The 54199-nt window shown below is 39.0% G+C and carries 79 protein-coding genes and 3 tRNA genes (1 of these 82 cut by a window edge); 70 read left to right on the top strand and 12 right to left on the bottom strand.

The window, feature by feature from the left end:
- From ACDX78_RS10595 to ACDX78_RS10580, 4 genes are all read left to right on the top strand, one after another.
- Positions 1-247 carry the 3' portion of a succinate dehydrogenase cytochrome b558 subunit gene (locus ACDX78_RS10595; RefSeq protein ID WP_486027691.1) on the top strand. Its footprint begins 374 nt before the window's first position, so 247 of the gene's 621 nt are visible here — the last part of the coding sequence; the start codon falls outside the window, past its left edge; it ends in the stop codon at positions 245-247.
- Between the two features lie 30 nt (positions 248-277).
- Positions 278-2041 (top strand): succinate dehydrogenase flavoprotein subunit, encoded by a 1764-nt coding sequence (gene sdhA, locus ACDX78_RS10590; RefSeq protein WP_486027689.1) that lies wholly within the window; start codon positions 278-280, stop codon positions 2039-2041.
- 2 nt (positions 2042-2043) lie between these two features.
- Positions 2044-2811, top strand: coding sequence for a succinate dehydrogenase iron-sulfur subunit (gene sdhB, locus ACDX78_RS10585; RefSeq protein WP_486027687.1), 768 nt, complete (start codon positions 2044-2046; stop codon positions 2809-2811).
- Positions 2812-3180: 369 nt separating this feature from the next.
- Positions 3181-3624 (top strand): acyl-CoA thioesterase, encoded by a 444-nt coding sequence (locus ACDX78_RS10580; RefSeq protein WP_486027686.1) that lies wholly within the window; start codon positions 3181-3183, stop codon positions 3622-3624.
- 92 nt (positions 3625-3716) lie between these two features.
- Here the strand turns inward: ACDX78_RS10580 and ACDX78_RS10575 are convergent, their stop codons facing one another.
- A complete protein-coding gene (locus tag ACDX78_RS10575) occupies positions 3717-3965 on the bottom strand; it encodes a helix-turn-helix domain-containing protein (RefSeq protein ID WP_486027685.1) in 249 nt (82 codons plus the stop codon).
- Positions 3966-4242: 277 nt separating this feature from the next.
- On the opposite strand from ACDX78_RS10575, the gene ACDX78_RS10570 reads away from it, so the two are divergent.
- From ACDX78_RS10570 to ACDX78_RS10545, 6 genes are all read left to right on the top strand, one after another.
- The gene (locus tag ACDX78_RS10570) at positions 4243-4692 is read left to right on the top strand and encodes a MarR family winged helix-turn-helix transcriptional regulator (protein WP_486027683.1); all 450 of its coding nucleotides are present in this window, start codon (positions 4243-4245) and stop codon (positions 4690-4692) included.
- 23 nt (positions 4693-4715) lie between these two features.
- Positions 4716-5552, top strand: coding sequence for a glutamate racemase (racE, locus tag ACDX78_RS10565; protein WP_486027681.1), 837 nt, complete (start codon positions 4716-4718; stop codon positions 5550-5552).
- Positions 5553-6077: 525 nt separating this feature from the next.
- Positions 6078-7154: a GerMN domain-containing protein gene (locus tag ACDX78_RS10560; protein ID WP_486027680.1), complete on the top strand. Its 1077-nt coding sequence runs from the start codon at positions 6078-6080 to the stop codon at positions 7152-7154.
- A 185-nt stretch (positions 7155-7339) separates the two neighbouring features.
- A complete protein-coding gene (rph, locus tag ACDX78_RS10555) occupies positions 7340-8089 on the top strand; it encodes a ribonuclease PH (protein WP_486027678.1) in 750 nt (249 codons plus the stop codon).
- Positions 8090-8098: 9 nt separating this feature from the next.
- The gene (locus tag ACDX78_RS10550; protein ID WP_486027676.1) at positions 8099-8698 is read left to right on the top strand and encodes an XTP/dITP diphosphatase; all 600 of its coding nucleotides are present in this window, start codon (positions 8099-8101) and stop codon (positions 8696-8698) included.
- Between the two features lie 18 nt (positions 8699-8716).
- Entirely contained in the window at positions 8717-9223 is a 507-nt protein-coding gene (locus ACDX78_RS10545) for a metallophosphoesterase (protein WP_486027675.1), read from the top strand.
- A 268-nt stretch (positions 9224-9491) separates the two neighbouring features.
- On the opposite strand, the gene ACDX78_RS10540 is transcribed toward ACDX78_RS10545, so the two are convergent.
- The 6 genes from ACDX78_RS10540 to ACDX78_RS10515 all read right to left on the bottom strand — a co-directional run bounded on the left by ACDX78_RS10540 (position 9492) and on the right by ACDX78_RS10515 (position 13155).
- Positions 9492-9610 (bottom strand) — tRNA-Ser (locus ACDX78_RS10540).
- Between the two features lie 64 nt (positions 9611-9674).
- Positions 9675-10856 (bottom strand): tyrosine-type recombinase/integrase, encoded by a 1182-nt coding sequence (locus ACDX78_RS10535; protein WP_486027673.1) that lies wholly within the window; start codon positions 10854-10856, stop codon positions 9675-9677.
- Between the two features lie 145 nt (positions 10857-11001).
- Positions 11002-11436, bottom strand: coding sequence for an ImmA/IrrE family metallo-endopeptidase (locus tag ACDX78_RS10530; protein WP_486027671.1), 435 nt, complete (start codon positions 11434-11436; stop codon positions 11002-11004).
- Positions 11437-11510: 74 nt separating this feature from the next.
- On the bottom strand, positions 11511-12101 hold the full coding sequence (locus ACDX78_RS10525) for a hypothetical protein (protein WP_486027669.1): 591 nt from the start codon (positions 12099-12101) through the stop codon (positions 11511-11513).
- Between the two features lie 15 nt (positions 12102-12116).
- Positions 12117-12794: a hypothetical protein gene (locus tag ACDX78_RS10520; RefSeq protein ID WP_486027667.1), complete on the bottom strand. Its 678-nt coding sequence runs from the start codon at positions 12792-12794 to the stop codon at positions 12117-12119.
- Between the two features lies 1 nt (position 12795).
- Positions 12796-13155: a helix-turn-helix domain-containing protein gene (locus ACDX78_RS10515; RefSeq protein ID WP_486027665.1), complete on the bottom strand. Its 360-nt coding sequence runs from the start codon at positions 13153-13155 to the stop codon at positions 12796-12798.
- A 163-nt stretch (positions 13156-13318) separates the two neighbouring features.
- On the opposite strand from ACDX78_RS10515, the gene ACDX78_RS10510 reads away from it, so the two are divergent.
- From ACDX78_RS10510 to ACDX78_RS10410, 21 genes are all read left to right on the top strand, one after another.
- A complete protein-coding gene (locus ACDX78_RS10510) occupies positions 13319-13558 on the top strand; it encodes a helix-turn-helix transcriptional regulator (RefSeq protein ID WP_486027663.1) in 240 nt (79 codons plus the stop codon).
- Between the two features lie 11 nt (positions 13559-13569).
- Complete coding sequence (locus ACDX78_RS10505; protein ID WP_486027661.1) at positions 13570-14343, top strand: BRO-N domain-containing protein; 774 nt, start codon at positions 13570-13572, stop codon at positions 14341-14343.
- Position 14344: 1 nt separating this feature from the next.
- The gene (locus tag ACDX78_RS10500; protein WP_486027659.1) at positions 14345-14563 is read left to right on the top strand and encodes a helix-turn-helix domain-containing protein; all 219 of its coding nucleotides are present in this window, start codon (positions 14345-14347) and stop codon (positions 14561-14563) included.
- Between the two features lie 56 nt (positions 14564-14619).
- Entirely contained in the window at positions 14620-15135 is a 516-nt protein-coding gene (locus ACDX78_RS10495; RefSeq protein ID WP_486027658.1) for a helix-turn-helix transcriptional regulator, read from the top strand.
- Positions 15132-15419: a hypothetical protein gene (locus ACDX78_RS10490; RefSeq protein ID WP_486027656.1), complete on the top strand. Its 288-nt coding sequence runs from the start codon at positions 15132-15134 to the stop codon at positions 15417-15419. Before ACDX78_RS10495 ends, ACDX78_RS10490 begins: the two co-directional genes overlap by 4 nt.
- 84 nt (positions 15420-15503) lie before the next feature.
- Positions 15504-15713 (top strand): YqaI family protein, encoded by a 210-nt coding sequence (locus ACDX78_RS10485; protein WP_486027655.1) that lies wholly within the window; start codon positions 15504-15506, stop codon positions 15711-15713.
- Between the two features lie 15 nt (positions 15714-15728).
- Positions 15729-15950, top strand: a complete 222-nt coding sequence (locus ACDX78_RS10480) for a hypothetical protein (protein ID WP_486027653.1) — start codon at positions 15729-15731, stop codon at positions 15948-15950.
- A 99-nt stretch (positions 15951-16049) separates the two neighbouring features.
- A complete protein-coding gene (locus tag ACDX78_RS10475; RefSeq protein WP_486027651.1) occupies positions 16050-16274 on the top strand; it encodes a hypothetical protein in 225 nt (74 codons plus the stop codon).
- Positions 16267-17166: a hypothetical protein gene (locus ACDX78_RS10470; RefSeq protein WP_486027650.1), complete on the top strand. Its 900-nt coding sequence runs from the start codon at positions 16267-16269 to the stop codon at positions 17164-17166. Before ACDX78_RS10475 ends, ACDX78_RS10470 begins: the two co-directional genes overlap by 8 nt.
- Positions 17132-18100 (top strand): PD-(D/E)XK nuclease-like domain-containing protein, encoded by a 969-nt coding sequence (locus tag ACDX78_RS10465; protein WP_486027648.1) that lies wholly within the window; start codon positions 17132-17134, stop codon positions 18098-18100. Before ACDX78_RS10470 ends, ACDX78_RS10465 begins: the two co-directional genes overlap by 35 nt.
- A gap of 119 nt (positions 18101-18219) precedes the next feature.
- Complete coding sequence (locus ACDX78_RS10460) at positions 18220-18381, top strand: hypothetical protein (RefSeq protein WP_486027646.1); 162 nt, start codon at positions 18220-18222, stop codon at positions 18379-18381.
- A gap of 4 nt (positions 18382-18385) precedes the next feature.
- A complete protein-coding gene (locus ACDX78_RS10455) occupies positions 18386-18949 on the top strand; it encodes an endonuclease domain-containing protein (RefSeq protein WP_486027644.1) in 564 nt (187 codons plus the stop codon).
- A gap of 17 nt (positions 18950-18966) precedes the next feature.
- Positions 18967-19788, top strand: a complete 822-nt coding sequence (locus ACDX78_RS10450) for a phage replisome organizer N-terminal domain-containing protein (protein WP_486027642.1) — start codon at positions 18967-18969, stop codon at positions 19786-19788.
- Positions 19789-19797: 9 nt separating this feature from the next.
- Positions 19798-20586: an ATP-binding protein gene (locus ACDX78_RS10445; RefSeq protein WP_486027640.1), complete on the top strand. Its 789-nt coding sequence runs from the start codon at positions 19798-19800 to the stop codon at positions 20584-20586.
- The gene (locus ACDX78_RS10440; RefSeq protein WP_486027639.1) at positions 20586-20747 is read left to right on the top strand and encodes a DUF6011 domain-containing protein; all 162 of its coding nucleotides are present in this window, start codon (positions 20586-20588) and stop codon (positions 20745-20747) included. Before ACDX78_RS10445 ends, ACDX78_RS10440 begins: the two co-directional genes overlap by 1 nt.
- On the top strand, positions 20744-21454 hold the full coding sequence (locus ACDX78_RS10435) for a hypothetical protein (RefSeq protein WP_486027637.1): 711 nt from the start codon (positions 20744-20746) through the stop codon (positions 21452-21454). Before ACDX78_RS10440 ends, ACDX78_RS10435 begins: the two co-directional genes overlap by 4 nt.
- Positions 21455-21457: 3 nt before the next feature.
- Positions 21458-21613 (top strand): hypothetical protein, encoded by a 156-nt coding sequence (locus tag ACDX78_RS10430; protein WP_486027636.1) that lies wholly within the window; start codon positions 21458-21460, stop codon positions 21611-21613.
- Positions 21610-21975, top strand: coding sequence for a hypothetical protein (locus tag ACDX78_RS10425; protein WP_486027634.1), 366 nt, complete (start codon positions 21610-21612; stop codon positions 21973-21975). Before ACDX78_RS10430 ends, ACDX78_RS10425 begins: the two co-directional genes overlap by 4 nt.
- Positions 21976-21984: 9 nt before the next feature.
- Positions 21985-22173, top strand: a complete 189-nt coding sequence (locus tag ACDX78_RS10420) for a hypothetical protein (protein WP_486027633.1) — start codon at positions 21985-21987, stop codon at positions 22171-22173.
- Positions 22174-22188: 15 nt separating this feature from the next.
- A complete protein-coding gene (locus tag ACDX78_RS10415; protein ID WP_486027631.1) occupies positions 22189-22374 on the top strand; it encodes a hypothetical protein in 186 nt (61 codons plus the stop codon).
- Positions 22375-22385: 11 nt separating this feature from the next.
- Positions 22386-22802 carry a 3D domain-containing protein gene (locus tag ACDX78_RS10410; protein WP_486027629.1) on the top strand — a complete coding sequence of 139 codons (417 nt, stop codon included), beginning with the start codon at positions 22386-22388 and terminating at the stop codon, positions 22800-22802.
- Between the two features lie 65 nt (positions 22803-22867).
- Here ACDX78_RS10410 and ACDX78_RS10405 read toward each other — a convergent pair whose 3' ends face one another.
- Positions 22868-23419 carry a CBO0543 family protein gene (locus ACDX78_RS10405; RefSeq protein WP_486027627.1) on the bottom strand — a complete coding sequence of 184 codons (552 nt, stop codon included), beginning with the start codon at positions 23417-23419 and terminating at the stop codon, positions 22868-22870.
- A gap of 104 nt (positions 23420-23523) precedes the next feature.
- Here ACDX78_RS10405 and ACDX78_RS10400 point away from each other — a divergent pair, with 104 nt between their 5' ends.
- From ACDX78_RS10400 to ACDX78_RS10235, 34 genes are all read left to right on the top strand, one after another.
- On the top strand, positions 23524-23868 hold the full coding sequence (locus tag ACDX78_RS10400; RefSeq protein WP_486027626.1) for a nucleoside triphosphate pyrophosphohydrolase family protein: 345 nt from the start codon (positions 23524-23526) through the stop codon (positions 23866-23868).
- The gene (locus ACDX78_RS10395) at positions 23869-24078 is read left to right on the top strand and encodes a hypothetical protein (protein ID WP_486027625.1); all 210 of its coding nucleotides are present in this window, start codon (positions 23869-23871) and stop codon (positions 24076-24078) included.
- The gene (locus ACDX78_RS10390; RefSeq protein ID WP_486027623.1) at positions 24075-24602 is read left to right on the top strand and encodes a Holliday junction resolvase RecU; all 528 of its coding nucleotides are present in this window, start codon (positions 24075-24077) and stop codon (positions 24600-24602) included. The genes ACDX78_RS10395 and ACDX78_RS10390 overlap by 4 nt, the downstream gene beginning before the upstream one ends.
- Before the next feature lie 28 nt (positions 24603-24630).
- Positions 24631-25155, top strand: coding sequence for a hypothetical protein (locus ACDX78_RS10385; protein ID WP_486027622.1), 525 nt, complete (start codon positions 24631-24633; stop codon positions 25153-25155).
- 27 nt (positions 25156-25182) lie between these two features.
- Complete coding sequence (locus ACDX78_RS10380; protein WP_486027620.1) at positions 25183-25383, top strand: XtrA/YqaO family protein; 201 nt, start codon at positions 25183-25185, stop codon at positions 25381-25383.
- On the top strand, positions 25380-25931 hold the full coding sequence (locus tag ACDX78_RS10375) for a hypothetical protein (protein ID WP_486027618.1): 552 nt from the start codon (positions 25380-25382) through the stop codon (positions 25929-25931). The genes ACDX78_RS10380 and ACDX78_RS10375 overlap by 4 nt, the downstream gene beginning before the upstream one ends.
- Positions 25932-26018: 87 nt before the next feature.
- Positions 26019-26528 carry a sigma factor-like helix-turn-helix DNA-binding protein gene (locus ACDX78_RS10370; protein WP_486027616.1) on the top strand — a complete coding sequence of 170 codons (510 nt, stop codon included), beginning with the start codon at positions 26019-26021 and terminating at the stop codon, positions 26526-26528.
- A 137-nt stretch (positions 26529-26665) separates the two neighbouring features.
- A complete protein-coding gene (gene terS, locus ACDX78_RS10365; protein ID WP_486027614.1) occupies positions 26666-27415 on the top strand; it encodes a phage terminase small subunit in 750 nt (249 codons plus the stop codon).
- A complete protein-coding gene (locus ACDX78_RS10360) occupies positions 27408-28766 on the top strand; it encodes a PBSX family phage terminase large subunit (protein WP_486027612.1) in 1359 nt (452 codons plus the stop codon). The genes terS and ACDX78_RS10360 overlap by 8 nt, the downstream gene beginning before the upstream one ends.
- Positions 28767-28777: 11 nt before the next feature.
- Positions 28778-30334 (top strand): phage portal protein, encoded by a 1557-nt coding sequence (locus ACDX78_RS10355; protein ID WP_486027610.1) that lies wholly within the window; start codon positions 28778-28780, stop codon positions 30332-30334.
- A 164-nt stretch (positions 30335-30498) separates the two neighbouring features.
- A complete protein-coding gene (locus ACDX78_RS10350; RefSeq protein WP_486027608.1) occupies positions 30499-31656 on the top strand; it encodes a phage minor capsid protein in 1158 nt (385 codons plus the stop codon).
- 11 nt (positions 31657-31667) lie between these two features.
- On the top strand, positions 31668-31850 hold the full coding sequence (locus tag ACDX78_RS10345) for a hypothetical protein (RefSeq protein WP_486027606.1): 183 nt from the start codon (positions 31668-31670) through the stop codon (positions 31848-31850).
- 30 nt (positions 31851-31880) lie between these two features.
- The gene (locus ACDX78_RS10340) at positions 31881-32144 is read left to right on the top strand and encodes a hypothetical protein (protein WP_486027604.1); all 264 of its coding nucleotides are present in this window, start codon (positions 31881-31883) and stop codon (positions 32142-32144) included.
- 4 nt (positions 32145-32148) lie between these two features.
- Entirely contained in the window at positions 32149-32517 is a 369-nt protein-coding gene (locus tag ACDX78_RS10335) for an Acb2/Tad1 domain-containing protein (protein WP_486027602.1), read from the top strand.
- A gap of 125 nt (positions 32518-32642) precedes the next feature.
- Entirely contained in the window at positions 32643-33242 is a 600-nt protein-coding gene (locus ACDX78_RS10330; protein WP_486027600.1) for a phage scaffolding protein, read from the top strand.
- Between the two features lie 17 nt (positions 33243-33259).
- Positions 33260-34207, top strand: coding sequence for a hypothetical protein (locus tag ACDX78_RS10325; RefSeq protein ID WP_486027598.1), 948 nt, complete (start codon positions 33260-33262; stop codon positions 34205-34207).
- 10 nt (positions 34208-34217) lie between these two features.
- Positions 34218-34526 (top strand): hypothetical protein, encoded by a 309-nt coding sequence (locus ACDX78_RS10320; protein WP_486027597.1) that lies wholly within the window; start codon positions 34218-34220, stop codon positions 34524-34526.
- Between the two features lie 25 nt (positions 34527-34551).
- Positions 34552-34941, top strand: a complete 390-nt coding sequence (locus ACDX78_RS10315; RefSeq protein ID WP_486027595.1) for a head-tail connector protein — start codon at positions 34552-34554, stop codon at positions 34939-34941.
- Positions 34941-35276, top strand: a complete 336-nt coding sequence (locus tag ACDX78_RS10310; RefSeq protein ID WP_486027594.1) for a putative minor capsid protein — start codon at positions 34941-34943, stop codon at positions 35274-35276. The genes ACDX78_RS10315 and ACDX78_RS10310 overlap by 1 nt, the downstream gene beginning before the upstream one ends.
- Positions 35276-35602: a minor capsid protein gene (locus tag ACDX78_RS10305; protein WP_486027592.1), complete on the top strand. Its 327-nt coding sequence runs from the start codon at positions 35276-35278 to the stop codon at positions 35600-35602. The genes ACDX78_RS10310 and ACDX78_RS10305 overlap by 1 nt, the downstream gene beginning before the upstream one ends.
- Positions 35603-35998 carry a minor capsid protein gene (locus tag ACDX78_RS10300; RefSeq protein ID WP_486027590.1) on the top strand — a complete coding sequence of 132 codons (396 nt, stop codon included), beginning with the start codon at positions 35603-35605 and terminating at the stop codon, positions 35996-35998.
- Between the two features lie 3 nt (positions 35999-36001).
- The gene (locus tag ACDX78_RS10295) at positions 36002-36481 is read left to right on the top strand and encodes a phage tail tube protein (RefSeq protein WP_486027589.1); all 480 of its coding nucleotides are present in this window, start codon (positions 36002-36004) and stop codon (positions 36479-36481) included.
- Positions 36482-36583: 102 nt separating this feature from the next.
- Complete coding sequence (locus ACDX78_RS10290; protein WP_486027587.1) at positions 36584-37033, top strand: hypothetical protein; 450 nt, start codon at positions 36584-36586, stop codon at positions 37031-37033.
- A gap of 5 nt (positions 37034-37038) precedes the next feature.
- Positions 37039-37596 carry a Gp15 family bacteriophage protein gene (locus tag ACDX78_RS10285; RefSeq protein ID WP_486027585.1) on the top strand — a complete coding sequence of 186 codons (558 nt, stop codon included), beginning with the start codon at positions 37039-37041 and terminating at the stop codon, positions 37594-37596.
- Positions 37593-40769, top strand: coding sequence for a tape measure protein (locus ACDX78_RS10280; RefSeq protein ID WP_486027583.1), 3177 nt, complete (start codon positions 37593-37595; stop codon positions 40767-40769). Before ACDX78_RS10285 ends, ACDX78_RS10280 begins: the two co-directional genes overlap by 4 nt.
- Before the next feature lies 1 nt (position 40770).
- Positions 40771-41628: a phage distal tail protein gene (locus ACDX78_RS10275; RefSeq protein WP_486027581.1), complete on the top strand. Its 858-nt coding sequence runs from the start codon at positions 40771-40773 to the stop codon at positions 41626-41628.
- Positions 41629-41643: 15 nt separating this feature from the next.
- A complete protein-coding gene (locus ACDX78_RS10270; protein ID WP_486027579.1) occupies positions 41644-42819 on the top strand; it encodes a hypothetical protein in 1176 nt (391 codons plus the stop codon).
- Positions 42816-46529, top strand: a complete 3714-nt coding sequence (locus tag ACDX78_RS10265; RefSeq protein WP_486027577.1) for a Gp37-like protein — start codon at positions 42816-42818, stop codon at positions 46527-46529. The genes ACDX78_RS10270 and ACDX78_RS10265 overlap by 4 nt, the downstream gene beginning before the upstream one ends.
- Positions 46529-46888 (top strand): hypothetical protein, encoded by a 360-nt coding sequence (locus ACDX78_RS10260; protein ID WP_486027575.1) that lies wholly within the window; start codon positions 46529-46531, stop codon positions 46886-46888. The genes ACDX78_RS10265 and ACDX78_RS10260 overlap by 1 nt, the downstream gene beginning before the upstream one ends.
- The gene (locus tag ACDX78_RS10255; protein WP_486027573.1) at positions 46889-47098 is read left to right on the top strand and encodes a hypothetical protein; all 210 of its coding nucleotides are present in this window, start codon (positions 46889-46891) and stop codon (positions 47096-47098) included. It begins immediately after the preceding gene.
- A 291-nt stretch (positions 47099-47389) separates the two neighbouring features.
- Entirely contained in the window at positions 47390-47827 is a 438-nt protein-coding gene (locus tag ACDX78_RS10250; RefSeq protein ID WP_486027571.1) for a DUF3908 family protein, read from the top strand.
- A 134-nt stretch (positions 47828-47961) separates the two neighbouring features.
- Positions 47962-48237, top strand: coding sequence for a hypothetical protein (locus tag ACDX78_RS10245; protein ID WP_486027569.1), 276 nt, complete (start codon positions 47962-47964; stop codon positions 48235-48237).
- 58 nt (positions 48238-48295) lie between these two features.
- Positions 48296-48550, top strand: a complete 255-nt coding sequence (locus ACDX78_RS10240; RefSeq protein ID WP_486027568.1) for a phage holin — start codon at positions 48296-48298, stop codon at positions 48548-48550.
- Positions 48550-49485: an N-acetylmuramoyl-L-alanine amidase family protein gene (locus ACDX78_RS10235; RefSeq protein ID WP_486027566.1), complete on the top strand. Its 936-nt coding sequence runs from the start codon at positions 48550-48552 to the stop codon at positions 49483-49485. Before ACDX78_RS10240 ends, ACDX78_RS10235 begins: the two co-directional genes overlap by 1 nt.
- Before the next feature lie 175 nt (positions 49486-49660).
- Here ACDX78_RS10235 and ACDX78_RS10230 read toward each other — a convergent pair whose 3' ends face one another.
- Both ACDX78_RS10230 and ACDX78_RS10225 read right to left on the bottom strand, forming a co-directional pair.
- Positions 49661-50326, bottom strand: a complete 666-nt coding sequence (locus ACDX78_RS10230) for a hypothetical protein (protein WP_486027565.1) — start codon at positions 50324-50326, stop codon at positions 49661-49663.
- Between the two features lie 142 nt (positions 50327-50468).
- A complete protein-coding gene (locus tag ACDX78_RS10225) occupies positions 50469-51239 on the bottom strand; it encodes a DUF6414 family protein (protein ID WP_486027564.1) in 771 nt (256 codons plus the stop codon).
- 279 nt (positions 51240-51518) lie between these two features.
- On the opposite strand from ACDX78_RS10225, the gene ACDX78_RS10220 reads away from it, so the two are divergent.
- The 5 genes from ACDX78_RS10220 to ACDX78_RS10200 all read left to right on the top strand — a co-directional run bounded on the left by ACDX78_RS10220 (position 51519) and on the right by ACDX78_RS10200 (position 53373).
- Positions 51519-51695: a hypothetical protein gene (locus ACDX78_RS10220; protein WP_486027562.1), complete on the top strand. Its 177-nt coding sequence runs from the start codon at positions 51519-51521 to the stop codon at positions 51693-51695.
- A complete protein-coding gene (locus ACDX78_RS10215; RefSeq protein WP_486027560.1) occupies positions 51692-52006 on the top strand; it encodes a YolD-like family protein in 315 nt (104 codons plus the stop codon). The genes ACDX78_RS10220 and ACDX78_RS10215 overlap by 4 nt, the downstream gene beginning before the upstream one ends.
- Positions 52007-52125: 119 nt before the next feature.
- Positions 52126-52482 (top strand): helix-turn-helix domain-containing protein, encoded by a 357-nt coding sequence (locus tag ACDX78_RS10210; RefSeq protein ID WP_486027558.1) that lies wholly within the window; start codon positions 52126-52128, stop codon positions 52480-52482.
- Positions 52483-52496: 14 nt separating this feature from the next.
- Entirely contained in the window at positions 52497-53012 is a 516-nt protein-coding gene (locus tag ACDX78_RS10205; RefSeq protein ID WP_486027557.1) for an ImmA/IrrE family metallo-endopeptidase, read from the top strand.
- Positions 53013-53229: 217 nt separating this feature from the next.
- A complete protein-coding gene (locus ACDX78_RS10200; protein WP_486027555.1) occupies positions 53230-53373 on the top strand; it encodes a hypothetical protein in 144 nt (47 codons plus the stop codon).
- A gap of 290 nt (positions 53374-53663) precedes the next feature.
- Here ACDX78_RS10200 and ACDX78_RS10195 read toward each other — a convergent pair.
- Together ACDX78_RS10195 and ACDX78_RS10190 are read right to left on the bottom strand one after the other, a co-directional pair.
- Positions 53664-53737, bottom strand: a tRNA-Arg gene (locus tag ACDX78_RS10195).
- A 6-nt stretch (positions 53738-53743) separates the two neighbouring features.
- A tRNA-Gly gene (locus tag ACDX78_RS10190) sits at positions 53744-53817 on the bottom strand.
- Between the last annotated feature and the right edge of the window lie 382 nt (positions 53818-54199).

Raw genomic sequence — 54199 nt, 5'->3', positions numbered from 1 at the left:
TGCAGATCTGAATTATAGCTTAATGGAAGGGATTTTAACGAATCCAATCATGTTCTGGTTCTATGTAATTGGTGTGTTGTCAACCGTTTTCCATTTTGCAAACGGTCTATGGAGCTTCTTTGTTACATGGGGTATTACACAAACACCGAAGTCTCAAAGAATCGTTACTTATGCAACAATACTGGTGTTTTTAGGATTAAGTTTTATTGGAATTAGAACTTTAATTACATTTGCTTTTGGAGCTTAACGTAAAGAAAAAAAGGAGTGAGTATTTATCATGAGTAATCGTAAAATTGCTGTGGTAGGCGGTGGACTTGCTGGTTTAATGGCAACCATCAAAGCAGCAGAAGCAGGTGTGAACGTGGATTTATTTTCCGTTGTTCCCGTTAAACGATCTCACTCTGTATGTGCCCAAGGCGGTATTAACGGTGCAGTAAACACAAAAGGAGAAGGGGATTCTCCTGCTATTCACTTTGATGATACAGTTTATGGTGGCGACTTTTTAGCAAACCAGCCGCCGGTTAAAGCGATGTGTGACGCAGCACCTAGTATTATACATATGCTGGACAGAATGGGGGTCATGTTTAACCGTACTCCGGAAGGCTTGCTTGATTTCCGTCGTTTTGGCGGAACACAGCATCACCGTACAGCATATGCAGGGGCAACTACAGGTCAACAGTTATTATATGCACTTGACGAGCAGGTGCGACGTTATGAAGTTCAGGGTTTAGTTACAAAGTATGAAAGCTGGGAATTCCTCGGTGCCACTATTGATGATGAAGGTATCAGCAGAGGGATTGTCGCCCAGAGCATTACAGACCATGAAATAAAAGCATTTCCATCAGATGCTGTTATTATGGCTACCGGCGGGCCGGGAATTATTTTTGGGAAGTCAACAAACTCCATGATTAATACCGGTTCTGCTGCAAGCGCTTTGTATTTGCAGGGTGCAAATTATGCGAACGGGGAATTTATTCAAATTCATCCGACCGCAATACCCGGAGATGATAAACTGCGACTGATGAGTGAATCAGCCCGTGGTGAAGGTGGCCGGGTGTGGACATATAAAGACGGTGAACCATGGTATTTCCTCGAGGAAAAGTACCCGGCATACGGAAACCTTGTCCCGCGTGATATCGCAACAAGGGAAATCTTTGATGTCTGTGTAAACCAGAAACTCGGTATTAACGGGGAAAACATGGTATACCTTGACCTTTCCCATAAAGATCCAAAAGAATTAGATGTAAAATTGGGCGGTATCATAGAAATTTATGAAAAATTCGTTGGAGAAGATCCGCGTAAAGTGCCAATGAAGATTTTCCCTGCAGTTCACTATTCCATGGGAGGGCTTTGGGTTGATTACGATCAAATGACAAACATCCCTGGTATATTCGCAGCTGGTGAAGTTGATTATTCACAGCACGGAGGAAATCGCTTAGGGGCAAATTCCCTGCTCTCAGCTATATATGGGGGCTCAGTGGCAGGACCAAGTGCAATTAAATATACGGACGGTTTGGATAAACATGCTGAAGATATACCGCCTGAGTTTTTCGAGGAGAAAGTGAAAGAAGAACAGGAAGCTTTCGAAAAAATGATGAGCATGGAAGGGTCCGAGAACGCATATGCCATCCATAAAGAACTTGGTGAATGGATGACGGATAATGTGACAGTGGTTCGTGACAACGAAAAATTACTTAAAACAGATGAAAAAATCAAAGAGCTGATCGAACGCTGGGAAAATATTAATATCAATGATACTTCACGCTGGAGTAATCAGGGGGTAATGTTTACACGGCAGTTAAAAAATATGCTACAACTGGCAAGAGTCATTACCATTGGTGCATACAACAGAAATGAAAGCCGCGGTGCTCATTACAAGCCTGAATTTCCGGATCGTAATGATGAGGAATGGCTGAAAACGACCATTGCCAGCTATAATAAAGAAACGAATTCACCAGAGTTTACGTACGAGGATGTTGACACGTCACTAATTAAACCACGTAAACGTGACTATACTAAAAAAAGTGAAGGGAGTAAGTAACAATGGCTGAAGAACAACAAACGGTTACTTTTATTATAACCAGACAGGACAGCCCCGATTCTGCTCCTTATGAGGAAACCTTTAACGTTCCTTACCGTAAGAATATGAATGTTATATCCGGATTGATGGAAATCAGACAAAACCCGGAAAATGCAAATGGGGAAAAAACAACACCTGTTTATTGGGATATGAGTTGTTTAGAAGAAGTTTGCGGCGCATGTTCCATGGTAATTAACGGAACAGCAAGACAATCATGTGCAACACTCGTGGATAAATTGGAACACCCAATCAGGCTGGAGCCTATGTCTACTTTTCCGGTTGTCCGTGACTTAATTGTAGATCGGGAGCGCATGTTTGATGCATTGAAACAAGTAAAAGCATGGATTCCGATTGACGGCACGCATGATTTGGGACCTGGTCCGCGTATGCCTGAAAAAAAACGCCAATGGGCATATGAATTATCAAAATGTATGACTTGCGGTGTTTGTCTGGAAGCTTGTCCAAATGTAAATGATAAATCCAACTTCATAGGACCTGCTGCATTATCCCAGGCTCGCTTGTTTAATGCACATCCAACGGGTGAAATGAATGCAAGCGAAAGACTGAACGGCCTGATGGAAGATGGCGGAATCGATGGCTGCGGAAACTCACAAAACTGTGTACAGGTTTGTCCGAAAGGGATCCCTTTGACCACTTCTATTGCTGCAATGAACCGTGCGACTAATATACAGGCATTTAAAAACTTTTTTGGCGGTGACAATGCACATTAATTATTGAATTCATAAATGTTAACGACCCGAGCCAATTGTGGTTTGGGTCTTTTTCATAGAATGAAAGATGAAGTGAAGTGTTTATAGATGCCTTTTCAAGCGTAAAATTAGTGAAATATGAGTCAAAGCAAGCATCGAGAGAATCTGAAGCGAAGAAGGTATCATCATGTATCATGGCAATCTTTTCTGATATTTTAAGTTAAAAGAAAATGACGTAGCATTGAAAGGGTTCTCAGTTATATAAACGAGTAAAAAAAGCTATTGTTAAGCCCATTGCAGCTTATAAATGCTGCAATCGAACAATAACATAAACACAAATTTAAAAATAAATACCATTTTATTAATCAGGAAATAAAAGGGGAAATAATCATGGCAAAAATTGATTACATAGAAGATCTCGAACAATGGCGGTCAACGTTTCAGTTTTCCATTCCGGTATATATTCGATTTTCAGAAACCGATATGATTGGTCATATGAATAATGTATCTCCATTCATCTATTTTGAAGAAGCAAGGATAAAATTTTTAAAATCACTGGGATTATTTTCCGGGGGTGTATATGAAGAAGGAGTTCCTGTTGTCGCAGATATGCAATGTAATTATTTAAAGCAAATATATTTCAGTGAAAATATTCAGATGTATGTAAAAGCACATCATGTAGGGAATACTTCCATTGATTTTCATTATATGGCGGTTAACGAGAAGGAAGAAATCACGTTGACAGGAAGGGGCAGACTTGTCTTTATCGATCAGGAATCAGGAAAACCTGTCCCATTAAAAGATGAAATTAAACATAAAATGCAGAATGCTTAGCTCAACTGCCCTTTTACTCTCGCTTAAATAAGTCGGTTTTCCCAGTTGAAAAGCCTGTAAACCGACTTTCCTTAATAGAAAGTCGGTTACTTCTAGAGCTTTAGTTCCCCCATGCGAAGGAGCTCTACTACGGCTTGTGATCGCCCCTTAACGCCTAGCTTTTGCATAGCATTAGAAATATGGTTCCGGACAGTTTTTTCTGATATGAATAATTCCTGGGCAATTTCTTTTGTTGTTTTGTCTTGTACTAGTAGTTCGAATACTTCTTTTTCCCGTTTTGTTAGTAATTGCTTCGGTTTATACTCGTTGTCCTTCAAATTCCAACCCCTCCTTGCTGTCATAGAGCTGCAGGCTGAAGGGATATTATTTAGTCAATAATAGCATATGTTTGGTGGAAGAAAAGAGTGCATCCATTATCCTCCATAAAGGAATTGAATAATAACTACGTACAAAATGAGCGAAAATAGTCGAAGTTTGGTATAATTAGCTTAAATTTTATTATGATAGGCTGTTTTGAACGAATTACTCCAATTCACATATATTATGATAAATAACTGATTTAATATCTTAGAATTGATACATCAAAGAAACAACATACATCGAGAGGGGGGACTATCAATGGAAAAGGATACAAAAATGACAATAAATAAAATAGAAAAAAGTATGCGTTACATATCTGGCATTGTGAAACAAAATGGAAGAAAAATATTAACAAACTATCCAATTACATCACCACAATTCGTGGCGCTTCAATGGCTGCTGGAAGAGGGAGATCTGACTATTGGAGAGCTGTCAAATAAGATCAGCCTTGCTTTTAGTACAACAACGGATTTAGTGGACAGGATGGAAAGGAACAATCTGGTAGAAAGGGTACGTGATTCCAAAGACCGGCGAGTGGTACGGATTCATGTTTTGGATAAGGGTAAAAACATTATACATGAGGTAATTGAAAAACGGCAAAAGTATTTAGGTGAAGTATTAGAGAACTTTACAGATAAACAAACAGATAACTTACATGAATTGCTTGCATTATTGCATGAAGAAATGAAGAAATATGACAAGTATTAAAGAAGTTGAATGAGGGGATATCATTGGAAAGAGGAATCGGAGTAATTGACTCAGGTGTTGGGGGATTAACAGTCGTCAATGAATTGATCAGGCAGCTGCCAAATGAGCAATTGATTTATGTTGGTGACACAGCCAGATGCCCATACGGCCCGAGGTCAAAAGAAGAAGTACTGCAGTTTACGAAAGAAATTGTTGGTTTTTTATTGGAAAAGAATATAAAAATGCTAGTAATTGCTTGTAATACGGCTACAGCCTTTACTTTAAATTACCTGCAGGAAAAGCTGCTAATTCCGGTGATAGGGGTAATTCAACCCGGAGCACGGGCAGCCATTAAGTATACGGAAAATAACCATATTGGTGTTATAGCAACGGAAGGTACAGTGAAGAGTGAAGCTTACGTTAAAGCGATAAAAAACATTAATGCTGATACCCGTGTAAATACATTGGCTTGTCCTTTGCTTGTTGAGATGATCGAGCAAGGTGTCCTATCGGGAAGCAAGGCGAAAAAAGTAGTAGAAAATAGCTTAAACCCAATTAATAGTGACATGCAAATGGATACGTTGATTTTGGGCTGTACGCATTATCCTTTAATTAAGGATGTCATACAATTGGCAGTGGGCGAGCATGTGAAAGTCATTTCCTCTAGCGAGGAAACAGCCAGGGAGACAAGTACTGTGCTGGATATCCATCAACTGTTGAATAACCGTGATACATTACCGGTGCATCAATTTTACACAACGGGAGAATTGGGGATTTTCAAAGAGCTGTCCAATCGAATTTTTGGAAAAAATAATTTGAAAACTGTCCGGATGGAAAAAGTCAGTCTTTATGAAACAGTAAATTCGAAATTGGCATTATAATTAATATATACGTCACTAAAGAGGCTGGGACAGAACCATTTTAGCAAACGAAAATCCGAACAACATTAATCTTATGACTCGCTCCGGAAATATACTTCGCTTTCCATGGGCGGCTGGTGAGCCTCCTCGTGCTGTCGCACTGCGGGGTCTCACCGATGCCTTTGCTCCCACAGGAGTCTACGTATATTTCCGGAGCTACTGTGGTGGATGGTTCGTATTTTCAAAACTACTCAGAGTTCTGTCTCAGCCTCTTTTTACTGTTTGAAAAATATTATCCCGGCTACTGCACTTTTGATATTAAATGATACTAATTGCAGCAGCGGGATAAATTTAACCTTTAGGGTTAAAATGATTTTTTCTTTTATACTAATAAACATGAGCAAAAACTACTATTTTTTTCTGCTAATTCCGCATGATGTCTTATGATTTTCCTTCCTAAAGATTATAATTAATTCTTCCTGATTGGTCTATTTTTGTGATGAGCTCGTATATATAATAGTACAAACCATCATAGGAGGGAATCACATGCTAAAGCGCGGAATATGGATAACGGGATTAATGATTTTGACAATTACCTTGGCTGGCTGCTTTCAGGGGGAACAATCATTGGAGGAAATGGACCCGCCACAGGATGCAGAAGCCGTAGATAATTTAGACGGTGTTATTACGGAAGAAGAAAATGATGAAACAGCCGGGAGTGCGGAAGAAAATGAGGTTGAAGGCGAAATGACGCCTAGACAGTTATACTTATTTGATGCAAATGGATTGGTCGCAGCACAAACTCTGGAATTACCAGCGCCGGAATCAAATCAAGTTGCACAGCAAGTGTTAGAGCATCTGGTCAAAGGCGGGCCTGTTACTCCTATGTTGCCAAATGGATTTCAAGCAGTATTGCCGGAAGGGACAGAAGTACTTGGGGTAAATCTTCAGGAAGATGGCACGATGATCGTTGATTTTTCGAATGAATTTGAAGAATATGATGCAGCGGATGAAGTAAAAATTGTAGAATCTGTTACGCATACACTTACACAGTTTGAAAATGTTTACCAAGTTCAATTGCGAATGAACGGTCATCCATTACAGGAAATGCCGGTGAACGGAACCCCGATTGGTGAAGGATATTCCAGGGAAAACGGTATTAATGTAATGGATACGGACCTAAATATAATGAACAGTCAGGCTGTAACCATGTATTATCCTGCAGAACATAATGAAAGCAGGTATTATGTGCCCGTTACACAGTATGTAGAAGATGCAGAAGAAAATAAATATGCTTCCATTGTACAGGGGCTACTCGAAGGACCTGGAATGCAATCAAATATCACGCATGTGTTTAATGCTGAAACAACGTTGGCTGATAACCCAGCATTGGAAGACGGGGTACTTAACTTAACTTTCAGTAAAGAAATCCTACAAGACCGCGAGCAATCCATCATATCGGATGAAGTAATGGAAACCCTCGTTCGAACTTTAACGGAAAATCAGGAAATCGAAGCCATAAACGTAAGTGTGGAAAATGTGGATCAACTGGTAAATGAAAATGGAGAAGCGTATAATGAACCGGTAACAAATCAACATTTCATGCCAGCGCAAGAAGTATAAACTGGAAGAGGCTGAACGAAAAAGCCTCTTTTTCATTTGTGAATTTACATGATTGATTTGAAAATGAAGCAAGTACCTTACTATGTATAAAAAAAGCCGGATGAAAGCATTATAGTTTTTACGTTATTAGTGTTGAAATCAGCAAAATGTGTTAAGCTAATGATGGAAACGAGGAGGAATAGGCCATGAGAAATGATCAGCGAAATGCAGACAGTTTACGACCAATTACCATGACAACAAACTATATTAACCATCCGGAAGGCTCTGTTCTAATCGAGGTTGGAAATACAAAAGTAATTTGTAATGCAAGTATTGAAGATAGAGTCCCTCCATTTTTGCGCGGGCAGGGTAAAGGCTGGATCACAGCGGAATATGCCATGCTACCCCGTGCCACTGAACAAAGAAACATACGTGAATCATCAAAAGGAAAAGTTTCCGGAAGAACGATGGAGATACAGCGTTTGATAGGCAGAGCACTCAGGTCTGTCGTTGATTTAGATAAAATAGGTGAGAGAACCGTTTGGGTAGATTGTGACGTCATTCAGGCAGACGGGGGAACAAGAACAGCTTCGATCACGGGTGCATTTGTTGCTGTAGTATTGGCATTTGGTAAATTACTCGATGATAAAGTGCTTCAAAAAATGCCTGTAACTGACTTTTTAGCTGCCACATCTGTAGGCGTATTGCCGGACGAAATGGAAATGCTGGATTTAAATTACGAAGAAGATGCAAAGGCACTTGTAGATATGAATGTAGTTATGACAGGTTCCGGTGAATTTGTGGAATTGCAGGGCACCGGGGAAGAAGCCACTTTTTCCGTTGACCAGTTGAAAGTAATGCTAAAGCTTGCAAGCGAAGGGCTGGAAGAAATTTTTCGTAAACAAAAAGACACATTAGGAGAATTAACAGCGCGGATCGGAGAAACAAAACAATAGGAGAGAAATATGAAACAAATACTTGTTGCAACAAAAAATAAAGGAAAAGCGAAAGAGTTTAAAGCTTTCTTTTCCGGGTATCGCATTAAAGCATATTCGTTGCTTGATCTTGAGGAAGAAATTCCTGATATAGAGGAAACAGGAATTACGTTTAAAGAAAACGCAGCGTTGAAAGCTGAACAGATTGCAGAGAATTTATCCATCCCTGTGTTAGCCGATGATTCTGGTTTAATGATAGATCATTTGGGTGGAAGTCCTGGTATTTACTCGGCAAGATATGCTGGAGAGATGAAAGATGATAACGCAAATATGGATAAAGTATTGGATGAATTAGAAAATGTACCAGAAAAAAAAAGAAGTGCAAGATTTATATGTGTTTTGGCAGTAGCCATTCCAAGCGAGGAAACCATTTTTAGGACCGGATATTGTGAAGGACACATTGGTTTTTCCAAGAAAGGAAAGAATGGCTTTGGCTATGATCCAATATTTGTACCTGATGGTTATCATGTAACGATGGCCGAGCTGTCGTCTGAAGAAAAGAATCAAATCAGCCACCGCAAACATGCCATTAGTCAATTGGAAGAATGGTTAAAAGAGGAGATTTTGTAACAAAGGACAGGATAGTTTATGCCGAAAGTTTTAATATTAAGCGACAGTCATGGATTAACAGAGGAAATATCTAAAATAAAAGAGCGGCATCAATTAAATCATATGATTCACTGCGGAGACTCGGAATTGGATATGGATGCGGAAGCGCTCACCGGCTTTTATAAAGTAGCCGGGAACTGTGATTTTGACCCTAAATATCCAAATGAAGAGATGATCTTTATTGAAGGGACTCGCTTTCTTATTGTACATGGTCATCTGCATCAGGTTAAATCGGGGTTGCTTCCACTGTCCTATAGGGCAAAAGAAGAAAATGCCGATATCATATGCTTTGGTCATACCCACATAGCAGGTGCGGAAAAGATGGACGATCAGCTCTTTATTAACCCCGGCAGCATCCGCATGCCAAGGGATCGCCGGGAAAAGACATACGTAGTAATGGAATGGGAAGAAAATGAAGCATCGGTTAGGTTTTATACGCCGGAGGGTGAGGAAGTAAAAGAACTTTCCTATCAGACATGGCTATAATTATAAGCCTTCTTACACAGACATGATGTGTGAGAAGGCTTATTTAAATTTGTTTATTCTCGCCTCCGATTTGACTACGTTCATCGACTTGTTTTTAACTCTATATACACGCTTTCCTATTTTTGTTTCATAAACTATTTACGGCTTTTTAGTCACAAAGTCATCGCTTGAAAAAATAAAAAAATCCGCCATACCTACGTAGTATTAATCCCCCCTTTCGGAGTGACTAACATGGGTTTGACGGATTTTCTGGTTGAATGAACCTTAGAGCGTCCCAGGCAGGATTCGAACCTGCGACCCACAGCTTAGAAGGCTGTTGCAGTAATCGAAAAGGAAACGAATGTTCTATAATTGATGTTGATTTACCAAGCTTTAATTACTCGACACTCGGATTAATCAAGATGGTTTCCAACCCCAAATGATGAAATTCAACCCCAAATCAACCCCAATTCTATTTCGCCTCCTGTTTAAACATTTCTCCAATTAAATCAGCTGCAATCTTTTCATCAGAATCAACTTCATGACCATAAAGACCAAACGTCGTCGTTATACGGGCATGTCCAGCACGATTTTGGACTGCCTTCGACCTAAGACCCTTCTCACTCAAATACATCAACGAGGTGTGCCGTAAATCATGAAATCTGATGCGTTTTAATCCCAAGTCTTCAAACTCTTTACTATTTGTAAAACGTCGCCACCACTGACTAATACTATCCGGCCGGATAGGTTTCCCAAATTCACTCGCAAAAAGAAAAAGATGATCTGGCCACTCTCTGTATTGACCGGCTTTAAAGTTTTCCTGCTTACGGATGTGAATCATTTTTTTAAGTAACTCCATCAGTTGATCCGGAAGTGAAACGAATCTTTTCTTTTTGTTTTTCGTATCTTTAAGAATTACCCCGACACCTTTTTCAATTGATAAGGCCTGGTTAATATGAATTCCTTGTCGTTTAAAATCTACATGTTTTTCTTCCAGGGCAGCTATTTCACCCTGGCGAGCCGATGTTGACAAAGCAAGGGTGACGATCAGCTGCCAACGAAAGGGCAGCGTTTTCAAATGCTCGATAAAAATTAATAATTCTTCCATACTGTATATGTCTGTTTCTTCATGCCGAACTACAGGTGTGTCGATATTCTCGGCAGGGTTTTCCGTAATCCATTTCATTTTCACGGCAAATTTTAATATGTGATTGAAAGCTTTATAGCAATTATTAATACTGGAACTGGATAATGGCCCCTTCTTACCATCTAACCTTGCTCCGTCCTTACTCAACCCATTAACAAAGTTTAATACATGAATTGGCTGTATGTCCTTCAATTTCATATGTCCATATTGTGGTTTTATCCGCTCCTTGTATATATTTCCGTATTCCTTTTTGGTTCTTATCTCCAGTTGATCGTTTGTTACTTTTTCCTCCCATTCTCGATAGAGTTTATCTAAGGTTATTTTTTCAGGCTTAATATACTTTCCGGTCAAAATTTCAGCTTCAAAGATAGATAAGTGCTTTTTTGCTTCTGTTGGATTCTTGGCTTTGACAGTTTTTCGCTCTCTGATTGGAGTGCCTCTGTCGTTATAACCAATAGTGACTACTAATCTATAACTATTTTTTCCACGATGTTCAATGTGAGCCAATTTTTTCACCCCTTGTATCAATCGTAAAATGATGACTTGTATAAATGCATAAGGAAATGTATCCAACTTCTATTCATACGGTAATGATAGCCTCATGTTTCTTTATCTGATTTGTAGCCTTTTAACTGACCAGACTACAATTAGTTCACCTTATCATCAACAGTTTATTTTGATGCATTTCTAATCGTCTGCAAGCGAATCCATATTCCACATTAAATAGATCCATAATTTTATAGACTGATAAATCGCTTGTATCGCAAAGCATAAAAGTTGGAACACAGAAATGATAGGCAAAATGGTTTGCCTGGTATTCTTGTAGATCAATAAACAAACGATGCATACGCAGCTGGTTTCCATAATGTCTCAAGTAATGACCAATTTCATGACCGAATGACTGCCATTCCTGTTGTTTTGTTCCTTGATTTAAGATTATTTCATTATAAAACCGGAAATTCTTTTTTCTATATACAACCTTCACCTTTAGTTTTTTGGCCACATTGTTAATTGATAACTGTACCGGCTCATTAATTTTCATAAATTCATAAAGGTCATAAATGTAATCTTCTAGGTGTGTATACAAACTAAAACCCCCATTTATAGAATGTATGTTCGATTTAAGTGTACAAAATAGGGCGTACATTTTTGTGTACACCCTTAATCTTCGTTAGGCATAATTGCCTCAATCCTCTTATATTTACTGGTGATTTCACTCGATAATTGGTTCACTTTTTCATTGAAAGATTGTAATGATCCATCCGGGTTAAACGCTATTTCTACGTATTCATCTGTGTACAGATACATGTCTAAAACTTCGTCATATACGTTTTCATATCCGTCTGGTGGGTCGTTTAACTCGTTGATTTTATTGCTAATTTGTTCGGCCGCCTCTTCAATTTCTCCCAAATCTCCAGAAGCATCATAATATGCGTTTAAGGAGTGAATGTTATTAGAAAAATCATCCGGAATATTATCTATGTTGTTTACCTGAAAATACCCTCTAACAACACTTTCCTCCAACCCTGTTACGTTTGCCATTTCCTCAACTGGAATAGCCCCACCACTTTTTATAGTGTGATTCCAAACAATATCGTATTGACTTAATATATCCTCTGCCGCCGCAGCATTTACTAACATTTCATCTGCAACGTTTTGCAGTTCTTCCTTGTACTCTGCTATTTGCTCCGCTTGACTATTGCATCCTATTAACAAACCTGCTAACAACAGAACAAATAAAATTCTTTTCATTTAATCCCCCTCGCTTTATTCAATCCTCGCTGACTGCATTTGCAATTTACTTATTTTTCCCTCTAATTCATCAATTAATGGCTTTTGGGAGTCGTCTGGTATGTCATCTTTTTTCAAAAAGAACAAAGCATCCTGATATTTATCAATTGCTTTTTTGAAATCGCCTTTAAATTCGTGTTTTTCAGCAGTTTCTATGTAATCATCATATTGTGCCTTGTGAATAAACGCGTGTATTGTATTTTCTAATTCTTTATTCTCGTAATTGTATTGTTGATTAAACTTAAGTAGTTCATCCAATGCTTTGTCTGCGTTAGAGATCTTTGTTTTAACTGTTTTCGCCCTTTTTGCCTTTTCGATGTGTTTTTTGACTAGGTTATGAATCTCATCCGATATAATCTTTTCTTTTTCTTTTAATAATTTCTCTTTCGCTTCGTGCGGATTTGGTTCAAATACAGTTATGCCTTTCGACCAAAATTCATTATACAAATCATCACATTTTTCTATAGCCAAATCAACCCTACCAATTCGCGTATTAAAACTTTTAGAGTTGTTTACCAGTTTGACTGATTCATCTAAAACCTTAAGAACGCTCTCTAATGAAGCGATAACAGGACGATGACAATTGTTGCACAGACCTGCTTTCGAAACCTGTAAAAACCAACCTTTTTTATTACAGTATTTACATTGAGCCACTTTAATCCCCCTTTTTCTTTTGACTCACCTTAAATTTAACATAATCGTATAACTCCTCGAAATCCTCTGTTGTCCAATTTTCTATATCTTTGAACATTAAGTCGATGTCAGGGAATTCAGTTGCAATTTTGTTTATTATAGCATTTCTTCTTTTATCTTCATCTTCAGTATCATGATCTAATAAGTAATCAGTGGTTACATCAAAAAAATCAGCAAGCTTTACAATAGATTTACTATCTGGTTCGCTTTTTCCATCTTCGTATTTCCCGTAACCTTGCCTGGTGATACCTAAAAAATCAGCCATATATTGCTGTGACAGGTTTCTTTTCTTTCTTAAATACTTCAACCTTACAGAAATCATAACATTATCTCCTCTATATCACGTCTATCGTCATTGTATAGCAACAATCAGTTGCTTTAAATAAAAAGAAATAAAAAGTTGCATTAAAGTATTGACAGAAACTAAAAGTTGCGTATAATAGGAATTAATAAGCAACCAAAAGTTGCAAAGCGGAGGTGGAAACATGACAAAGAAAGAGTTAAGGGAAACCTTGATCAACGCTAGAAAAGAAAAACATCTAACTCATGAACAGGTTGCTTCTCTTACAGACAAAGGTATCACTAGACAGTACTACGGAATGATAGAAAATGGCGAAAGAACACCGTCAGTTGATGTAGCCAAATTAATATCCGAAGTCCTAGAAGTTGATTGGACGATTTTTTTTGAACTAAATAGCAACCATAAGTTGCAACACGTTATCTAGGAGGTATGTAAATGAATCAATTAACAAAAATGTTCAACAATCAGCAGTTGACTATTATTGAAATTAACGGCGAACCTGAATTTTTCCTCAAAGACTTATGTAACATTTTAGATCTAGGCCAAGTTGCTGGCGTAAAAAGGAGATTAGAAGATGACGTGATTTCAAATCACCCCATCAAAGATTCTCTTGGGCGTACACAACAGGCTGTTTTTGTTAATGAAGACGGACTTTATGATGTCATCCTGGATAGTCGCAAACCGGAAGCTAAACGGTTCAGAAAATGGATCACATCAGAAGTCATTCCTTCTATAAGAAAAACTGGATCTTATCAAATCGAACAACCAAAAAACCAACTGGAAATATTGCAAGGGACCATCAATCAATTAGTTGAGCAAGATAGGCGCGTGAACCAGTTAGAAGGTCAGGTCAATAACATTTCCAACATTGTCACTCTCACCAGTGACGAATGGCGCGAAAAAGTAAAAGTCATCTTACGAAAGATAGCCAAAAACTGGACCGGTGTTGAACCATATCGCAGCGTTATCAAGCTAAGTTATGAGCGATTTGAAAAACGCGCTGGCTGCAAGCTCGATATCAGATTGAACAATCGAAAAGAAAGAGCACTTGCACAAGGTATGTCTAAATCGTACATCCAAAAAATCAATAAACTAGATGTTATTTCTGAAGAAAAGCGCCTAATTGAAATCTATATCCAAGTTGTAAAAGTAATGGCTATCGAATTCAAGATCGATATAAACGACTTTAAATTCGAAGGAGTGGTATAGAATGCAAAAACGATTCACCACAAAAGATGCTGCTGAATATCTGGGTGTTTGCACTGACACAATTTACACCATGGTCCGGCAGAAAGAAATACCGCATTTTCGCCTGCGCCGCCGGATCATGTTTTCAAAAGAAGCGATTGATAACTGGATCCGTGAACAAGAGCAAAATAACGTCCAGGAAAAAGAGCAAGATCAATCTATGTCTCTATCATACTACTAATTTGAGTAATAAAGGTTACTCAAATATATACAAAAGCTAAGGGAGGAACAAGGAAAATGAAAGCAGGAAAGCATTTGAAAGGATTACGGGATAGAAAAGACTACACCCAAGAGAATGTGGCTTCTGAGCTTCATATCAGCAAGCCACTCGCATCTCATTTAGAAAACGATAGGAGGAACATGACAAAAGAAATGGCCAGACAAAGTGTGGCGGCATTCAACGACGCTCAATATGGCTTCGAGATTGCGAGAGAGACAGCAGGTGACTACATAACACCACTCGCTACTGCAAATAAAGCGATCGAGTGGCACAGGCTGGCCTTAGAAGAAACTTTCAAACGTGAAGCAGCTGAAGCTGTAGAGCATTTTAATAACGTTAGCCTTGCAAAACATCCAGATTTTATAACGGATGATGAAGTGGCAGAAATCAAGGTCGGGATTAAAGAATTGCTCGATGTACAGACAACAATAAATTCATTCTTATCCAGACTTGAACAGGTTTATCCAGTAACAGTTAAAGAGTGCATGCGAAAAAGGGTTCCTGAATGGAAGGCGAAAGGGTGGATTGTATGAACTTTGAAAAGCATTTTCTTCCAAAGGATATCGAAACAGCAAGTCAAGAATATTGGTGCATTTTAGATCTATTAACCAGCACTTTGGAAAAACTTCAAACAGGAGATATCGAAGCAGCAAAACAAGATTCTATCGATCTCCTAAAATCGTTACAGGAAATGTCGAAAATGACCAGCGAAAAGCAACAGATTGATCGGATGCATGAAATGGTTAACCGGCTGAATGCATCTGGTGTTCACATCGAGATTGTAAAGAGGAAATTATATGATCAACAAGGTTATTGAATCTAAGTACACATACATTGTTTTGTTTATCTGCAGCATGGTTTTATTGTTATACGCAATGATCAATAGTTAGGAGGAAGAGGAGTGAATCATCCAATGATAGACCAAATTGAGCGGACAGGATATCCGTATGAAATGTTAGAACAACCGGAACACAGCGGCATTGATGCACTTGGAACAGAAATTTTGGAAGGAGATAAAATTTATATTTTTGGCGATGAAGCAGTTCTTGAAGAAAACTTGGAAGCATTTTTATATGAAAACTTGGGTGTGGAAATTAGAGAAGCGCAATAAAGGGAGTGGTTAAGGGTGGCGAAGATAAAAGCCGTGAAAATCATTAACATGCATGATGTAGATGGGTACGCGATTGGATATGCGGTAGGATATGACGGGGTTAAAAAGATCAGCGACAACACTATTGAGTATCCGGATTCGATCCACTTTGTATATCACGTCTATGGCGAAAACGATCAAGTTATAGCAGAAATTCAAAATGCGCCATTAGTGGTCGAGTATTTTGATGGAAAATAAAAAGACCCTCTGCAAAGGGTCTCAAAAAAGAATTATTTTCAAAAAACAAGTACCCCTATTATAGCACATTTAGATAGGGGTGCAATAGGAGGAAATGTAATGACAGTTAGAGAGTTAATAGAAGAATTATTGGATTGTCCGATGGATGCAAAAATCGAGGTTGAACTTGATTTGGATGATGATACCCAATGGAAGGATTTCGAAATCGAGCAAGCAATCCCAAGCAGAGAATTCAGCATGAGTGTTGAACTTAAGGATAAAGTGCTGATTGATGCAGATGAATATGAAAAATTAAAAGAGTTGGAGGATGAAGTATATGAATAACTTATCAGATCAGTATCAAGGAAACCAAGGTGGGACAGTTGCACAATCACAGTCAAGCCGTGAGATGGAAGAGGTAAAGGGCCAAATATTCATGGCCCGGCAATTCCCCAGGAATGTATTTCAGTCAGAGCAACGTATATTAGATGCTTGTAAAAGACCAACGCTAGCACAAGAAGCAGTATACAGCTACCCAAGAGGCGGCACAAAGGTTGAAGGTCCATCTATCCGATTGGCTGAGGTCGTAGCGCAGAATTGGGGTAACATTTCATTCGGAATTAAAGAGTTAGAACAAAAACCAGGCGAATCAGTAGCGCTAGCATACGCTTGGGATCTAGAGACGAACACAAGAAGCGAAAAAGTGTTTACAGTGCCTCATACAAGAAAGGCGAAAGGGCAACTAAAAAAGTTAGATGATCCGCGTGATATTTATGAGCTGGTAGCAAATAACGGTGCGAGAAGAATGAGAAATTGCATTTTAGCAGTCATCCCTGGAGACATTATCGACAACGCTGTCGCTGAATGTAACCGTACTTTACAAGGGGATAACAAAGAGCCGTTAAAAGACCGTATCGCTAATGCATTGAATGCGTATAAGGAGCAATACAGAGTTACCCAAGAGCAAATAGAGGATCGTTTAGGGTATAACGTTTCTGCTTTCACAGAACGTGATTATGCTGACTTAATTAAAATATTCAAGTCGCTCAAAGACGGAATGTCGAAAGTGGATGATTGGTTCAGTAAAGATGCAAAAACAAAGCAAGAGTCAAAGCTTACAGATGCTTTTAAAGATGACAAGAGCAAAGGCGCCAAGAAAGAAAACAAGCCAAAGGAAGAGCCTAAAAAGGATGTGAAGGCTGATGCAAGCAGTCAAGAAGAAATCACCTTCGAATAAGCGGCAGCAAACAAAAAGAATCATCCATTTGAACAACGAAGAATTTACTGTAAAAGAATTATCCAAAGTGTACAACGTTAATCCAAATACGATATACAGCCGGTTGCGGCGAAATCATCCAGCTATCACTCAAGAAGAAATGAACAATCTGAACCACACTAACTATTATTCATTAGGGATGGACAGGCAGTATATGTCTGTCTCCCTATTTAAAAAATTTGATAAGTGTGAAACTGATGCAATGGCCTACCTTAACGGCGAATATACCAGTTTTCCAAATGCTGCGATGATGGTCGGAAACTATACACATGCTGCATTTGAATCAGAAGAAGCATTTGCAGAATTTCAGGAAAAGCATAACAGCGCAATCTTTAAAAAGCGCGGCGGCAAGTATGCGGACTATGAGCAGGCAGACAGGATGATCGAAGCGCTTAAGAATGACAGTTTTGCAATGTTTGCAATGGAAGGTGAAAAAGAACAAATCTATACGGCAAACATTTTCGGTATCGATTGGAAAATGAAAGTTGATTCTATCAATCACGAAAGAAAGTTATTTACAGATTTAAAGACTACCAGAGACATACATGCAAGGTCCTGGAGTGAGAAGTATGACGGCTGGGTGTCTTTCATCGAGAAATGGGATTACGTGCTGCAGATGGCTATGTATCGCAAAATCATCGAAGAAAATACAGGTGAAGCATATACGCCTTATATTGTGGCAGTCAGCAAGGAATCGATCCCAAATAAGGGAGTCGTTTATTTCGATGAAAGCCGATTCGATTTTGAATTTGAGTATGTAGAAATGAAACTGGAACGGATTAGTGAAGTAAGGTCCGGTGAAGCAGATCCGGTAGCTTGCGGGAAATGCGACTACTGTAAATCTACTAAGAAACTAAATGCACCGGTTGAAGTTGGTGAATTGATTTATGTATAGAGGACATTGCGCACGTTGTGAAGGTCACTTTGAATTCAAGGAGAAAGTCTTTTTAACCATTGAAAACAAAACATTCTGCGAGGTTTGTTACAAAGAACGGTTAAAGGAAATGTATGAAAATGCATAACCAAACAAAAGTATTGCTCCCGGAGTGGATCTGGGAGCAACCAAAAAACAAAGAGGAATTAAAAGGGCGCATCCTACAGTATATGCAGCGTTACAAAGGATATACCGTTTTAAAGGTAAAAGGGCGGTTTGCCATTTGTGAGATAGGAAGGTGATTTAATGAAACGGGATTATACGGACAAATTTGAAATGTATGTAGAAGAAAACTTACAAGCGTTCAAACGGTTCCCGAATTCAGTTAAGGAAGAAATTGAAAAAAGTTTACGGCTTAGGAAATCATCAATAGCATCTTTTGTCGCTAAATGTGAAACGCCAATTGAACAATTACTTGCAGTCCATTTGATTGATGTGGAGGAACACTTATACAAGGAATTAACGGTTCTGGCAGAATTTAAACATTTATTTGTGATACCGCAAAAAGAAGTTTTGGCAAATGGTAGGAAGTACAGAGTTGATTTCCTGATTGAGTGTCAAACGGAAAATAAAAATTATTTATTTGCAATCGAATGTGATGGCCATAATTTTCATGAGAAAACCAAAGAACAGGCCGCGAGAGATAAGGCAAGGGAAAGGAACCTAATGAAAGAAGGATACACCATAATCAGGTTTACTGGGTCGGAAATATGGAAAAGTCCATCAAAATGCGCAGTAGAAGCGGAAAAGATTATTTCTAAAACAGTCGGACTTGTTGATTACTACGAAAAGTTATTGGATGAAGAGTAAGGAGCAGTGATCCAAAAATGAGTGATGTGAAGTGGATAAAACTTAGTACGCAGATGTTTGAGGACGAAAAAATAAGACTAATTGAGCAGATGCCTGAAGCTGATACCATTCTCATTATTTGGGTCAAGCTTCTCGCGCAAGCAGGCAGAACAAACGCCAGTGGATATATCTATTTAAGCGAAAATATTCCATATACGGATGAAATGTTAGCCACTATTTTCAACAGGCCTATAAGTACAGTCAGGCTAGCGTTGGAGACCTTTAGGTCATTCGGGATGATCGAAATAGATGAGGATTTATTTATATCTATATCCAACTGGAGTAAACACCAAAGCATTGACAAACTAGCGGAAATGAGAGAGAAAAATCGCGTTAGACAGGCTAAATATAGAGAAAACAAGAAACTAGAAGAACCAAAACAAGGCAGTAACGTTACCGTAACGTCACGTAACGAAACAGAACTAGAACTAGAACTAGAAGAAGAATTAGATAAGAAAGAGAAAAAGAATAAATACATTCGTGATCTTTTCGATCACTATCTTTCTAAAAATATTATTAGACACCAAAAATTAACTAGCCCAATGAAAACAGCTATAAGTGCCAGGTTAAAAGATTACAGTTTTGAAGAGCTGAAGCAAGCTATTGACAATTATTCTGTTGTTTATAAAAGTGACGTCCATTGGTTTACTCATAAATATCCTTTGGCGGACTTTATGAGGGATAAAGACGTTAGAAAGTTTTTAAATGAAGCCGATCCATTGAATAATTTTCTAATTAGGAGCAAGCAGCCAAAAAAAGCGATGGGGCAAAATTACGACCCAGGCAAAGACAGATTCTAGGAGGTAAACATGCAGCCAATTAAAGATGTAATGAAAATGCCATTTCCGGAAGCTGGGGAAAAGCAATGCGAACAATGCGGAACGGTTTACAAAGTATATGAAACGCCACGCGGTGTAATGGGAGCCTGCAAACCATGTGAAGAGCAGAAATTCAAAGAAAAATTGAATTTACCTACTGTCGAGGAATTCCAAAGGGATAAAGAATTGAATTTCATCGTGAGCTTTGAAAGGGTCTCGAGCGATCTAAAAAAAGCCACTGTCAATTCTTATAAACCCGATCACGATAGACAGCTGAAGGCAAAACAGGCAGCCATTAAGTTCGTTCAAGAGTTTGACGGCACCCAATCATTAGCTTTTTCCGGGGATCCAGGCTTGGGAAAAAGTCATCTTGCTTATTCCATTGCAAAAGCGGTGCGGCAGAACGGATATAAATCTTTATACATCAAAGCTACTGATCTACTGGATCACATCAAGAGTACATACAGCCAGAATTCCAACATTTCAGAAGAGCAGATTTTCAAAATGATAGATTCATTGGATTTGCTTGTATTGGATGATATTGGCTCTGAGTACGTGAAAGCAAATGAATTTGGCCATGAAACCTGGGCTTCTGATGTCCTTTACAAAGTATTTGATATGAGGCTGGATAGATCGACAATCAGTACTACCAACTATTCAGAAAGTGAACTGACAGCCAAATACGGAAATAATGGCCCACGGATAATTGATCGGATGATGGACAAGGCTACCGGAATTAGGTTGGAAGGTGAAAGTTATCGGAGAAAGGAGAGGTTTTGATGAAAACTTGTTCAAGGTGCGGAAGAAAGCTAAAGGACTCAAAAAGTATTGAACGTGAATTTGGTCCTGTTTGCTATAAGAAATATCTGAAAGAGCAGCAGGAAATAGGAATTGCGGATAATCAAATTACAATCGATGAAGTGGAGGGTGAAGCGGTATGAAAATATTAAAACTCATAAAAAATCAAGGTCATTATTTTTCAGCTTTTGACAGATTGCCAGATATAACATTTGAAAGAATCGGAATGAATTACGTTGGCTCTGCTTTAGATAATAACGGAAACATTATTTTCAGCGAACTATTAAAGTATCAACCTTTCAAAGGAGCGTTTGCTGGAAGAGAATTAACATTGAAAATGAAAGATGGTAGTACGGAAAAAATCAAAGACCATTGGTACGCTCACGGTTCATACGAGAAACATGGAAAATTTATAAGCATTGGTGGCGGTACTTTAGAGGAATTACAAAAATGCTATGTGTACGCTGGATTCAATATCAATAAATCAGCATTTGAAGGAATGGTTGAAGAATATCTCTCCCGCGAAAAGATATACGACTACTGGGAAGTGGAAAAATGGTGCAATTTACAACATAGATGGCATGATGTTGTGGTCCACGGAAAGAAAATTCCTTTTATGATGAATAAGTTTGGAAACATGGTAGAAAAAGAATCTAAAAAAAGAGTTTCTGCAAGATATAATGTCGTGCGAAAAATTAACGATAGATTCAAAGAGTATACCTTCTTCAAATTCAAATATAAAGATAACGGAAAACTTATAAAGCTAGAAGCGAATTACCTGGATGTTTTAAAAAACACGCTACCCTATACAGAAAAAGAAATAAAAACAAATTGTGAGTTAGGGGGATAAATCATGTGTAAAACCTGCAACGGCACCGGAGGCCTAGCAATAGACAATGGATATTACCTGCAATTTGAGCCATGCCCGGACAGAGATTGCGATTTTGTCCGGGATGACAGCGATATAGAACGATTAAAAGTAGCAGTGGGAATGGAGGTGAGTGCGTGAACACAGCATCTAGCACAATACCAATTTTACCGGCAACCGGCGATCATGAATATTGTCTTGAGGATTTGGAGCTTGCTTTTCCAAAAAAGCAACTGCAGCAAATTACAAAAGAATGGAACAGTGGATGGAGTATTGAATCAATAGCTGAAAACATTCAAAGGGATCCGGATGAAGTGTTCTTGGCTTTATTTCACCAAGCTAGAAAAAACAAGATAAAACGGAAATATTCACACAAGCCAGCTGCAGCAGGAGATCAATATAAAGCTGTTGTTGAAGTTAAGAAGCTTAAAAAAGGTGAGCCGAGCGTTATAGAGATTGATGGTAAAAGGTTCATTTACGAGCCAGAAACTAAAAGAAAGTGAGGAAGTGGAATGAACCCAGATGCGCACTGGCAAGAAGTTATGAAACTAGCAGAAAAGCACGGTTTCTTATTACAGGCTTATGGAGGGCTGGCGACACTTGCCACCCACGAAGTCCAACAAAAGGAACTTGGAGAAGAAAAATATAGAGAAATACAGAAAATGAACGGAATGGATAATAATCAAATGACTTTATTTTGAAAGGATGTGAAAACCATGAGACCGATTAGAACGCACACAATGCAGGAGGACATCATGATCAATCACATCACAGAGGAACTTCACCAAAGATTTAATTTTTATGAGACTGACGGCATGACACTTAGAGAATTAAAGCACAAACTAGCAGCATTTAGAGCAACTGCGGTTGCTGCAGAAAACCCGGAAAATAAATGGTTTTAAAGGAGAATTAAATGATAGCAATATGCATGTTCTACATGATCACCGTTTCAAGCAGTTTGGATCCGGTAGAATTTGAAAAACCAGAAACAGAAGTAAGTTCTGCGGAAGTAGTGAATGAAAATGATTTAGGAGAATTCACCATTACGGCTTACACGGCGGGGTACGAGTCAACAGGTAAGCATCCGGACGATCCGGCTTACGGAATCACGGCGACCGGAACTACTGTCCAGGAAGGCAGGACTATTGCAGCAGACTGGAACGTCCTTCCTCCTGGTACCCAAGTAGAGATTGAAGGATTTGAAGGAACCTTCACGGTGGAAGATAAAGGCGGTGCCATTAATGGCAAGCACATCGATGTTTATATGCCAGATTTAGATGAGGCGATCAGCTGGGGCAAGCGGAAGAGGAATGTAACTGTTGTTGAATAGATAGAAAATGTGACAAAAGGGAGGGGAACAAAATGATTGAATTAACTTACGCAACACTCTTGGGTTTAAGTCATATTAGCAGATGATTTATTTTTGATGAAGTCTGATGCAATTTTTACCAGACAACCAACTGCAAACAATGTTAAAAATGAGTAAAAAACATTCCAGTTGATTAACGTATACAAATTTAAATACACAGATATAGGAATACCTATAAAGGCAAGTAATGATGAAAGAATCAGGTTGGTTATAAGGTACTTTCTCCAACCGTTAACAAATTGGTACATCAATGAAATTATGACTGGGATAACCAAAAAATCAACTGCATTAAAGCTTTCTAAAAACGGTATGAATTGATATGGATAATCCCAATATCCAAAATAATTACCTATCTCATTCGATATACCAATTAATGTAAAACTAATCAATAGTGTAAGTGTCATTAATAAAATATTCTTTTTGTCCATTAAAACAATAAATAATAACAAAGAAGACAAGTTAATGATTACAATAAGCCACCATATACCACTAAACAAATTGTGATTTAACCAATAGTCCATTTGCATCTGCTGATATTGACTTTGTATATTTACTATTTGCTCAAATAACTCAGTCATTAATATCACACCTTTCAATGTTTAACTTTGACAAAAAAACAGATGTTATACATGAGTCATTTAATGAACATTACGATTATAAACCGACACAGGGAGAGGAAATAATGAAATTAAACGAATATCAAGATATATCACAAAGAACAATGCCGATAATTGGAGATGTTACAGACGAGGGCGAAGTCGGAAGTGTGAGAGCAAATTATGCATTAGGTGCTGCTGGGGAAGCCGGGGAAGTTGCGGAACTGGTGAAAAAAGAAGTGTTCCACGGTCATTATACTACCGTGGACGAAATGAAAAAGGAACTGGGTGACGTTCTGCATTATTTATCGGGGTTGGCTACTCTTTATGGGTTGAGATTGGAAGATGTGGCTAAGAGAAATATCGACAAATTGCAAAAGCGATACCCGGGAGGATTTTCCGAAGAAGCAAGCAGAGAAAGGGTGGAATAAATGCAATCGGTCACAGAAATAGGCAATAAAATGAAGGAATCAGAAACAAGGGCAAGGAAAGGCTTCCTGATCAATCAGTTGAATAAAATGGGAATCTACCAACTGGAGGACGGTAGAAAAGTAGATGACGGCTTGTCACTTTATACATTGGAATGGTCGCACATCCAGGAAAAAAGCAAGGCTGCCAAAGCATACGGTGAAAGCCCTTGACAGTATACACAGGTAAACGCGGACAAGCATTTGAACACACTTTGGATTACACCAATCAAATTTATGAAAATCAAGGAAGGGCGCTTATAAACAAGCGTCCCACTCCCATGAAGATTATAGGGAAAACAAGAGGTAATCAGCATATATGTGTTTTTGACAAGAAATCTACAGTCGATTATGACGGAATTTACAATGGGAAACCTATTGCATTTGAAGCAAAAACGATTAAAGAAACTAGATTCCCACTAAATAAAATAACCGATCACCAGGTCAAATATTTGGAATCAGCAGAAAAGCAAGGGGCAATATCATTCTTAATCGTTGAAATGAAAGCCATAGGAGACGTTTTCCTAGTTCCGAACAATATGCTCCGGAAATACATCAAAGAAGCCAAAAGCGGCGGTAGAAAATCAATTCCATTGGATGATATAGAAGTTTACTCATTCCTGGTGGAATCAAACAATGGAGTACCACTCGATTACTTGAGTGTGATTGATAGATTAATAGCTGCGGAAACAGCATAATAATGATGTATAAAAGTAGGTGGTAGGCATGGAGGCAATATGTATTGATGCAACCAACAGTGATGTCTTGAAAGAGGGAGACCAATACTTTGTGTTCCCTCACGGAATCTCGTCGTTTTATATTTCAAAGTTCGATAACGTTAAATCTCATACTGGAGCATTTCAACGAGGTAGATTCGAATTAATAAAAAAACAAGAGATTATCGATGAAACAGAAGCAGAGCAGATAGTTCAAGAAGAAAAATTTGATGACTATACTCAAATGGAGATATTCGAATTTCTAAATGAAGGGTATGGAGATACAGGGATTGAAATAGTGATACCCGAAAATGTTCTTAGTCCACTTGAAAATACTGCAGGACTTAAAACAAAGAAATTTAGAGAAGACCAACAGCGATGGAGGAAATACGTAAAAGCGGTTGAAGAATATCATCGTTGTTCATTTTTTGAAGCTAGAGAATTGGTCTTTAAACATAGGAAAAGTCAAGAGCCTATACGGGTTTTATCTGATTTGGAATATAAAAATAGACAGGATTTCTCCTGCACCCAATAAAGTAATCATAACATAGGAGGTTTCCTCGTGAGATTAAAAGAAATAGACATAAACCCTAGTACAATGCGCCTAGAAATTGATATAATGGAGACAGAGGGAAACTTTGCCATTGTAGTCAGTGAGGGCAAGGCAAGGTTAGCTGAGCTTCCTGTGCACGGAGAAACAAAAATTATAACACACCAGGGGAAGGTGAAGCGGATTAAGTGGGATGAGGGGGAGGAGTTTTGAAAACTGTACCAGTAAGTATACAACAATGTGAGGGATTCTGGGGATGCGTTACTACTGATGCATGGGTAGCAGGAATTGGTACTGTTATCGGTGCTTTTCTAGGAGCTGGATTAGGGATATTAGGAGCATATTTTCTTTTTAAGAAAGAGTTTTCTGAATCGAGGAAGGAAAAGATATCGACATTTAAAGCGGAGTTTAAACAGGCCCATAGATGGATTGAATTATCCATAAGTGCACTGAAAGAACTTGAAAGAAAGTGGGAACAAAATGAAGTTTTAAATCCACTACTTGAAACTCATGATACTTTATTTAGTAAAACAAATGAATTTATTTCGAAAATACCTACGAATTATATACCTAGTGAAGTAGTAGATGACTTTGATGAATTGATATATGAATTATCAGGTCTTGGATTTTATAATTCGATGTATAAACATGATCTGTTTCTAAATGAGACGGATAAAGATGAGATGAAACGTGATTTGAGTGACACTATAGTTAAGGTTGAAGGAATAACTGAAAAAATAATAGATTTCATTTCTAAATAATAGTTCTACCAGCCAACTGGAGGATACTGAATGACGCAATAAGCGTTGTTTGGTGTCCTTTTTTATTTCACCAAAGGGAGTGGAGATATGAATAGTCAACAATTAGAGAATTGGGCGGACAAATTATTAATAGAATACGAGGATGGTCGCAAGGAATTAAGTAGCATGAAAGACGAATTAAACCTTGGAATAGAAGAAGATCGGCAGGACAGAAAACAAATCAACAGCATGATAACCGATATGTCATTTTCCATTGATTGGATGAAAACAGGCAGGAGGCCGGGGAATCTGAGAGGAATAGATAAGCGTTCAGCATATCAGAGAAGGACGCTACTGGATATGGATTTGTTCCCCAGCCTAGACATCGAGACAGAAGAAAAAACGCTCAATCAAGCCGAAAAAGAAGCGTTAATGAATATTCTTATAGAGTTATCGCACAGGGAAAGACAATGTTACCTACTCCACATGGCACAAGGATGGAGCATGCAGGAAATAGCCGAGGAATTGAAAATAAAAAAGCCCACCGTCCAGAAGTTTATTGACCGGGCAAAGGTGAAAATCAAGAAAAAAGTGGCTTGTCATACGAATGTCATATGAAACCGAACTGGGGATGAAAAGGGCTCTTATATAGAGCTCTTAATAAATTATGTAGTTAATTATTAAAGACCGTAAGGTCTAATTGGTTAAATGTAGTTTGTAGATGTATATACAGTGCGGAGGTGGAGTTGATGTAAATGGCTAAATGGGAGGAAATACGAGGAGAGTGGGAAACGAGCAAAATAACATTGGCTTCACTTGCCGAAAAACATAATGTAAAGCTGGGTACATTAAAAAGTAGGAAAAGCCGGGAAAAATGGTCAAGGGATGCAACCAAAAAGGATGCAACTAAACAAAAGGTTGCAACCCCTCAAAAGAATCAGAGGTATAAGCCTGGAAGCAGAAAAGGAGCTGGCAACCCCAATCCAGTAAAGAAGTTCACAGAACGAAACTCAGCGGCAGTGAAACACGGACTGTTCAGTAGGTACATTCCTAAAGAAACTTTAGAAATTATGGATATGCTCAATAAAGAGGATCCAGCTGATTTAATTTGGGATCAGATCCAAATACAGTATGCGGCTATCATACGAGCACAAGAAATTATGTTCGTGGAAGATAAAGGTGAAATCATTAAGGAAGTCAAGAAAGAAAAAGAGTTCTCCTCCGAATCTGGTGGAGGCAGTGAAACAGAATGGGAATTCCAATTTGCTTGGGATAGACAAGCCAGCTTTTTAAATGCCCAATCAAGGGCTATATCTGAATTGCGTACATCCATAAAGCAATTTCTTGAAATGGCCCATGATGATGACGAACGCAGACTAAAACTAGAGTTAATGCAAGCCAATATAGATAAATCTAAAGCAGAAGCTGAGAAGTTGAGCAAAGAACAAGGTGAAGATATAGAAGAAATCGTTATTGTCGATGAATGGGGCGATGATAATGATTAAAGAAAAAAAGCAGATAATATTCAATGTCCAAAAGAACGTTAATCCCCATTTTAAAGATGTATGGCAATCCAAGAAACCTTATAACATTCTTAAAGGTGGTAGGAACTCTTTTAAATCATCGGTTATTGCACTTAAATTAGTCTTCATGATGGTTTTATATATAATGGCTGGAAAGAAAGCCAATGTGGTTGTTTTGCGTAAAGTGGGCAGCACAATAAGAGATTCAGTTTACAATAAGGTTCAGTGGGCTATTAAGCTGTTTGGCTTAACCAAAAGCTTTAAATCGACCGTTTCGCCTTTCAAATTGACCCATAAAAAAACAGGGTCAACATTCTATTTCTACGGCCTGGACCAATTTGTAAAATTAAAATCTAATGATATAGATGATCTTATTGCGGTCTGGTATGAAGAAGCTGCAGAGTTTGATAGTGAAGAGGAATTCGATCAGACGAACATCACCTTTATGCGGCAGAAACATGAAGATGCTCCATTTGTACAGTTCTTTTGGTCATACAATCCGCCGCGCAATCCGTACCATTGGATAAATGAGTGGGCTGACAGAATGACCGGCGTGGAAGATTACTTGGTTCATGAGTCCAGTTATTTAGATGACACTTTAGGATTTATTACTGATCAAATGCTAAAGGATATCAACCGGATTAAGAATAATGATTATGACTATTATCGTTATATCTATCTTGGCGAGCCTGTAGGGTTGGGTACCAACGTTTATAATATGAATTTATTCAAGCCATTGGACGAGTTGCCAAGTGATGACAGGATTATTGCTTTATATTATTCAACAGACGGCGGCCACTCGCAGTCAGCGACAACACACGGCTGTTATGGGCTAACTGCTAAAGGTAAAGTCATATTGCTTAATACGTATTATTATAGTCCGGCCGGTAAAGTGGACAAAAAAGCACCAAGCGAGCTGTCAAAAGAATTGAATGAGTTTATTAAAAAAACAGCTTCACAAGAAGAATGGCAAGGTGCTAGGATTATGAATCGAACCATAGATAGTGCCGAGGGGGCACTTAGAAACCAGTATTACAAGGACTATAGGCAGCATTTAACGCCAGTAAATAAGAAAAAGAAAGTGGATATGATTGACTACCCAACCGACCTTTTAGCACAGGGTCGTTTTTATTATCTCAAAAATCCATATCCAACCGGAATGGACCATGCAGACAGTAACGAGATTTTCATTGAAGAACATAAAAAGTTCTCCTGGAATGAGAAAACAGTTCACGATGACAATCCACAAGTTATCGAAGAAGACGATCACACTTGTGACCAATTTATATATCTATGTTTATCAAATGCACGTGACTTCAGGTTGAAAGTCTAGGAGGTGAGGCTTTGAAAATAATAGACCGCATTAAAGGCTGGTTTAGGAAGGGAGGTTACGCATTGACTGGCAATACATTACGGAGTATTAATGATCATCCTAAGATTAATATTGATCCACAGGAATTAGAGCGCATCGAGCGCAATATAAGAGAGTATTCCGGGGATTATCCAAAAGTAGAATACTATAATTCACACGGCGAATTAAAAAAGCGCAAATACATGCATCTGAACATACGTAAGCTAAGCGCAAATGTACTTGCTGGCCTTGTTTTTAACGAGCAGTGCGAAATATATGTTTCGGATGCAGATGAGAAAAGGGATAAGCCGAACAGCTTTGAACCTGCTCATGAGTTTATTCAGCATGTATTTGAGCATAACAAATTCAAAAAGAATCTAGCGGACTACCTGGAGCCAACATTTGCTGTTGGTGGCCTGTCTGTCCGTCCTTACCTTGGCGATAATGGAGAAATGGAATTTTCCTGGGCTATTGCTAATGCTTTTTATCCGTTACGTTCTAACAGCAATGGTATTAGTGAGGGGGTAATGAAGTCCGTTACTACTAAAGCTGATGGTGACAAACTCACATATTACACGCTGCTTGAATTTCATGAGTGGGAAAAGAGCGAAACCGGGGACGATCTGTATGTTATCACAAACGAACTATACAAGTCAGAGTCGCCCGGAGAAATTGGGAAAGAAGTGCCTCTGGAAGAAATGTATGAAGGGCTGCAGAGGCAAACCCATATTCGCGGCTTGTCACGTCCGATATTCAACTACTTGAAGCCGTCCGGGTTTAATAACATCAGCCCACACAGTCCATTGGGTTTAGGAATCTGCGACAATGCTACATCGACGCTCAAAGACATCAACGATACCTATGACCAATTTGCCTGGGAAAAGAAAATGGGGCAGCGGACCGTATTTGTGGATGATGCGGTATTAAATACATTACCTGATGAAAGCGGCAATCCTCCTAAACAAATATTTGACCCGGATGTAAACGTGTTTAAGTCTATGCGGATGGGTGATAAGGATAAAGCCATACATGATGCGACGCACGACATTCGCACAGAACAATATACATCGGCTATCAACCAGTCACTGCGTACCCTGGAAATGGAATTAAAGCTATCTGTAGGTACGTTCAGTTTCGATGGGCGCAGCATGAAAACAGCAACAGAAATAGTCAGTGAGAATGATTTGACCTTCCGCACCAGAAATGAGCATGTTTATGAAGTTGAGCAGTTTATTAAAGGACTGGTTATTTCAGTGTTAGAGCTTGCTAAGTTCTACGGAGTATATACGGGTCCTATACCATCCCGGGAAAATATTGGCGTCGACTTTGATGATGGGGTTTTCCAGGACAGAGCAGCCTTACTACGCTTCTACGGGCAGGCCAAGACATTTGGCTTTATTCCATCGACTGAAGCAATACAGCGTATATTTAAAGTACCAAAAGAAACAGCCGAGGAATGGTACGACATGATAATAAAAGAAGAGAATGCTATTGATCCGACACAAATAAGTGATGAAGCTGCTAAGCGGATGTTTGGGGAGGAGGAGTGATGAATGCTTGAATTTATAAAAAGGTTGTTCATTTCACCCAGACACGATTATGTGCTTATGGGATATTCCAATTACTACCGTTGCAATAAATGCAAAAAAATAATATACATCCCGCCTTACAGTGACTTTTATTATCAGAGAAAGCAGTTTAGGGGCTGTAAGGGATGATAACACCGAATCAATTGGACTTGTGGAGCGGCAACATGGCAGAGCTTTACAACTCCCTTGAAGGAGAAATAATCCGCATACTAATAAAGCGTTTAAAGCGTGGTTCCAGCGACATTACAGCATGGCAAGCACAAAAGCTGCAGGAATTACGCTTATTTAACGATGAAGTTACCAGGCATCTGTCACAAGTTACAGACGTTGCAGAGCCGGAAATACGCCGCATGTTTGAGGATGCCGGCCAAGGCATGGTACAGAACATTGACGAGGCTATGCCGTATGCTACACGCCCGATGCCTACTAATCTTGATCAGGTCATGAGAGGCTATTTTAACCAGGCATGGGGAGACATTGACAATTATGTTAACCAGACGTTGATCACCACTGCATATGGAACTGGAACAGCAGCAAGGGCTTATACAGATGTATTAAACAGAACCACAGCATCTTTCAACACTGGTCTTTATACGTTTGAACAGTCGCTGGAACGATCCATTAATCAATTGGCACAAAGAGGCATTAATTCTGGCATGGTTGATAGAGGTGGTCACACATGGAGCCTAGAAGGATATACGAGAACCGTATTAAAATCCACATTAGGCAATACCTACGACGAAGTGAGAAAAGAACGAATGGGCGAATATGGCGTATATACGGTGCTTGTCACAAGTCATGCAGGTGCTAGAGCGCAGTGTTCTGTCATTCAAGGTAATGTGGTTGATTTACGTTATGCCAATGAAATCCCTGAAAAAAGTGAGTATTTGAGTATATATGATCCATTATGGGGTGCTGAGTATGGTTCAGCTGGTGGACACCGTGGTGTTAACTGCCGTCATATACACGTACCATTTGTCCCGGGAGTAAACACGAACAACCAGCCTGAATTTGATGCTGAATTGAATGAAAGAGTGGCCAAGAATAGGGATACACAGCGCAGGATTGAAAGGGATATAGTCAAATACAAGAAAAACCTTATGGTGGCTGAGGAAATGGGCAGCGAAAATGCCGGTTATTGGCGCCGCATGGTTAGTCGCAGGCAAAAGGCTATGCGTAACCATTTGAAGAATAACGGCGATTATTTGAGCCGGAACTATAAAAGGGAGCGCGTTTATACGCCATTGGATACATTGCTAGATGGGTTTTCTTATGATGATTAGGAGGTGACTACGTGAGTGAAATAATAAATATAGTTGATAAAAATGACGGCTTGATAGCTTCAATATCAAAAGAAAACGTCATTTTGCATAATGATTACAGGCTAATAAAAACTTATGAGGATGAGGAAGAATTGATAGAAACAGCCTATTATGATGGAGGTGATCAAAAATCTCCTAGCTACCAGGTGCGGTAGCCGTTTGTAAAATGTGAAGGTGGTGAGATTATGGCGAAATATCGTAAGAAACCAGTTGTTATAGAGGCTTTTAAATACCATGAAGATAATATGCCAGATTGGTTTATGGACAAGGTAACTTCTAGTGATATTATCATACAAAATAAAACGAGTATAGAAGAAGCGTACTGCGAAATCAAGACATTAGAGGGTACTATGATCGGCGAACATGGAGACTATATTATACAAGGCGTAAACGGTGAGGTATACCCTTGTAAGCCGGATATATTTGAAAAAACATATGAAAGAGTGTGAGATAATGAAAAAACTAGAACATGATTTATTAACTGAAAAGCATACTAAAGTCTATCACGAGAAAGATTTTAAATTTAATGCGCCGCATCACTTTTCAGTGTTTAAAAGTGTTGGGACACCAGAAGATGCAGAGGATTCATTGTGTAACATCTCTTTCCAAGAGGGACCTATTAAAGAAAATGGCGTGAATGGAGTAAATAATGAGGATTTAATCGCTATGGCTATTTGTAGATTGGAACACTTTCAAAAATCAGAGTTTAGTTGTCGAGAAAATGCACTAGCTATTACAAAATTAGAAGAAGCCTTGCTGTGGCTACGCAAGCGAACGATGGGAAGAGAGCCACGCGGAGTAGAAGGAACTCACATTAAATAATTATACGTCCTAGACAAGACGTTAAAAGGTCTATTTATTATGCAATCATTCGTTCGTACAACGTAAAAGTACAACCTTTTCGAGTTCATGACTCGTAAAAATAAATGTAAAAGGGAGCAATTGAAATGAACAGAGAAGAACTTAAAGCATTAGGTCTAACAGATGAACAAATCGAGCAGGTAATGACTGCTCACGGAAAAGCAACCAATTCCATCAAAAGTAAAGCTGACAGCGTGGAAGGTCTTGAAAGCCAAATAGAGGACTACAAGCAACAGATCACAGACCGTGACTCCCAACTAGAAGAATTAAAAAAAGTCGATGCAGAAGGCTTGCAAGCGAAAATAGACGATCTGCAGCAGCAAAACGAAACTACTAAAACAGAATATGAGAAGAAACTGGATGCCCAACAAAAAGATTTTGCAATCGAAAGTGCCTTGCGGGATGCAAAAGCGAGAGATCCTAAACTGGCAAAGAACGCGCTGGACTTGGACATTGTGACTTTTAAAGATGGGAAGTTGGTCGGTATTGACGAGCAATTGAAATCCTTACAGGAAAGTCACGATTACCTATTCGAGCAAGAAGAACCGGGCGCGCCACGTATTGTAACGCCAGGAAACCCAAACGGTGGCGGCAGCGGTGCGATAACGAAGGAATCCATCATGAAAGAAAAAGACGACAAAAAACGTCAACGATTAATTAAAGAAAATAGACACTTATTCCAATAAAGAGAGGACGATTCTAAATGAAAAAAGATTATACGTTGAAAATGGACTTACAAACGTTTGCGAGAGCAGGCAATTACCCAGAACCAAAAACACAAATGCAAGATAATTTCAGTGAGTTAGATGCTAAATCTATCGATTACACTTACCGTTTCGGGGAGGATCTTAGTAAGTTCATTGAAATGTTGGGTGTCACTCGACAGATTCCTGTGCAAGAAGGTTTTACTATCACCATGTATACTGCGCCAGAAGTTGATTTGGCGGATGGAGATGTAGGCGAAGGGGAATTGATTCCACTTTCTAAGGTAACGCCTCAACCGGCTGATACAAAAGAAATCACGCTCAAAAAATATCGTAAAGTAACCACAGCGGAAGCGATTCAGCGCTACGGTCGTGATGAAGCGATTAACCGCACAGATGATGCGCTTGTACGAGAAGTGCAAAAAGGCATTCGTGATTACCTGTACGAAACAATTAAGACACATGGAACTGAACAAGCGAACCTGAACGCAGGAACGCTGCAAGGCGCACTTGCTTCTGCATGGGGTGCGTTGGAAGTATTGTTCGAGGATGACGTAATAACTACAGTCGCTTTTGTTAACCCATTAGATGTGGCAAAAGAAATTGCAAACAAAGACATCACGCTAGAAACTCAATTCGGATTGCGTTACTACACCGATGTAACTGGTACGGTTGTTATTTTAAATAACACGATTCCACAGGGAACTGTTTATGCTACTGCTTCTGACAACTTGCAAGTGGCTTACATTCCTGCTGGTTCAGAGGCGTATCAAGAATTTAATATGCGTACTGATGAGTTCGGATATGTTGCTATGGCTCATGGTCAGATGTTAGAAACTCTATCTGTACAGACTGTTCTGGCGTCTGGTGTATTGATCTTCCCAGAGCGTTTGGACGGCATGGTCAAAATCGACATTAAAGGCGAAGAGGAAATTCCAGAAGGGTAAGGTGATGTAGATGCCGAAATATAAAGTATTAAAAGGTTTCCGTGACACTCACACGAAAAAGATTTATGTAAAGAATAATGAAATAGAATTATCAGAAGAAAGAGCGAATGAAGTAAAAAATAATCTTAAAGGTAAAGGGGATTTCATTGAATTAATTCCCACCGAAGAGCCGGCCGAAGAAAAATTCGATCGTGAAGCAGCTAAAGAAAAACTTACAGAGTTGGATGTTGACTTCAAAGGTAACGCAAGCAATGAAACGCTTCAGCAATTACTTGAAGAAAGTGAACAGCAGAATGAAAAAGTAGAGGAAGGCGAATAAAGCCTTCCTTTTTAGGAGGTTAGACATGCCTTATCTCACGTATGAAGAATTCAAAAAGTTAACTACCAAGGATATAGATGATCAAGAGTTTAATAGCTTGCTTAGAAAGACGTCCGCTATCCTTAACAATGTCACAAATTATTTTTATGTCAGAAACAGCATAGAAAGCGATAACGAATGGCGTGTACAGCAATTCAAACAAGCATTAACGGCTCAAATAGAGTATTTCCATGAGGTTGGTGGCACTTCCTATGAATCTATCAATAAAACACCGCAGACGTTTTCCGCCGGACGCACAAGGGTATCAAACACGGAAAGCCGAGCAGGGAATACCAGTAAATCACTGGTAGCCGAGGACGTTTATATTCACTTACAAGGTACAGGGCTATTATATGCCAGTGTGGCTGTATGGTAATGCCAAAGCCGCCTGCTGAGTTCTGTATTGATTCATTCGAGTATAAAGAGTACCAGGGAGAGGACAACTGGTCACAGCCTATCTATGCCAATCCTGTGACTGTTCGGAATTGCCGAATAGATCGAGGGGCTGAATACAGTTCTTCATCATCTGGGAAACAGTTACTTTATAATGCTGTGGTGTTTTGTTATGAAGGAATAACTACGCCATTACCCGAATTTAAAACACAGTCAAAGCTTTATTTTGACGGACAAGACCACATAGTAACAAAGGTTATTCCGATCTATGAAGCATATGACAAGACCATTTATTCATACGAGCTGGAGGTGGTCTAGTGGCAAGAGTAGACATTAATCTGGGTGGAGCATACAGGAAAATGAGTCCACAGTCACGCCGGAGGGGGCAACAGGCTATGGCTAATCAAGCTTTAGCAGATATGAACCCGTTTGTGCCGGCGGATGAACACATTTTAAGGCAGACTGCAACGATTGACATTGACGGATCGGGAATAAATTACAACACGCCATATGCCGCCAGAATGTTTTATATGATGATGTACAACTACACCACACCGGGAACTGGTCCGAGATGGGATAATAAAGCAAAAGGTATGTATATGTCCGATTGGGAACGTGCCTATATGAGGGGGGCTGGCTGGTAAATGGATTTTATGGAGAGATTGTCGGAAAGAGTAAACCAGATACCGAGCCTTCCTATTCAATGTAGAATGGGCTATCTTGGCACAGGTGAATCCTTCGTGGTTTACCCACTGCCGGGTAGTCGAGTTGCCGCTGAGTACATGGACGGCACAAGTGACCAGCAGCTGAACTTTGAATTTGCTATGAAATCTCAGGTGCAGCCGAAAACACACGATACTTTATGGCTGGTACAAAATGAGTTGGAAGCACTAAAAGAATTGTGTAGCCAAGATGGCAGCTTTGAATTTGAGGATTTAATCATAACGAACAAACCATTTATCAACCAATTGGATGATCAGGGATGGTTTGTTTTTTTATTGGATGTACAGGCAAATATTACAGTTTTTAAGGAGGAATAATCAATGGTAAGGAATAAAAACGCATTACGTCAGCATTTTATACAGAAGTACACGCCAGGAGAAGATGAACCGGGTGACGATTGGCTACAGTTAGCTCATCGTATTTCTAACATCAGTGTTGAACCTAACGAAGAAACAGAAACAGAGGCATTTTATGATGGGGACGGAACGCCGGAGGAAACAGTAACATCTGTTGCTAGGGCATACAGTCCCGAAGGACAATTTGACCCCGAGGACGAAGCGCAGGAATTAATTGAAAGTCTGCAGAACGAAATCGGAGACGATCGTCTTGTTTGGCATAAGGTAGTACGTTCTGACGGTCAAAAGCAGTGGGTAGGCCTAGCGACTGTATTAAATATTATTGCTGGTGCTGGTGATGCAAGTGCGTATGAGGACTTTTCATGCACCATCCGGTATAACAGGAAGCCGGAAGAATCGGACGTGGAAAACGGAAGTGGTGGAGACGGTGGATCGGGGGAGTAGAAGCCCCGGCGGTTGAAAATGTAGAACCTGCCACAGATGGGGCATTTACAGAATTGGAGTAGAGGGGCATTGTGCCTCTCTATTTTTATGAGGAGGTAAGACATGGCACTAAAATTTGATATTAAAAAATCGGGTTTCCCTGTAAAAATTGGGGATATAGAATTTTGGTTTGATGATAGTCACGAAGCAATGCGTGAATTTATCGAAAAAGATAATGAATCACAAAAAAATCTAGACGAAATAAAGAAAAAATCAGACGAAATACAGGCATCTGATGATAACGAATTGGCCAAAGCAGATAAGGCGTTTGAATTGAAAAAAGAAGAACTTACAATACAGTACGATACTATGTTTGGGGATGGTGCATTTGAAAAATTATATGCTGAATATCCGAATATAAGGGAACTGGAAAAAATACTGATACCGATTGACGCCGCGGTTGGTGAGGCTGTTACTAAGCGGCTGGAAGAAGATAAAAAAGAAAGAAGTAAAATCATTGAATCGAAAAAACAAGAACTCCTGAACAAACAAAAAGCAAAGCAAAAGAAGTGATTTAGATGCGATTAAACGACAATCTGGTCACTTCTTTTGTTTATAACGAAAAAGAGTACAACATTAATCTTGCATTTGACACTGTTCTTGATACTTTTGACGTTTTGAGTGACAACACCTTAAGAGATCATGAAAAAGCCGAGATTAACTTAGAATTACTTTTAAATGAACCCCTCGAAGGCGTTGAAGCAATAGAACTATGGAATTATATCTACGATGAATTTATTGATAGCAAAAGTAGCAGACCGATTGAATATGACCTGAACAACAACCCAATGCCTGTACAAGAGGATGAAAAAGAAAACTTCATAGACTTTGAACAAGATGCTGGGTTTATCTATTCCAGTTTTTTGCAGGCTTATCAAATGGATTTATATAAATTGCAAGGGAAACTTCACTGGAGTCTTTTTCGCTCTTTATTGCATGGTTTACCACAAAGCACCATCATGCAACGGATTGTACAGATTAGAGCGTGGAAGCCGTCAAAAGGTGATTCAAGCGAATATAAACAACAAATGCGTGAATTGCAAAAGGAGTATGCGCTGGAGGAGGTGGACGAATGAGTGACGGAAGCATCAGAATATCGCTGGAAGTGGACGGCAAGCAAGTTGATGTAGCAACTACCAGCCTAGACAACCTGGATGCCGCCGGACGTAAAGCGGGAGATGGCGCAAAAGAAACCGAAGAGGGTGTCAAAGGTGCTGGTAATGAATCTCAAAAAGCCGGAAGCAAGGTTAAAAAGTTTGCCTCTGCATTAGGATTGGTTGCTGTAGGTGCCGCGGCTTTTCAAGTATTAAGGCGATCCATGGACGATGCCATAGCGCGGTTTGACACAATGGACCAATTTCCAAAAGTGCTTGAAGGTTTGGGCGCATCGGCTGACGATTCAGAGCAAGCTGTAACAAGGCTTTCTGATGGCATAGATGGTCTACCAACCAAATTGGATGACATCACGAACACCACTCAGCGTATGTACACGGCATTTGATGATGCTGATAAAGCGGCAGACTCTGCTTTAGCTGTAAATAATGCTTTACTCAGTTCCAGCGCAAGCGCAAACGATGCGAGACGTGGTACGGAACAATATATCCAAGCATTACAAACTGGAAATATGGATATGCAACAGTGGCGCACATTACAAGAAACGATGAACGTCGGACTTGTGAAGGTTGCCGAAGCATTTGGGTATGCTGGCAGTAGCGCAACAAATAATCTATATGCTGCTTTACGAGACGGCGAAATAACGATGGATCAGTTTAATGATAAATTAATCGAAGTCGGCACAGGAACAGGCGAATTGGCAGGATTGGCAAGAGAAAACAGCTTGGGGATTTCCACATCTTTTGGAAACTTGAGGTACGCGGTAGCCAGAGGTATTACAAGGGTAATAGAATCCTTTGATCATTTGTCACGAGAGGTCACAGGAAATTCTATTGCAGAGAATATTGACGGCATGAAAGATGTTACCGTTGCTGCTTTTGATGTGGTTGGAAACGCTATTGAAAGTGCGACTCCATTTGTAAAAGGATTTGCTAATACAGTTAGTGCTGCACTCCCTGTGATTGAAGCCTTATCACCGGTATTAATCGGCATGGCATCCGCTTATGCTATGCACTCGGTCATAAATCGAACAGCAGATGCATTGAAAGCGTCACAGGCTGTTACTGCTGCTGTTACTGCTGTCAAAAAAGCGTACACCTTGGCAATCATGGAAAACACTACAGGTTATCTCACTAACGCGGCAGCAGCTAAAGTGTCGGCCGCAGCAACAAGAGCAAGGTCGGCATTGATAGCAGCGGCTACCGCTGCCGAATTATTGCTTACAAGGCAGATTACGTTTGCACAAGCTGCTATGTTGGCAAAAGCGGCGGCCGCCAGAGTGCTTGGTGCTGCTATGAGGTTTTTAACTGGCCCCGTTGGTTGGGTTACAGCTGGGATCGGTGCATTAGTAGGCGCTGCTGTAACGGTAGTTAGTTGGTTCAACCGCACAAGTGCAGAGGCAGAAAGGCTACAAGATGAAACAGAGGAATTAGGCGATGCCACTGATGCACTGAATGAATCTGTACAAGAATCTTCTGATGCATACCAAAATAACCAAAAAGACATACAGGATACCGCACAAGCTAACAGTGATCTTGCAGACAAAATAGATGAGTTAGCCAATAAGGAAAATAAGTCTGCCGGCGAGAAGCAAATGTTATCCCGGTACATCGAGGAATTAAACGGATCTGTTGAAGGCTTGAATCTATCATATGACGAACAAGCTGACGCAATGAATATGACATCTCAGGAACTTCAAGCGCGTGTCGATCTCATGAAAGCGGAAGAAAGCGGAATTGCTGCACAAGAACGCTTGAATGAAATTGAGCAGGAACGAAATGACATTGGAATGCAGCTAGAAGAAGTAAACAAATTGAGAGAAGAATGGAATGAAGGTCTGAGAGATGGCTCCGTGCGGTCTGGAGAATATGCAAATGCTATTGCCGATTTGGACGAACAAGAGCAAGAGTTGACAGGAACTCTTGACGATTTAAAGGTACAACAGGCTGAAACAGAAGAACAGGTTGCCATATCAACAAAGAACATGACTGATGCTATTGAAGAAAGTAACCTGAACATGATTTCCTCGTACGAAGATTTGTCTGAGGAACAGCAAGAAACTTTTGACAGAATGAAAGAATCATATGAAAGCCTGGTAGAAACAGCCACAAATGCATTTGATCGTATATCTACTGAATCGGAATACTCGCTTGATGAAATGATAGAAAACATGGAGCATAACCGGCAGGCCACTGAAGAGTGGGGAGAAAATCGGGCTGCCATTATGGAATGGGCATCTAAAGAAGGTCATACAGGCTTCATGAAATGGGTTGACCAACTCGGCATTGATCACGCTGGAGAACTTGCAGAGATGGCCAAAGCTTTGGATGATTCCAGTGATGAACAGATCGGATCGCTTGAAGAGTTAGCAAAAGGATATGATGATAACACTCAAACAGCCATCGATGCTTATAAAGAAAACATGGGTGAGGGCTTTGACAATGCTGTTGATATGATGGTCGACCACGTTGATGAAAGTTCCGCAACGATGCGGTCTGAAATGTATAATGCCGGATTTGAAAATATCGGGAAAATAGTACCTAATGAAATGATGAACGGTATTGATAACACTTCCGATGTAGTTTTCACTGGATTAAACAGGTTTGCTCAAGATATGTTAGATCCATTTGATAATACTAGTGGCGATTTTAGCAGTATCGGAGCAAATGCAATGTCCGGGTTGAATACAGGGCTTAATAATAACGAGGGCAGCGTGTTATCGACTGCAAGAAGGATTGCCGGAAGTGTCGCAGGCGTTATGAGAGGCGCATTGCAAACACGATCTCCATCCCGGGTGACGATGAAAATCGGGGAAGATACCGGAGAGGGTTATCTATTAGGTTTGCGCTCTAAAATTAGGGATGTAGTACAGGCTTCAGAGGACATGGCAAGAATGTCTATGCCGGATATACCGGTTTTAAAAACATCCACCCCAGAAATGGCTTTAGGAACGAACAGCATGGCTTTTACGGGTGGAGGAAGTCAAACTATCAATAGACAATCTACTGTTAATAACAGCCGGTCTTATGCACCGCAGATTAATAATTATTTTACAAGGGACGAATCTACACCAAGTGAAGTGGCGAGGAAAAATAAACAACAACAACAGCGCTTAGCTATGGAAACGGGGTTTTAACATGTTCAAGTTGATATATACGAATTCGAGAGGCCAGTCAATAGAAATGTTTGGTTCCCCGTTCCGGCTAATGCGTGTTGATGGATTGGGCGGCACTGAAGCGGATAATCAAATGGAAAGAACTCCTTACCAAGATGGTGCAATGCCTTTGGATTCTATTTTAGAAGATAAACCGATTGAAGTTGAATTTAAGATAACGGGCAATGATCAAGCAGAATTGACGAACAACAGGCGTAATGTTTCATCTATTTTTAATCCCAAGCTAGGGGTGGGAATGCTTCAATATGTCGGTGAAGATGGAACCAAAGAAATTAGTGTTTTAGTTGAAGCAGTACCCTTTTTCCCGGATGGCCGAACCAACAGAGGAAGGACCTTTCAAAAAACATTAATCAATTTGAGGGCGCCTTTTCCATATTGGCGAGATCCACAGCAAGTCAGCCGATCACTCAGAGCATACGAAGGAAAGTTCACTTTTCCGTTTACTTTCCCGGTGCAGTTTGGAATCGAGGGAGACATTACAACAATCAATAACGAGGGAGACACATCCGCGCCTGTAATAATCACAATACAAGGTCCGATCACACGCCCGATAATTGAAAACCGCACAACAGGCGAATACATGCAGGTTAATACGAGAATCGGAGCCGAGGAAGTGCTTTATATTGATACGAATCCCCAGGCAAAGCGAGTGGAGATACATCGCTCGAATCAGATTATAAAAGCTATGGGTTATGTCGATCATAATAGCGATTTTTGGCAGCTGCAGGTTGGCGATAATGAATTGCGGTATACGGCTGATGAGGGTATAGCTGAGGCTATTGCTGCTATTAGTTGGAATTCACAATATGTTGGGATTTAGAAAGGAGTTGGTTAAATGGCAGAACTATCACGTTTTTTCAATAGTGTCGCTGGTGACGAAAGAACGTACCAGGCGAATGACTTTGCACAGTTTTTTATAAACTTCCTGGGTGATGGCTTTTTTGATGGGCTAGCCACATCATCAAGTAACTCAATGAACATTACCATACAGCCTGGTAGTGCTTTTATACAAGGTCATGAATATACCAATACAGCAAGTTTTAATTTAACACACGATACAGCAAGCGCAACGAATGACCGTATAGATCGAATTGTTTTAAGGTTGAATCGTGATATTGATGTAAGGAGCATTAGGGCGTTTATTAAAAAAGGCAGCGAGGGGAGCAACCCGGAACCGCCCGAATTAACAAGAAATGATTATGTTTGGGAAATATCGCTTGCCCAAGTATGGATTGAAGCAGGGAAATCATTCATTGATGACTCACAAATCACAGACGAACGCGGGGATCCGGATGCTTGTGGCAGAGTACGATTAACACCAACAGTTTCTTCCCAGCTTGATAGCGTGGATATATACAGTCCGCAGAGAGCATCTTCAGCATTTGACCCCGGAGTTTACGGCTTTAGACTCCACGGTGAAAATAACGGAGATGAATTGCAGGAGTGGATGAACAGTATTGGCATTAGTCCAAGTGATTATGGTCGAGGGTTATCCAATTTACGTGCAAGGGTTGACTTAAACATTGACCGGGCAGGATCGGGCGTACAGACATTTACGGTTTTTGACTGGTCACAAAACAATGATTACCAGGTGTACGGCAAGTTTAGCCGTCAGTCCAATACCACATCGTCATCTAGCATATGGGGCAGATGGCAGGAAGAAATAATGGTATTTGATAAAGGCAGACATGGAAATAATCACTGGGTACAGTACACGGATGGCTCAATGGAATATCATGGCGTTATAGACTTGGGTAATATTGCAATTGATTCTGCAATTGGAAGCAGTGATATTTGGCGTGCTGACGATAACTTTGTATTACCATTAGACAAAAACTTTGAGGAAATACACTATTTTAATATCTTCCCACGTGAACAGTCTGTATTTAATATTTGGGCTGCATCATCCAGTACAGGATCATCCACCCCTAGTTTTAGAGTTTTGAGCACAACTAATCATGACAGCGCAAGGGTCGTGCTGGGCTATTTTGTAAAAGGAAGATGGCGATGAAACCTATTCGAGTTTATTCAAAAGACTTATCTTTTTTAACTGAAACTGATAACTATTTGTCCTTACAGTTTATGCCGAGGTTTTATGAAGTGGGCGAGTTTGAATTGCATATCAACCAATATGTAGAAGGTGCCGAGTACTTCGTAAAAGGTAATCTGATTGTTCTGGATAAGCGTGAGGACAAAGCAATGCTTATCCGTCATCGAGAAATAGCACTTGACCAAAACGGCAAGATCACAGAAAACTGGCGTGTCACTGGTGTTACGCTTGAAGGCGTATTAGTTCAAAGAGCAACAATTCCACCTGCAGATACGTCACATGACAGGAAGTCAGGTAATGCGGAAACGGTCATGAAACACTATGTCGAAAATCATTTTGTTAATCCTGTTGACCCTGATAGAAAAATAGACTTTATAGAAATAGCAGAAAACAAAAACCGCGGCGCTCATGTAGAATGGGAATCACGGTATAAGAATGTCTCAGATGAACTGACTGCAATAAGCAAGCAGGCCAATCTTGGTTGGGTTATGTATGCTGATATGGAACGTGGGAAATGGATATTTGACGTTGTGGAGCCCCGAGACGTTACCCAGGACAATGAAGCAGGTTTGCAGCCTGTCTTTTTTAGTCCTGATTTTTCCACGATAAAGACGCAGCAGTTTGTTGATTCCGATTTAAACTATAAAAATGTGGCTTATGTAGGCGGTCAGGGTGAAGGCGTCGAACGTAAGATTGTCAAAGTCGGAAAAAGTGAAGGCATTGATTTACACGAAGTCTTTATTGATGCCAGGGATGTCAGCGAAGAAGACGAGGAAACAGAAGAAGACCTTCCACCTGAAGAATACGAACAGCTGTTAATTGAACGTGGTCAACGTAGGATGAGAGAGTTTGAGACTACGTTTTATTTGGAAGCTCAAATACTCACTCCAAGCATTAATCGCAATAATGACTTTGCCATGTCCACACCTTTTGAATATGAAACAGATTTTCGTTTGGGCGATGTAGTCGAAGTCTTTAATAAAAAATGGAACATCACAATGAACGCTCCCATCACCGAGTTTAAAGAAATCCATGAGCCCGGTGGGTTTATCTTGGAGGCTGTTTTCGGAGAAGCGCAGCCAACTTTAATCAACAAAATTAAGCGTGAATTTGACGATTTGAAAGGCGTTGAACAGCAGGAACTTCCTGCGCGTTTAGCTGTTGAGCGGATGCGCGAGGCTATGGAGTATGGCGATGAACGCTTATCCGAGGAAGAAAGAGCACGTATTGAGCAGGCTCTTGAAATCCTTGACGAATCTAAAGAATACGCAGGTGAAGAAGCTTACCAGGCAGAACAAAGCGCTAAAGAACACGCAGATAATCAGGATATTGTTTATGATGAAGAGGCCAAACGTGATGCTTCTGATAAATCTGATCAGGCTCGGGAAGATGCAGAAAAGCATGCCGAAGATCAAGACGAGATTGTAAAAGATGAGGCTAGTCAGGATGCTACAGATAAAGCCAATGAAGCTGAAAGAGTAGCAAAGGAACACGCTGATGACCAGGACGATATTGTTCGTGATGATGCTGCAAAAGATGCTTCAGATAAAGCTGATCGTGCCGAGGATAACGCTAAAGGTCATGCCGACGATAGAGCCGATGAAGCTGAACAAAATGCCAATGATTATACAGATGAAAATGCTGTAGACTGGGAAGCCTATAACGCAAAAATGCAGGAGATCGGCGACGATTTAGCGGATAAAGTAGGCGTTGAGTACGTTGACGGTCAATTGCAGTTAAAAGCTGACGGCGATACCGTAGACACCTTAGAGGGGATTGTAGATGGTTTAAACGATACTGCTGCAGGTTTAATAGATGCAGTGGACGATCAGGAAGGAAGAATCGTCACTGTCGAAACTGACCTTGATACTGTAGAAGGTAACTTGAATTTGGTTATTAGTGAGATCGAGGACATTGACGGTATCATCACACAGCATGGCATTGATATTGGTGCTAATGCAGAAGCTATTAGCTTTAAAGCCAGTCAGGATGAAGTAGATACAATTAGCGGTGATGTGTCGTCAATAAGTGGTGAATTATCTGTTTTAGCTGGTGAAGTCGAAGCAAAAGCCGAAAGTAGTACTGTAGAGAGCTTGGAAGGTGATGTTACCCAGGTTAGCCGAGATTTAAGTAGTTTGTCTGTAAATGTAGAAGGTATTGAAGGAAATGTATCCAGTCTCACTCAAACCGTAAGTGACCACGGTACAGAAATATCAGACTTGGAAACCGCACGAATACAGCATGCTGATTTAATTGAGGACAGGGTTACAAAGACTGAATACAGTACAGATCAAGACGACATTATACAGGAATTTGAACACATTGAATCCTTCCGACAACAGCATGAAGGCTGGATAAATGACAGGGTTACAAGTATTACATTTCATGCACTTGAAGGCCGCGTGGAGACTGCAGAGGGTCAAATAAATACACAGGCTGGATTGATTGAAGCGAAGGCCGAGTCAAGTGTTGTAGATGATCTTGGTGAAAGTGTGACTGGAGCTTTATTTAGAATTGATGGACTGGAAGGAGAAATCACGGCTAAAGTAGAAGCCGATGATGTGCGTTCCATATTCACACAGGAGGCTGGTTCATTTACGTTTGACGCTGATCAGATTAATTTTGATGGGCATGTTTTCGGGCAGGATGCGACTTTTGCTGGAGAGCTACAAGCGGCAAAAGGTACTTTTGAAGGTGATATGGTTGCAGGTAGTATCAACATTGATACTGCTATTCAAGTTGGAAATGAAATTAGGTTAGGTAAACCAGGAACAGTAGATGATAGATCATTTATATTCGGTGATGACATTATGATTTTAAGTGGCAGGGATGGGAACTTACGTTTTTTCGCCAACCAAATCGATATTGATAGCGAGCTGGAAAGATTGAATTTTGTAGAAGAAAAGAGTTCATTTTTGGTCAATGGCCCAGCCGCTTTAACCTTAAATGTAAATAATTTTAATCTACCAGGAAATTTAAAACTTCCTAATGGTTATGACTTGGATGATGGTCTCGAAATAGGTGATCAGCACGTTATTTCACAAGGTGGAAGTTCGAGGGACTTTACTGTCTTTGGAAATAAGGCAAACGGAAGAAATCCTTTTAGGGTTTACTCTCATACAAACGGCAATTTGGATAGATCAGAATTCGAGATAAGAAATGATGGGTCAATAGTTAGTCCTCAGTCTTATGCCAATGAATCGACCAATCCGGCTAATTTACGTATGGGGTCTGCGGCAGTTATATACCGCTCTACATCTGCAAGGAGAAATAAACTTGTTGAGGAACCAATTAAAGTAGACCCTTACCTCATTTTAGATATAGAGGTAAAAGATTGGTACGACAAGGCGAACACAGAGGAATATTCAAGGTTACTAACAAAACAAGATCATGGAGAAAATGTTTTTTTTAATGGAGTTACAGATGTAGTAAGAATTCCAGGAATAGTCTCTGAAGATGTGGTTGATGTTGGATTAGGGCAATTTGTGGAACATGATGAGAATGGCGTTGTACAAAGTGTTATGTACGATAGACTTTGGACACTTCTAATTCCGATTACAGACGATCACAACGAAAAGTTAATTCTTCATAATGAACAATTGATAATTCATGATAATAAACTGAATGACTTAGATAGCAGAGTCGAAAAATTAGAAAAGGGAGTGGCATAATGAAGCTAGCTGTAAAAGATTTATATGATTTAAAAGCCGGATTAAATGATATTTTGGATAAGGAGCTGCCAACTTCGGTAGCTTTTTCTATTCAGCAAAGTTTTAAAAAGGTAGGTGATGAATTAGAGCCTTCCAATGAAGTGCGAAAGAAAGTTACAGAAAAGTATAAAGAACATATCACGAATGACGGGCGTATTCCTGATGAGAAAAAAAGGGAATCATTTAAAAAAGAAATGAATGAACTACTGGAGCAGGAAGTCGAAATCAATTTAAAGAAATTAAATCTGTCAGATTTAGGGGAAGAAATTAAGCCGCGCACATTAGGGTTATTACAGACTATTTTAAAGGAGGAAAAATAAATGGATTTCCAAATTAGATCAGTTAACACAAAATATAAAGATGGTGAAGTTTCTGGGGTGCAGGTTGTGTATTCTGCAAAAACGGAAAATCGCAGCGTAAATGTAAATGGAAATTTTGAACTGTCAGCCGAGGAATACGAGAACAATGAAGCTATTGATCAGTTAGAAGCTATGTCAAAAGAACATTTGTTGAATGAGATTAACGCTTAGGCGTTATTTTTTTATGATTAAAAAAGCAAATTATCTCCCCGACAGCGAATATAATCTTTATTATCTCTGAGAAGGAGGCGTATCAATGAAAAAGAAAATTGTAGCTGTCGCATTGGGAATAACATTGTTGTTTTCTGGAGCATCTTTTGTAAGTGCGGATGATCAGCAGATAGCCATGAATAAAGCAGAATTTGTTTCAGCATAAAGTGAGTCCTTCGGTGCTCTTTTTTAATAAAAAGCAGGACTTTGTCCCTTTTTGTAGAATAGGTAATTAGGAGGGGGATATAAAATATGACAACCGTGAATGTTGAATCCTATTTTAAATCGTTCGGAGACTTTATTGGTCTTGGGTTGCAGGATCAAATAAATGGTTTTGAAGAGCGTACTCAAGGGTTAAAATTAATTCCAAAAGAAGATACGTTTTATGCAAAGGGATTTTTTCAACCAGAAATTGCTGATAAGCTATATTTCTTCAATCAATCAAGAATGAAAGTTGTAGAAATTGAAACGGGTAGAAAAAATTATATAGAAAACATTATCATTAGGGAGTATAAATACAACCAGTTAGAAAATGTATTATTAAAAGTTTCTGCAGATACTAAAGTTAATCTATCTTTTGGAATACAAGAAGAGGTTATTGAGTTTAACAATACGACAGATAGTGGAGGAAATTGGATAAATCCTTTAGGAAAACAAATAATACAAATTCATAATTTAATAACGAATTAAGTCAAGTAGATAATTTGTAAAAGCATCTCAAACGAGGTGCTTTTTTATATGGGGAAATACGGGGGAGCCTACAGACTTCCTATTTATTATGTCTGAGTAGTGAGGGGGTCAGTATGACACAGGAGGCTAAAGAAATGGATAATGCTGAAAGGTTAGCCGTTGTTGAAACTGAGTTAAAACAGCTTAATAAATCTATGACCGCGATCAACGACAAGCTCGATATTTGGAATCAGAATTATGTCCCCAGAAATGAAATTAACATGATGTTTGATTCAAGGGATAGAGAGATTGAAGCTATTAAACAAGATCAAACAATTGCTGAAGAAAATAAGTGGAGTTTGCGCCGTTTATGGCCAGCCTGGTTGGGTGTGGTTATAGCGGCTTTTTCATGGTTGGATAGATTTTTTTAGTGTGGTCCAAACAAGCTCATAAGCGATTGGATAATTTAGATAAAGGGGGTGATCAGAGATGAGAAAACAACTTAAAAGAATTGATAACAAATGGGTGCGTCTGGTAGCTATGGCAGTTGTGTTTGCTAATGCTGGAGCAATGATGTTTGGTATTGAGCTATTACCTTTTGACAACGAGACTATTGTAGCAGGTATATCTGTTATTGCATTGGCGGGTACAGAGATTTGGAATCACTGGAAAAATAATAACTGGACGCCTGAAGCGAAGCGAGCACAAAAATATTTAGATGGAGAAAAGGAGGCTAATAAGTAATGGTTAAAGTATATTTAGATCCTGGTCATGGTGGAAGTGATCCAGGAGCAACCGGAAATGGTTTACGGGAAAAGGATCTGGTATTAAAAATAGCACGTTATACAAGGAACTATTTGCAGAATGATTATAGTGGTGTAAGTGTTAGAATGTCCCGTAACGATGACAGTTTCCCATCATTAACTGATAGGACTAATGACGCTAACAGCTGGGGTGCTGACATCTTTGTGTCTATCCACATTAACGCTTTTAACGGGAGTGCTCATGGGTACGAAGATTTTATTTTTAACGGTAATGTAAGGAATGACACAGGCAGGCTGCGGGATTCCTTACATGCTGAATTGGCTCCCCTGTTTCGGAATAATCGCGGCAAAAAGCGTGCTAACTTTGCAGTGTTAAGGCAGTCTAATATGCCGGCAGTGCTAACGGAAAACGGCTTTATCGATAATAAACAGGATGCAGACTATTTAAGCAAAGACAGCAACCTGAAAAAAATTGCTCAGGCACATGCGAAGGGCATTGCATCATATTTCGGATTGTCTAAAGGTTCATCTGGCGACTCTGGCGGTGGAAACGCTAAATCTCCAAGCAAGTCAAAAGGTGCAAACCTCACAGTTGATGGCAAGTGGGGAGGTGCTACAACAGGAGCGTTACAGGTTGCGCTTGGTACAACTGTTGACGATATCATAAGTAACCAACGTAGAAACTCTGTCACTGAAGCAATGTACGGTAATACTGTACGGTTTAGTTCCAGCGGTAACAGCATGGTTATTCGTGCTTTGCAGGAGCTTGTAGGTGCAACTGTGGATGGTTTACTCGGACCGCAAACAGTAAGGTTGTTACAAGAATACCTTGGAACTATTGTTGATGGTGTGTTAAGTCGGCCGTCAATGGTGGTAGAAGAGATGCAATGTAGGCTTAATGCAGGTACTTTTTAATTAAATTACTCTGTAGATTATTAATGATTAAGTTTAAGCTCAGGTTTTCCACGCCTGGGCTTAAACTGCACAAATATAGAACCCTTTACTTTAAGTACATCATTTCACATTTTATTCAACAATCGCGCGCGATTGTTGAAATCTTTGAAACAGCTCTATTGTTACGAACAAATATTTATCTTTTTAAATTTCGCTTTTTCATCATTGTTATTCCCTGAAGTAAACCACCAGTAACTTTCCCACCAGCCATCCTATTACATATGAATTTAGCTGAAAATTGATTTATGAAGTTGTCCTCACTACTAAACGTTTTGTTTGTTTCATACGCATAAATCCTGGTAGTATCAAGAGCACGAAAACTATCAATTGAAAGTATCGAAGAATCAACATTACCCATTGGAAATAGAAGGCGATCAAAGGATTTGCTATTCGACCAATGCTGTCTAATACGTCTTTTAATATCATTACCTGTTCCAATATACACTTGTGAATATTCATCAAGTACCATTACGTAATAACCTGCTTTTCCATCATACAAATTAAGGTCATACACCTCAGTGAATTGAGTATTACCTCCAAGAAACTCTTCTATTTCGGTACAAAATTCGTCGTGATTTAATAAAGAGAAATATTCCATATTTAAATCAAAATTCTCTAAACAGTCTTTAAGTTGTTTTTCACACCATTGTTCCGTGTATATCTTACCTTCTTCATCAGCATAAATATCTCTAGAAGAACGAACTCTGATTGAGTTTTTATTATTAACAATTGCATACTTTTCTCGTGTTAACTTCAATCCTCGTTTGCCCTCAAGTACCTTTAATCCAAAATGATATGCCATCAGTCCCCCGCCTTTTTGTTGTTGCATTAGAAAATTTAATATATAAATATATGCATTTATATTATCTTGAAATCATGTTCTCAACAATTTGGCCCGTTAGTTGAAATATAATCTTTCACAAACTCTATATTTATTATATTACTTACTGATAAATTGCTAAGACTTCTAAAGTAACTACATCTTCCGTACTCTTGATATTCTCAATACCCTCGATTTCTTGGTCTTCCATTTGTCTTCTCATAGCTCTATTTAGTGAAAATAAGTCCTTCATTACATCAAATACAATTATAGGAGTATTTTTCACCTTTTTACGAGTCAATACTTTAGCAATTATGGTCACTTCTTCGTCTTCAAAGTCCTCTAACTCTGCCAATTGATATTTTAAATTATTTGAATTTAACTTAGAAAAACCAACTCTCCTATCAAAGCTATCGCAATCAAAAAACATAGGAATCTTTGTACTATCCTTCCCAAAGATTTTATTAAATATTTCTTCCTCTCCTTCATTTTTTAGATCCATTTGTTTAGTTAACATAGGTTTAAAATCGTTAATCAAATCCATCATATCGAATTGTTCAGGAATATTAACAACACCTTCAAAACGTATAATTGTAGTTTTAGGAACAGTTTCAATATCGAATTCTTCATTTTCTATCATATCAAAATAGTTATCTTCACTTTTTTCTTCAAGTAGCTCTTCAAATACATTACAATCAAAAATTGGATTATCTACAATTTCTCCCTCAACTTCATCGACATTATCATAGTTTCCTGATGCAATAGGTATACTCCCTCGAACAGATTTAGAGGTATTCTTCCTAAACTTCCTAATATCAACTTGTCTTTCACCTTTTAATAAAGCACTGTATCCTGCAACTTTTTGCGAATCGAAGTAAATTATATTTTTAAACATTATTTAATATCCCATCCTTTATTCTTGTTTACATTACTTTATCACTCTTCTTTAACAAACCTGCCCCTTTAGCTTAAGATCACAATTAATAATTAAATTGTAGCACAATCTTCTTATGATTTGTTAAAAACACCGGCGTGGAAAACCAGGACTCGTTTTCAGTTCAATGTAAATAAATAACAGTACACAAATAATAATTTTCTGCTATAATAAGAACAGACGTTCTTGTGTCGGGGTGATGTTATGTGTCTAATAAACCGTTCAATAAGTAGCAAAGCAGTGTTGGAAATAATTTATATTGATGACGATAATAACTTGACACAGCGTTTTATCCGGGTATTGGATAAGTACGATAACAGCATTTTAGCATATTGTTATTATCGTAAGCAGGTGCGTACATTTAAAATAAATAACATTCTGTCGGTGCAAAAAGCAGACAGGAGGGCTACAGCATGACAAACGATAGAGGAAGCATAAAATGGACGTCTTTAATGATGCCGGAGCATGTGGAGATGCTGAATCAAATGTGGGCAGAGGATGATAAGAAAGAAAAGCCTATTCTTGATGAGCAGCAGATTGAAGAAAACTCCATAAAGCTGCAGCTGGCAATTCATAACAGCTTAACGTTAAAAATAAAATACTATAAAGACCATAATTTCCGCACGGTTAAGGGTAAATTAAAAAGCATCATCGTTGGAGATTGTGTTATTTTTGATGACGGGGTCAGAGTTAGGTTTAGTGATGTGATTAGTGTTGTTGTGGACTGATGTTCATAGGATAAATTTTAATTTCATCAACATGTTAATCTAATCAACACTTTTTTGTTGACTACAGAAACAGCTTGTGTTAAATTATAATTATAATAAAACTAGGAAGGAGATATCCCATGTTAACTCCATTCGGAAAGTTTTGTAGAAAACTAAGGATCGATAATGGGGAACTATTAAAAGATATGGCGAAAAAATTAGATGTTACTTCATCTTATTTATCTGCTGTAGAAAACGGTAAAAGAAATGTTCCTCAGAGTTGGGTAAAGGAAATATCTTCTAAGTATTTACTTGATTTAAGACAAAGAAAAGAATTAAAAAATGCAGCAGAAGAATCCCAGATTAGAAGCAAGTTGGATTTAAAAAACTTGAATAATAATGATAAAAACTTAATGACAGCTTTAGCTAGAAAAATTGATGGTATGAATGATGAGGAAAAAGTAATCATTAAGAATTTATTAAATAAAAAGAAATAAAAGGAGGGGGGTACATGAGTCCATTCATTGCTGAACCTATTTCCAGAAAGAAGATTAGAGCAATGACAAGTTTTATAAGAAAAGAATTTGAACTATTTGATGAAACATGTTTTCCTGTAGTCCATTTTTTTGAATATGGGCTTGGCCAATTTGATGATGATTACAATTATGAAATTGCTTCTATTAGTGAAATGCCTAATGATTACGGGTTAACGTTTCCTGAAGAAAATAAAATAATGATTAGGGAAGATGTATATGATAGGGCAATTGATGGTGTAGGTAGGGACAGGTTTACCATTGCGCACGAAATTGGACACTATATAATGCATAGACCGAGTTTAATTGCTCTAGCAAGAAATCACAAAGAAGTGAAGATTCCGGCGTACAAGGATCCGGAATGGCAGGCAAACACATTTGCAGGAGAATTATTGGCTCCACCAAATATTATTAGAGGACTAACAGAAAGAGAGATATCATTGCAATGTGCAGTTTCAATTGAAGTTGCAAATATTCAACTGAAAAATCTATGAAAATACTAAAATTATAAAAGGTTGGTGTTACATATGAGGCAAAAATTAAAAAACCGCATGCCTTGCAGAGGGCCCACGGTTGTGTAACGAACACACTGTAGATAATGAGTAGTCGCTACATTAAATTCAATTTTGGCGAATTGATAATTCTAATGTACCATTATCTACCCTCTTCTGCAAGGTTTTTTTACTAAATCGAAGAGGAGACGGATAAAAAATGTTAATTTGTAGAGCGTTTATCACAGTAAAAGGTAGAAAAATTTATGCTAAGGATGTTGGAAAAAAAGCGTTTTGCTGGGAAGTAACTCCTGAGCAACACAAAGAATATTTGGAAAGAAAAAAACAAGAAAAGAAAAAGTAATTAAACAAAGTGCTCTTGCGACGGAGCACTATTAAATTTTCTCGTACCTATTACTGATTCATATGCTTTTTATTTTCCTCATAAACATTATACAAATTAGTCACTATTTTTTTAAATATGACGAGTTTCTACTATTATAATGTACCCACTTAAAATAAGGGGAAAAACTAATCCAACCCCAACTCAACCCCAATTGGACATTTACTTTAGTCAAATAAAGTTCTAATGGTTATTATTAAAACAGGCTCAACCCATTGACATGTAAAGGGTTGAGCCTGTTTGTTCGTTAACGTCCCAGGCAGGATTCGAACCTGCGACCCACAGCTTAGAAGGCTGTTGCTCTATCCAGCTGAGCTACTGGGACAAAATATGGAGCGGGTGAAGGGAATCGAACCCTCGTCATCAGCTTGGAAGGCTGAGGTTTTACCACTAAACTACACCCGCATGGTACATGAAAAAATATTTAATTTTGATTCCGCACTGTATGCCCCTACATCTTCTAGCTTATTCAACGATGCTTGTGCTTCGGGGCAACTCGTAGTTTATTCGGTGGATGCTTTACCACTAAACTACATCCGCATTCTTAAGAAAATATTATGTATTTCAATCTCTACCTTTTTTTACCGACAAAATTTATTATAGTCATTACCAATTCATTTGTCAACTTAAAATAGTAAAATTTTGTACGAGATTAAGTTTCTTAAATTGCAATAGTAAATGCAACACCCCCTGTGAAACCGCTATATAAGGTTTTTCTGTAATTTGTTGGTGTTGGGGCCTAGGCCCCAACACCAACAAATTTTGCGAACGCTTCGGCTGGGGTTTG

Source organism: Virgibacillus oceani, assembly GCF_041521345.1.
Taxonomy (GTDB): domain Bacteria; phylum Bacillota; class Bacilli; order Bacillales; family Amphibacillaceae; genus Virgibacillus_N; species Virgibacillus_N oceani_A.
Note: the sequence above shows the minus strand (reverse complement) of the source record. Positions and strands in the feature narration are given on the sequence as shown.

Excerpts from the sequence above, each read along its gene's own strand:
- sdhA (WP_486027689.1), top strand. The coding sequence starts at position 278 with ATGAGTAATCGTAAAATTGCTGTGGTAGGCGGTGGACTTGCTGGTTTA.
- sdhB (WP_486027687.1), top strand. The coding sequence starts at position 2,044 with ATGGCTGAAGAACAACAAACGGTTACTTTTATTATAACCAGACAGGAC.
- ACDX78_RS10580 (WP_486027686.1), top strand. The coding sequence starts at position 3,181 with ATGGCAAAAATTGATTACATAGAAGATCTCGAACAATGGCGGTCAACG.
- ACDX78_RS10575 (WP_486027685.1), bottom strand. The coding sequence starts at position 3,965 with ATGACAGCAAGGAGGGGTTGGAATTTGAAGGACAACGAGTATAAACCG.
- ACDX78_RS10570 (WP_486027683.1), top strand. The coding sequence starts at position 4,243 with ATGGAAAAGGATACAAAAATGACAATAAATAAAATAGAAAAAAGTATG.
- ACDX78_RS10560 (WP_486027680.1), top strand. The coding sequence starts at position 6,078 with ATGCTAAAGCGCGGAATATGGATAACGGGATTAATGATTTTGACAATT.
- rph (WP_486027678.1), top strand. The coding sequence starts at position 7,340 with ATGAGAAATGATCAGCGAAATGCAGACAGTTTACGACCAATTACCATG.
- ACDX78_RS10550 (WP_486027676.1), top strand. The coding sequence starts at position 8,099 with ATGAAACAAATACTTGTTGCAACAAAAAATAAAGGAAAAGCGAAAGAG.
- ACDX78_RS10545 (WP_486027675.1), top strand. The coding sequence starts at position 8,717 with ATGCCGAAAGTTTTAATATTAAGCGACAGTCATGGATTAACAGAGGAA.
- ACDX78_RS10525 (WP_486027669.1), bottom strand. The coding sequence starts at position 12,101 with ATGAAAAGAATTTTATTTGTTCTGTTGTTAGCAGGTTTGTTAATAGGA.
- ACDX78_RS10515 (WP_486027665.1), bottom strand. The coding sequence starts at position 13,155 with ATGATTTCTGTAAGGTTGAAGTATTTAAGAAAGAAAAGAAACCTGTCA.
- ACDX78_RS10510 (WP_486027663.1), top strand. The coding sequence starts at position 13,319 with ATGACAAAGAAAGAGTTAAGGGAAACCTTGATCAACGCTAGAAAAGAA.
- ACDX78_RS10505 (WP_486027661.1), top strand. The coding sequence starts at position 13,570 with ATGAATCAATTAACAAAAATGTTCAACAATCAGCAGTTGACTATTATT.
- ACDX78_RS10500 (WP_486027659.1), top strand. The coding sequence starts at position 14,345 with ATGCAAAAACGATTCACCACAAAAGATGCTGCTGAATATCTGGGTGTT.
- ACDX78_RS10495 (WP_486027658.1), top strand. The coding sequence starts at position 14,620 with ATGAAAGCAGGAAAGCATTTGAAAGGATTACGGGATAGAAAAGACTAC.
- ACDX78_RS10490 (WP_486027656.1), top strand. The coding sequence starts at position 15,132 with ATGAACTTTGAAAAGCATTTTCTTCCAAAGGATATCGAAACAGCAAGT.
- ACDX78_RS10475 (WP_486027651.1), top strand. The coding sequence starts at position 16,050 with ATGACAGTTAGAGAGTTAATAGAAGAATTATTGGATTGTCCGATGGAT.
- ACDX78_RS10470 (WP_486027650.1), top strand. The coding sequence starts at position 16,267 with ATGAATAACTTATCAGATCAGTATCAAGGAAACCAAGGTGGGACAGTT.
- ACDX78_RS10465 (WP_486027648.1), top strand. The coding sequence starts at position 17,132 with ATGCAAGCAGTCAAGAAGAAATCACCTTCGAATAAGCGGCAGCAAACA.
- ACDX78_RS10460 (WP_486027646.1), top strand. The coding sequence starts at position 18,220 with ATGCATAACCAAACAAAAGTATTGCTCCCGGAGTGGATCTGGGAGCAA.
- ACDX78_RS10455 (WP_486027644.1), top strand. The coding sequence starts at position 18,386 with ATGAAACGGGATTATACGGACAAATTTGAAATGTATGTAGAAGAAAAC.
- ACDX78_RS10450 (WP_486027642.1), top strand. The coding sequence starts at position 18,967 with ATGAGTGATGTGAAGTGGATAAAACTTAGTACGCAGATGTTTGAGGAC.
- ACDX78_RS10445 (WP_486027640.1), top strand. The coding sequence starts at position 19,798 with ATGCAGCCAATTAAAGATGTAATGAAAATGCCATTTCCGGAAGCTGGG.
- ACDX78_RS10440 (WP_486027639.1), top strand. The coding sequence starts at position 20,586 with ATGAAAACTTGTTCAAGGTGCGGAAGAAAGCTAAAGGACTCAAAAAGT.
- ACDX78_RS10435 (WP_486027637.1), top strand. The coding sequence starts at position 20,744 with ATGAAAATATTAAAACTCATAAAAAATCAAGGTCATTATTTTTCAGCT.
- ACDX78_RS10430 (WP_486027636.1), top strand. The coding sequence starts at position 21,458 with ATGTGTAAAACCTGCAACGGCACCGGAGGCCTAGCAATAGACAATGGA.
- ACDX78_RS10420 (WP_486027633.1), top strand. The coding sequence starts at position 21,985 with ATGAACCCAGATGCGCACTGGCAAGAAGTTATGAAACTAGCAGAAAAG.
- ACDX78_RS10415 (WP_486027631.1), top strand. The coding sequence starts at position 22,189 with ATGAGACCGATTAGAACGCACACAATGCAGGAGGACATCATGATCAAT.
- ACDX78_RS10410 (WP_486027629.1), top strand. The coding sequence starts at position 22,386 with ATGATAGCAATATGCATGTTCTACATGATCACCGTTTCAAGCAGTTTG.
- ACDX78_RS10405 (WP_486027627.1), bottom strand. The coding sequence starts at position 23,419 with ATGACTGAGTTATTTGAGCAAATAGTAAATATACAAAGTCAATATCAG.
- ACDX78_RS10400 (WP_486027626.1), top strand. The coding sequence starts at position 23,524 with ATGAAATTAAACGAATATCAAGATATATCACAAAGAACAATGCCGATA.
- ACDX78_RS10395 (WP_486027625.1), top strand. The coding sequence starts at position 23,869 with ATGCAATCGGTCACAGAAATAGGCAATAAAATGAAGGAATCAGAAACA.
- ACDX78_RS10385 (WP_486027622.1), top strand. The coding sequence starts at position 24,631 with ATGGAGGCAATATGTATTGATGCAACCAACAGTGATGTCTTGAAAGAG.
- ACDX78_RS10370 (WP_486027616.1), top strand. The coding sequence starts at position 26,019 with ATGAATAGTCAACAATTAGAGAATTGGGCGGACAAATTATTAATAGAA.
- terS (WP_486027614.1), top strand. The coding sequence starts at position 26,666 with ATGGCTAAATGGGAGGAAATACGAGGAGAGTGGGAAACGAGCAAAATA.
- ACDX78_RS10360 (WP_486027612.1), top strand. The coding sequence starts at position 27,408 with ATGATTAAAGAAAAAAAGCAGATAATATTCAATGTCCAAAAGAACGTT.
- ACDX78_RS10350 (WP_486027608.1), top strand. The coding sequence starts at position 30,499 with ATGATAACACCGAATCAATTGGACTTGTGGAGCGGCAACATGGCAGAG.
- ACDX78_RS10340 (WP_486027604.1), top strand. The coding sequence starts at position 31,881 with ATGGCGAAATATCGTAAGAAACCAGTTGTTATAGAGGCTTTTAAATAC.
- ACDX78_RS10335 (WP_486027602.1), top strand. The coding sequence starts at position 32,149 with ATGAAAAAACTAGAACATGATTTATTAACTGAAAAGCATACTAAAGTC.
- ACDX78_RS10330 (WP_486027600.1), top strand. The coding sequence starts at position 32,643 with ATGAACAGAGAAGAACTTAAAGCATTAGGTCTAACAGATGAACAAATC.
- ACDX78_RS10325 (WP_486027598.1), top strand. The coding sequence starts at position 33,260 with ATGAAAAAAGATTATACGTTGAAAATGGACTTACAAACGTTTGCGAGA.
- ACDX78_RS10320 (WP_486027597.1), top strand. The coding sequence starts at position 34,218 with ATGCCGAAATATAAAGTATTAAAAGGTTTCCGTGACACTCACACGAAA.
- ACDX78_RS10315 (WP_486027595.1), top strand. The coding sequence starts at position 34,552 with ATGCCTTATCTCACGTATGAAGAATTCAAAAAGTTAACTACCAAGGAT.
- ACDX78_RS10310 (WP_486027594.1), top strand. The coding sequence starts at position 34,941 with ATGCCAAAGCCGCCTGCTGAGTTCTGTATTGATTCATTCGAGTATAAA.
- ACDX78_RS10300 (WP_486027590.1), top strand. The coding sequence starts at position 35,603 with ATGGATTTTATGGAGAGATTGTCGGAAAGAGTAAACCAGATACCGAGC.
- ACDX78_RS10295 (WP_486027589.1), top strand. The coding sequence starts at position 36,002 with ATGGTAAGGAATAAAAACGCATTACGTCAGCATTTTATACAGAAGTAC.
- ACDX78_RS10290 (WP_486027587.1), top strand. The coding sequence starts at position 36,584 with ATGGCACTAAAATTTGATATTAAAAAATCGGGTTTCCCTGTAAAAATT.
- ACDX78_RS10285 (WP_486027585.1), top strand. The coding sequence starts at position 37,039 with ATGCGATTAAACGACAATCTGGTCACTTCTTTTGTTTATAACGAAAAA.
- ACDX78_RS10280 (WP_486027583.1), top strand. The coding sequence starts at position 37,593 with ATGAGTGACGGAAGCATCAGAATATCGCTGGAAGTGGACGGCAAGCAA.
- ACDX78_RS10275 (WP_486027581.1), top strand. The coding sequence starts at position 40,771 with ATGTTCAAGTTGATATATACGAATTCGAGAGGCCAGTCAATAGAAATG.
- ACDX78_RS10270 (WP_486027579.1), top strand. The coding sequence starts at position 41,644 with ATGGCAGAACTATCACGTTTTTTCAATAGTGTCGCTGGTGACGAAAGA.
- ACDX78_RS10265 (WP_486027577.1), top strand. The coding sequence starts at position 42,816 with ATGAAACCTATTCGAGTTTATTCAAAAGACTTATCTTTTTTAACTGAA.
- ACDX78_RS10260 (WP_486027575.1), top strand. The coding sequence starts at position 46,529 with ATGAAGCTAGCTGTAAAAGATTTATATGATTTAAAAGCCGGATTAAAT.
- ACDX78_RS10255 (WP_486027573.1), top strand. The coding sequence starts at position 46,889 with ATGGATTTCCAAATTAGATCAGTTAACACAAAATATAAAGATGGTGAA.
- ACDX78_RS10250 (WP_486027571.1), top strand. The coding sequence starts at position 47,390 with ATGACAACCGTGAATGTTGAATCCTATTTTAAATCGTTCGGAGACTTT.
- ACDX78_RS10245 (WP_486027569.1), top strand. The coding sequence starts at position 47,962 with ATGGATAATGCTGAAAGGTTAGCCGTTGTTGAAACTGAGTTAAAACAG.
- ACDX78_RS10240 (WP_486027568.1), top strand. The coding sequence starts at position 48,296 with ATGAGAAAACAACTTAAAAGAATTGATAACAAATGGGTGCGTCTGGTA.
- ACDX78_RS10235 (WP_486027566.1), top strand. The coding sequence starts at position 48,550 with ATGGTTAAAGTATATTTAGATCCTGGTCATGGTGGAAGTGATCCAGGA.
- ACDX78_RS10230 (WP_486027565.1), bottom strand. The coding sequence starts at position 50,326 with ATGGCATATCATTTTGGATTAAAGGTACTTGAGGGCAAACGAGGATTG.
- ACDX78_RS10225 (WP_486027564.1), bottom strand. The coding sequence starts at position 51,239 with ATGTTTAAAAATATAATTTACTTCGATTCGCAAAAAGTTGCAGGATAC.
- ACDX78_RS10215 (WP_486027560.1), top strand. The coding sequence starts at position 51,692 with ATGACAAACGATAGAGGAAGCATAAAATGGACGTCTTTAATGATGCCG.
- ACDX78_RS10210 (WP_486027558.1), top strand. The coding sequence starts at position 52,126 with ATGTTAACTCCATTCGGAAAGTTTTGTAGAAAACTAAGGATCGATAAT.
- ACDX78_RS10205 (WP_486027557.1), top strand. The coding sequence starts at position 52,497 with ATGAGTCCATTCATTGCTGAACCTATTTCCAGAAAGAAGATTAGAGCA.
- ACDX78_RS10200 (WP_486027555.1), top strand. The coding sequence starts at position 53,230 with ATGTTAATTTGTAGAGCGTTTATCACAGTAAAAGGTAGAAAAATTTAT.